The sequence below is a fragment of the Paracoccus sp. (in: a-proteobacteria) genome (assembly GCF_030538495.1).
Classification (GTDB): Bacteria; Pseudomonadota; Alphaproteobacteria; order Rhodobacterales; family Rhodobacteraceae; genus Paracoccus.
Genome location: NZ_JAUNTW010000010.1, coordinates 1 through 56,652, shown reverse-complemented (window position 1 = coordinate 56,652; position 56,652 = coordinate 1). Strand labels below are relative to the sequence as shown.

Sequence of the window (56,652 nt, the reverse complement as noted above, 5' to 3'; positions counted from 1 at the left end):
GGCCACACCATTGTGACGATCCTGTGCGATTACGGCACGCGCTATCAGACGAAATTGTTCAACCCGGAATTTCTGCGCGCCAAGGGACTGCCGGTGCCGGATTGGCTGACCAAAGACACGCCCACCCTGCCCGAAGTTTACCAAGATTGATCCTATGATGCGTTCGCTGATCGCCGTTCTGCTGACGGTTCTGGCCCTGATGTCCACCCCGGTTTTGGCGCAACAATCGCTGGGGCCGAATTATCCGGCATGGCAATTGCTGGCCGACCGGGCCGAAGCGATGGTGCTGGATCCCGATGCGTCATCGCAGGATCTGGCGCGGGCGCGGGCGCGGATGGTGAACTGGCGGGCGGATTTTCAGGCCGCCCAAACGATCAATTCTGAACGCATCACTTTGCTGCGAAATCAACTGGATGCGCTTGGCCCCGCACCCGAAGACGGCACCCCCGAGGCCGAGGACGTCGCCGCCCGCCGCGCCGAGCTGACCGAACAGCTGGCCACGGCAAGCGCCCCCCGCACCACCGCGACCGAGGCGCTAAGCCGTGCCAACACCATCATCGCCCAAATTGACGAAGTGATTCGCACCCGTCAGGCATTCGAACTGGCCCGCATGGTCGAATCGCCGCTGATGCCGTCCAGTTGGCCCGATGCGCTGACTGATGGCGCGCGTCTGACCGCAGGCGTGGCGGACGAATTAACCAGCATTGACGCAAATCGCTGGCAGGATTTGCGCCCCCGGATGCCGCGCGTTCTGGCGTTTTTGTTTTCCGCGATTCTGCTGCTGACCTATGGGCGGCAATGGGTGCAATCGCTGCCCTCGCGGCTGTCAGTCCAGACCTCGGCCCATACGCGGGCCGTGGTGGCCTTTATCGTATCGCTGGGCCAGATTGCGTTGCCGATGCTGGGGGTGGCACTGGCCATCAACGCTGTGCGCGCAACCGGGCTGTCGGGTCCGTGGACCACACCGATTTTGCAGGTGCTGCCCGTTGCCGGGGTGATTTTGTTCAGCGGGCTGTGGCTGGCGCGCCAGATTTTCCCCGCCGATGCCGTGGTTTACGACACAGTTAAGATGGCGCAAAAACCCCGGATCGCTGCGGGGCGGATGGTGAAAACTCTGTCGGGGCTGCTGGCGCTGCACTATATTCTGGGCCGCGCGGTGCTGCCCCTGTCGGGCCTGTTGGAACGCGGCACAACCACATCGGACCGCGTGCCGATGCAGTTTACCGAAACCGGCGCGGCGGTCTGGCATCTGGTGCTGATCGTGCTGGCGGCTCTGGCGCTGTTCCGTCTGGGAACGCTGATGCGCAAGCTGGATCAGGGCGACGTGGCCGACACGCTGTATCGGCACAAGGCACTGGCATGGTGCGGCGCGATTTCGCGGTTGGTGGCCGTTGTGGCCGTGGTCATCACCGCATTCGGTCTGATCAATCTGGGCAATTTTATCCTGTGGCCGTGGCTGATGACGCTGGCCTTGGTTGGTGCGTTGATTTTGTTGCAGGATTTCACGTCGGATGTCTTTGGCGCGCTGCAACGTGACCGCGACGGCGCGCGCGACGGTCTGGCACCGCTGCTGATCGGGCTGTCGCTGATGTTGGCCTCGGTGCCGCTGTTCATGATGATCTGGGGCGCCACGATTGACGAATTGGGCGAATACTGGATCCGCTTTCTGGCCGGGTTCAATCTGGGCGGGGTGCGGCTGTCTCCCAGTGCGATCCTGACATTTCTGATCATCTTTTCAATCGGTTACACGATTACCCGCGCCGTGCAGGGCGGGTTGCGCGGATCCATCCTGCCCAAAACGCGGCTGGATGCGGGCGGGCAAAACGCAGTCGTCGCGGGCGTGGGTTACATCGGGATTGTGGTTGCGGCACTGCTGGCAATCACATCCGCGGGGATCGACCTGTCGGGCATCGCACTGGTTGCGGGTGCGCTGTCGGTGGGCATCGGCTTTGGCCTGCAAAACATCGTGTCGAACTTTATTTCCGGGATCATTCTGCTGATCGAACGCCCGGTCAGCGTCGGCGACTGGATCAGCGCGGGCGGCCAGCAGGGCATCGTGAAGCAAATTTCGGTGCGATCCACCCGCGTCGAAACCTTTGACCGGACCGAGGTGATCGTCCCCAACAGCGACCTGATCAGCCAGCCCGTGACCAACTGGACGCGCGGCAATACGATGGGCCGGATCATCATCCCCGTGGGCGTCGCCTATGGCAGCGACACCCGCCGGGTTCAGGACATCTTGCTGTCGATCATCGCGGATCACCCGCTGGTCACGATTGATCCACCGCCCTTTGTGCTGCTGCGGTCCTTCGGTGCGGATTCCATCAATTTTGAGGTTCGGGCGATTCTGTCCGATATCGGGTCGGGCATGGGCGTCACCTCCGAGGTGCTGCACCAGATCGCCGAACGATTCACCGCCGAAGGCATCGAGCTGCCCCACCCGCAGCGCGACCTGTGGATTCGCAACCCCGAAGATCTGGCCATGGCATCCCACGCCATCGACAACCCGCAGGCCAAGGACATCTTAAAGGATCTGGGCGAAACCCGGTCAAAACAATGGGTTCAGCCCGCGCAGCGCGAACTGCCCGACGACGACTAAGCCGACAGAAAGGATACCACATGGCCGATGATGATTATGTCTATGACGAGGTAACCGGCGAATGGCGCCCCGCCTCTGAACTGGCGGCCGAGGCTGCGGCGGCGGGTATCGTCCGCGACAGCGCCGGCAATGAACTGGCCGACGGCGATCAGGTCACGCTGATCAAAGACCTCAAGGTCAAAGGCACCAGCACCACGCTAAAACAAGGCACGGTGATCCGATCGATCCGCCTAACCGACAACCCGGACGAAGTGGATTGCCGCCATGACAGTATCCGCGGTCTTGTCCTGCGCACGGAATTTCTGCGCAAACGCTGATTAAACGCGGGGTGGGCGCGGCTTATACAGCGGCAGCGACCACCCCCAGATCATACTGCCCAGCCGCAGCGCCAGCGTGGCCAGCCCGCAACCCAACAGCGCCACCGGCTGCGGCAGCCCCAGCCAGACCAGCCCCACCGCCATCATTGCCCCGCCAAAGGCCGCGGTGATATACAATTCGCCCTGCCGGAAAATCACCGGAACTTCGTTGCCGACCACATCGCGCATCAGCCCGCCAAAGGTGCCGGTCGCGATCCCCATAATCACCACGATCACCGCCGGAACGCCCATACCCAGCGCGACCCCAACCCCCGCAGGCACCGCAATCGCCAGCGCAAAAGCATCCAGCCAAACCAATGTTTTCGCGCGACTTTCCAGCAAATGCGCGGTCCAAAACACCACAATCGCCGCCGCCGCCGCCATGACAATCAGCGACGGTCGCGCGACCCAGACCAACACATCGCGATCCAGCATCAAATCGCGCAGCGTGCCGCCCCCCAACGCGGTTAACGCCGCCATGAACACAAAGCCCGTCACATCCAACTGCTTGCGGCTGGCGACCAAGGCACCGGTCAGGGCAAAAATCAACGCCGACGCATAATCCAACGCCAGAACCAGCCCGGCGGCGGTCATTTGAACGGCTCCATCCCGGCGCGCGCCAATTCGTCGGCGCGTTCGTTTTCCGCATGACCGGCGTGCCCCTTGATCCAGCGCCATTCAACGCGATGCTGGGCCTGAGCCGCGTCCAGCCGCTGCCATAATTCGACGTTTTTCACGGGCTTACGATCCGCCGTGCGCCAGCCATTGCGTTTCCAGCCATGGATCCACTGCGTCACACCATTTTTGACATAGGCGCTGTCGGTCACCACCACGATGTCGCTGGACCGGGTCAGCGCCTCAAGGGCCGAAATCGCGGCCATCAGCTCCATCCGGTTGTTGGTGGTGTCAGGCTCGCCGCCCTGCAATTCGCGTTCCTTGACAATACGGTCCCCGTCCAGCGCGCGCATCAACACGCCCCAGCCACCGGGGCCGGGATTGCCGCTGCACGCGCCATCGGTCCATGCGAATAACTCAGCCATGCGCGGCCACACCTCTTGAACCGTTTGCGATCACACAGCCGCTGAATAAATGTCGCATGGAATACAGCGTCATGGTTATCTTCTGTGCATAAATATCCCGGGGGTGCGGGGGCTGGCCCCCGCGGCGTCAGGTTTCGCGCAACACGCGCGGCACTTTGAATTCGATGTTTTCCTGCGCGGTTTCGACGATTTCGACCGATAAATCGTAACGATCGCGAAAAGCGTCGATGACCTCATTCACCAAGACCTCGGGCGCGCTTGCCCCGGCGGTGACGCCGACCGCGCGTGCGCCGGACATGGCGCGCCAGTCGATTTCATCCGCGCGCATCACCAGTTGGGAATAGGCGCAGCCTTCGGCGCGGCCCACCTCGACCAGCCGTTTTGAATTTGACGAATTGGGCGCGCCAATGACCAGCAGCGCGTCGATCAGGGGCGCAACCGCCTTGACGGCCGCCTGACGGTTGGTCGTGGCATAGCAAATATCCTCTTTCGCGGGGCCGACGATGGCCGGGAACCGCGCGTGCAAGGCCGCGACGATGGCCGCCGTATCGTCCACCGACAAGGTGGTTTGCGTGATAAAGGCCAGACGCTGCGGGTCGCGCGGTTCAATCACGGCGACATCGGCGACGGTTTCGACCAAGATCACTTCGCCATCGGGCAGTTGGCCCATGGTGCCCAACACCTCGGGGTGGCCGGCATGGCCGATCATCACCATTTGCAGGCCATCGGCGTGATGGCGTTCGGCCTCGACATGCACTTTGCTGACCAGCGGACAGGTGGCGTCCACGAACACCATGTCGCGGCGGCGGGCCTCGGCCGGGACGGATTTCGGCACGCCATGCGCCGAGAATATCACCGGGCGGTCATCGGGGCATTCGTCCAATTCCTCGACAAAGACCGCGCCTTTGTCGCGCAGGCTGTCCACGACATATTTGTTATGCACGATTTCGTGGCGGACAAAGACCGGAGCGCCCCATTTTTGCAGGGCCATCTCTACGATTTTGATGGCGCGATCGACACCGGCGCAAAACCCGCGCGGCGCGGCCAGATACAGGGTCAGAGGGGGCTTAGCGTGTTCCATGTCCCTGCCCTAACCCGGCGCGGCTTGCTGTGCAACCGACAGCAAGCCGTCCACATCCATATGTGCGTCGATATGATCGGCCAGATCATTCAGCGCCTGATCAACCCCCATTTCGTAACCGGGGGCGGATGCCACCCCCAGCCGCGCCAGATAGGCCGCGCGGAACGCGTCATCCGAAAACAGCCCATGCAGATAGGTGCCGCAGATGCGCCCGTCCCCGCTGATCGCGCCGTCCGGGTGGGGGATATGCGCGAAAGGCCGCGCGCAATCGGGGCCGTCGCTGCGCCCGATATGGATTTCGTATCCCGCGACCGGCTGGCCCAGCGCCTGACCCGTCGCGCGCGTCACGCGTTTGTCCGCCGCCATGACGGTATCGACGGCCAACAGGCCCAGCCCCGCGACCTGCCCCGCCGCTCCGTCCGCGCCGCCTGCATCGGTAATGCTGCGCCCCAGCATCTGATAGCCGCCGCAGATTCCCAGCACATGCCCGCCCCGCCGGATATGCGCGGCCAGATCAATGTCCCAGCCCTGCGCGCGCAGAAAGGCCAGATCGCCCAGCGTGGATTTGCTGCCCGGAATGATGACCAGCGCGGCATCGCCGGGGATCGCCTGACCCGCGCGCAGCATGGTTAACCGCACCCCCGGTTCAGCGGCCAGAGGGTCCAGATCGTCGAAATTGGCGATTCGCGACAGGGTCAGGCAAACGACATGCACCCCCTGCCCCGACGCGCCGCGCAGATCCACGGCGTCCTCGGCGGGCAGGCGATGCGCGCCGGGAAACCACGGCAAAACGCCAAAGCCGCGCCAGCCGGTGCGGTCGGCAATCATCTGATAGCCGTCGTCAAACAGCCGGGGATCGCCGCGAAATTTGTTCACCAAAAACCCGCGCACCATGGCCGCGTCGTCCGCATCCATGACGGCCTGAGTGCCAACGATCTGCGCGATGACTCCGCCCCGGTCGATGTCCCCGGCCAGCACCACCGGCACCCCGGCGGCGCGGGCAAATCCCATATTGGCAATGTCGCGGGGACGCAGGTTGATTTCCGCCGGGCTGCCTGCGCCTTCGACAATCACCAGATCATGCGCGGCAGACAGGCGGTGAAAACTGTCCAGCACCGCGCCCAGCAATTGCGGTTTCAGCGCCGCATAATCGCGCGCCTGCGCCCGGCCAATGGCGCGGCCCTGAACGATGACCTGCGACCCGGTGTCGGTTTCGGGCTTCAGCAGCACCGGGTTCATATCGGTATGCGCGTCCAACCCGCAGGCCCGCGCCTGCAACGCCTGCGCGCGACCAATTTCGCCGCCATCCACCGTCACAGCGGCATTGTTCGACATATTTTGCGGTTTAAAGGGCGCAACCGACAACCCGCGACGCCGCGCGCAACGGCATAAACCCGCCACCAGCAGCGATTTCCCGACATTCGAGCCGGTCCCCTGTATCATCACCGCAACCATTTTCGACACTTTGCTTGCCTTCACCCGTTTCGATGACTAGATAGGCGCGTCCGCAAATGAAAGGCCCATTTCCGTGGAAAACGTCCTGTTGACCGTTCACCTGATTCTGGCAGTCCTGCTGACCGGGGTTGTGTTGCTGCAACGCTCCGAAGGTGGTGGGCTTGGCATGGGGGGCGGCGGCGGCGCCGGTGGCGTCATGACCGGCCGTCAGGCGGCGAATACGCTGACCAAACTGACCTGGGTGTTCGGGATCGCGATTTTCTGCACCTCGATCGGGTTGACGGTGATGGCGGCGCGTCAGGCGACCGGCACGTCGATCATGGATCAGCTGGGCGCTCCGGCTCCGGCCACGCAAACCGTGCCGTCGCTGCCGACCTATACGCCCCCGCCCGCAACCAGCGGTGATCCGCTGACCCCGCCCGCGCCCGACGCGCCGGCACCTGCGGCGACGGCTCCGGCTCCGGCGGGTGATCCGCTGACGCCGCCGCCGGCCAACTGAACCCATCCTGTCGGGGCGGCGCGATCCGCCCCTGTTGCATTTTGCGGTCCGTTGCGACCACGGGGTAAATCGGTTAGGATCTAAGCCCCGTGATACCGTGCGTTCGGACGGTCCGCATTGATTCGAAATTCCATCACGGGGGCCAGCATGGCGCGTTATGTTTTCATCACCGGCGGCGTGGTTTCATCGCTTGGCAAGGGGCTGGCATCGGCCGCCTTGGGCGCGCTGTTGCAGGCCCGCGGCTACACGGTGCGGCTGCGCAAACTGGACCCCTATCTGAATGTGGACCCCGGCACCATGTCGCCGTTCGAACATGGCGAAGTCTTCGTGACCGATGACGGCGCCGAAACCGATCTGGATCTGGGCCATTACGAACGCTTTACCGGCGTTTCCGCGCGCCGCACCGATTCGGTATCGTCGGGCCGCATCTATTCCACCGTTCTGGAAAAGGAACGCCGCGGCGAATATCTGGGCAAAACCATTCAGGTGATCCCGCATGTCACCAATGAAATCAAAGACTTTCTGGCCATTGGCGAAGACGAAGTTGATTTCATGCTGTGCGAAATCGGCGGCACCGTGGGCGACATCGAAGGCCTGCCCTTTTTCGAAGCGATCCGCCAATTCGCCCAAGACCGCCCCCGTGGTCAGTGCATTTTCATGCATCTGACCCTGCTTCCGTGGCTGGCCGCGTCGGGCGAATTGAAAACCAAACCGACCCAGCACAGCGTCAAGGAATTGCGCAGCATCGGCATTGCCCCCGATGTTCTGGTCTGCCGCAGCGAACAGCCGATCCCGGAAAAGGAACGCGCGAAAATCGCGCTGTTCTGCAATGTGCGCCCGGATGCCGTGATCCCCGCCTATGACCTGAAATCCATTTACGAAGCGCCCTTGGCCTATCACCGGGTCGGGCTGGACCGGGCGGTTCTGGACGCGTTCCAGATCAGCCCCGCCCCTCGTCCCGACCTGTCGAAATGGGAAGACGTGATGGACCGGCTGGACAATGCCGAAGGTCAGGTGCGCATCGCCGTGGTCGGCAAATACACCCAGCTTGAGGACGCCTATAAGTCGATCTCCGAGGCGCTGACCCATGGCGGTATGGCCAACCGCGTGCGCGTCAAAACCGAATGGGTGGACAGCGAAAAACTGGAACGCGACGGCGCGCGGCTGCTGGACGGGTTCCACGGCATCATCGTTCCCGGAGGCTTTGGCGAACGCGGCACCGAAGGCATGATCGCCGCCGCGAAATACGCCCGCGAAAAAAAGGTGCCGTATCTGGGCATCTGTCTGGGGATGCAAATGGCCGTGATCGAGGCCGCGCGCAATCTGGCCAATATGCCCGACGCCGGTTCCGAAGAATTCGACCACGAAGCTGGCGAAACCCGTTTCACCCCCGTGGTGTATCACCTCAAGGAATGGGTGCAGGGCAATTACACCGTGAAACGCAAGGTTGGCGACGACAAAGGCGGCACGATGCGGCTGGGCGCCTATACCGCCGTGCTGACCCCCGATTCGCGCGTGTCGCAAGTCTATGACGGCGCTTTGGAAATCGAAGACCGCCACCGTCACCGGTATGAAGTGGACGCGAAATATCGCGAACAGCTGGAACAAGCGGGCCTGCGCTTTTCCGGCATGTCGCCCGATGGCAAACTGCCCGAGGTGGTCGAATACGCCGATCACCCGTGGTTCATCGGTGTGCAATCGCATCCCGAACTGAAATCCAAACCGTTTGAACCCGCCCCTCTGTTCGCGGGCTTTATCCGCGCCGCCATGGACGAAGGGCGGCTGGTCTGATGGCAAAATACATCCACAGCATGATCCGCGTTCTGGATGAGACCCGCTCGGTCGCGTTTTATGAACGCGCCTTCGGCTTGCGCGTAGCGCAGCGGCTGGATTTTGACGCCTTTACGCTGGTCTATCTGGCCAATGACGACAGCGAAACCGAACTGGAACTGACGATCAATAAAGGGCGGACCGAACCCTATGATCTGGGCGACGGCTATGGCCATATCGCGTTTTCGGTCGCCAATCTGGACGCCGAACATGCGCGCATGACGGCCGAAGGTCTGAACCCGCGCAAGCCGGTGGATTTTGCCCCGGGTGGCGAGGTGATCGCCCGGTTCTTTTTCATCCAAGACCCCGACGGATACGAAATCGAGGTGCTGCAACGCGCCGGCCGTTACAAATAACCCCGCAGCGCCGAACTTTTTTGCCTCCGGCGGGGATATTTTAACCAAGATGAAAGGTTTACCTGCCATACCGAATGGGCGGTACAGGCGGGGACGCCGATGACCGCCCAAGGTGAAAGCGCCCGGCCGATGCGTCTGACGCCCAAGGCCGGGCGTGATCCCCTCTTTCATCTTGGTGCAAATATCCTGGGGGAACCTGCCGCGCCCGCGGCAGGTGGGGGCAACGCCCCCAGCCCGCTATCCGTCAGCGTCACGCGAACCGATTATCCCGCGGAAACCCGCGCGGGGCCATGCGCCCGGCACTGGCGCGTTTGCCCAGCCATTCCGTCAGATCCGATTCCGTGCGGGTTTTGCCGCCGGTCATCGGCCAGCTCAGCCCCTGTTCCAGCGTCACGAAACAGGCATCCGACAATTGGCTGTCGGCCAGCAAACCGCCGCCGTCGCGGTATTTTTGCAGCCGCACGCCCTTGCCCCGCGCCATTTCGGGCAGGTCCGACAGCGGGAACACCAGCATTTTGCGGTTGCTGCCGATGACGGCGACGTGATCGCCCGACACCGCGCGGCACAGCAGCGCATCACCGTTCAGCACCTGTTTGCCGGTTTTGGTCTGCGCCAGAATATCGCCCGCGCCGACGATAAACCCGTCCCCCGCGCGCGAGGCGACCAGATATTTTTCACCCTCGCGCCACGGGAACATGGCGATCACCTCGGCCTCGTTCGGCAGGTCGATCATCAGGCGCAGAGGCTCGCCCATGCCGCGCCCGCCGGGCAGGTTCGTGGCGGGCAAGGTATAGAACCGGCCATTCGACGCGAACACCATCAGTTTGTCGGTGGTTTCGGCGTGGATGGCGAAACCGGGGCCGTCGCCGTCTTTGAATTTCAGTTCGGCGTCCAGCGGCTGATGCCCCTTCATCGACCGGATCCAGCCCATTTTCGACAAGATCACCGTCAGAGGTTCGCGTTCGATCATCGAATCCAGATCAATGACGGGGGTGTCGCTGGCCTCGGCCAAGGTGGTGCGGCGCTGACCGGCGGGGGTGGATTTGCCGAACATGGTGCGCACATCGCGCAACTGATCGCTGATGCGGGACCATTGCGCGCCGTCATCGGCCAGCATCGCGCGCAATTCGTCGCGTTCCGCCATCAGGTTGTCGCGTTCGGCGCGCAGTTCGATTTCTTCCAGCTTGCGCAGGGCGCGCAGGCGCATGTTCAGGATCGCCTCGACCTGAACATCGGACAGGCCAAATTCGGCCATCATCACGGCTTTGGGATCGTCTTCGTGCCGGATAATCTCGATCACGCGGTCAAGGTTCAGATAGGCGACCAGATAGCCTTCCAGAACGGTCAGACGCGCGGCGATTTTGTCCAGCCGGTAATTCGCGCGCCGGATCAGCACCTCGCGGCGGTGATCGAGAAACGCGCGCAGCACCTGTTTCAGGCTGCACACCTGCGGCACGCGCCCGTCGATCAGCACGTTCATATTCAGGTTAAAGCGGATTTCCAGATCGCTGACCCGGAACAGCGCGGCCATCAGTTGATCGGGGTCAACCGCGCGGGTTTTGGGTTCCAGAACGATACGAATATCTTCGGCGGATTCGTCGCGGACATCGGCAAGGATCGGGATTTTCCGCGTCTGGATCAGTTCGGCCAGCCGTTCGATCAGCTTGGATTTCTGCACCTGATAGGGGATTTCGGTGACGACGATCTGCCACTGACCGCGGCCCAGATCCTCTTGTTCCCAACGGGCGCGCAGGCGGAACGCGCCGCGCCCGGTGCGATAGGTTTCGGCAATCGAATCGCGGCTTTCGACCAGCACGCCGCCAGTTGGAAAGTCGGGGCCGTTGATGATCCCGGCCAGCGTGTCGTCGCGGGCATCGGGCGTTTTGATCAGATGCAGGCAGGCGTCGATGACTTCGTGCAGGTTATGGGGCGGGATGTTGGTGGCCATACCCACCGCAATGCCCGACGCGCCATTCGCCAACAGGTTCGGAAAAGCCGACGGCAAAACAACGGGTTCGGTCAGCGTGCCGTCGTAATTGGCGCGGAAATCAACCGCATCTTCGGCCAAACCATCCATCAGGGTTTCCGATGTCTGGGCCAGTCGCGCCTCGGTATAGCGGGCGGCGGCGGGGTTGTCGCCGTCGATATTGCCAAAGTTGCCCTGCCCGTCCACCAGAGGATAGCGCATGGCAAAATCCTGCGCCAACCGCGCCATGGCGTCGTAAATCGCGGCATCGCCATGCGGGTGATAGTTGCCCATCACATCGCCGGTAATTTTCGCCGATTTACGGAACGCGCCGTTCGGGGCCAGCCGCAATTCGCGCATTGCAAACAGGATGCGGCGATGCACAGGCTTCAGCCCGTCGCGGGCATCGGGCAAGGCGCGGTGCATGATCGTGGACAGCGCATAGGTCAGATACCGTTCGCCAATCGCGCGGCTGAGCGGTTCAGAATGCAGGCTATCGTCGGGTTCGGTGGGCAGATCATCAGACATAGGCGGGGGAATACGCGCCCGGACCGCCCCGGTCCAGATCAATTTCCGCCGATACGCAGCGGAACATCACACCAGATGTCGCGTTAGGACCGCAGGCACGGTAAAGCGGCGGGATATCCGCCAAGAAATGCAGGACGGGACATGTTGCGATTGGGTCTATTGCTGGTGGTCACTTTGGTGGCGATGTTTGGCGTTCTGTCGGTGATGGGGGGCGATGATCTGCGATCCGCGCGTCGCCCCGCGCCAGAACCGGTGCCGGTTGTGGAAACCACGCCGGTTCCCGCACCTGTGGCCGAACCTGAAGTTGTCACGACCGAACAGACGCCGGAACAGGTGCAGCAATTCCCCGGCCCGGCCCTGCGGTCATCGCCGGAATATGCGGGCCGCGATGTGGCACCCGCTGCCGCCGTCACCGCCCTGCCCGACAGTGATTTGCCGGTGATGATGGTCACAGGCAATCGGGTGAATTTCCGCTCTGGTCCATCGACGAATGATGGCGTAGTGGGCGCCTTGACAAATGGCGCACGGGTTCACGCAATTGGGCCAACCGATGCCGCTTGGGTCAATATTCGTGACGCACAAGGACGCGAGGGGTTCATGTCCAGCCAGTTTCTGTCCCTGCAATGACAACCAAGCCCAAGGGCCGCGTTCTGATCACCGGCTGTTCGTCGGGCATCGGGCTGGACGCCGCACGGCGTCTGCATCATTTAGGTTGGCAGGTCGTTGCCACCTGCCGCAAACCCGATGACATCGCCGCCCGCCGGGCCGAAGGGATGGAGTGTTTGCATCTGGAATTGTCCGACCCGGACAGCGTGGCGGCCTGTGCGCAGGCGGCCTTGGCTGGGGGGCGGATCGACGCGCTGATCAACAACGCGGCCTTTGCCCTGCCCGGCGCGGTCGAGGATATTCCCCGCGACGGCCTGCGCGCGATATTCGAAGCGAATCTGTTCGGCACTCATGACCTGACCACCCGGCTGATCCCGCATTTTCGTGACCATGGCGGGCGAATCATCAGCATCAGTTCGGTTCTGGGCATGGTCGGGATCACATGGCGCGGCCCCTATGTCGCGACGAAATTCGCGCTTGAAGGGCTGACCGATGTTCTGCGGCTGGAAATGCACGACACCCCGGTCAAGGTCATTCTGATCGCCCCCGGCCCCATTGCCAGCCATATTCGCGCAAACGCCATCCCGCATTTTGAACGCTGGGTTGATTGGCAAAACAGCGCGCGCGCCGATCAATATCGCGGCGGGTTGCTGGCGCGGCTGTATGACAACAGCGGCAAAAAGGACCGCTTTCAACTGCCCGCATCCGCGGTCAGCGACCGGATTATCCGCGCCTTGACCGCGCGCAACCCCTCGCCCCGGTATTACGTCACCACGCCGACATGGCTTGCCGGGATTGGGCGGCGGGTGCTGTCCACGCGCATACTGGACGTCATCGCCCGGCGCGGCTAGGTTATCCGCATCGAAAGGCGGTGCATATGTCCACCAATATTGGCCTGATCGCGGTTGCCATTCTGTGCGCCGCCGTTGTCGCGGTGCTGGTTCTGGGCATCGGAAAATTCATGCGCAACAAAGGCGCGAACCCATCCGCCAGCAACAAAATGATGCGGTGGCGTCTGATTTTACAGGCGGGGGCCGTGGTGTTGTTAATCCTCATTTCCTATCTGGCGGCAGGCTGATGGTTGTTCTGAACAAAATCTATACCCGCACCGGGGATAAGGGCGACACCGCGCTGTCGGATGGCAGCCGGGTGGCGAAACATGACGCGCGGGTCGAAGCCTATGGCACGGTGGACGAACTGAACGCGACGCTGGGCCTGTGCCGGTTGCACGCCGATGTGACCATGGGCGACCGGCTGGCGGTGATTCAGAACGACCTGTTCGATCTGGGCGCGGATCTGTCGCGCCCGAACATGGCCGCCGACTCTGACGCGGGCTATCCGGTGCTGCGCATGATCGACGCGCAGGTGGACCGGCTGGAAACCGAAATCGACGCGATGAACGCGCCACTGGAACCTCTGCGCAGTTTCATCCTGCCCGGAGGGTCGGTTCTGGCCGCGCATCTGCATCTGTCGCGCACCGTCGCGCGCCGCGCCGAACGCTGCGCCACGCGGCTGGCACAGGCCGATGACGCGAACCCTGCGGCGATTCGGTATCTGAACCGGCTGTCGGATTGGCTGTTCGTGGCCGCGCGTGTGGCCAATGAAAACGGCACCAATGACGTGTTATGGGTGCCGGGCGGCAGCCGTTAGCGCCCACAAAAGGGCAGATGGGCTGACCCATTAGGCCAAATCGCATTTTTCCCCTGTTATTGCGGCGCGACCACCGTTAAAAAATGTCGCAGATATGACGCAATTTAGGGAGAGAGGCGCATGAAAGTCCTCGTGCCGGTCAAGCGCGTGATCGACTATAACGTGAAGGCCCGTGTCAAAGCGGACGGATCGGGTGTTGATCTGGCGAATGTCAAAATGTCGATGAACCCCTTTGACGAAATCGCCGTGGAAGAGGCGATCCGCCTGAAAGAAAAAGGCGCCGCGACCGAGGTCGTTGCCGTCAGCATCGGCGTGAAACAGGCCGCCGAAACGCTGCGCACCGCCTTGGCCATGGGGGCCGACCGCGCGATTCTGGTCGTCGCCGCCGATGATGTGCATCAGGACATCGAACCGCTGGCCGTCGCCAAAATCCTGAAAGCCGTGGTTGATGCCGAACAGCCGCAACTGGTCATCGCCGGGAAACAGGCGATCGACAACGACATGAACGCGACGGGTCAGATGCTGGCCGCTCTGTTGGGCTGGGGTCAGGCGACCTTTGCCAGCAAGGTGGACATCGACGGCGACAAAGCCGTTGTGACCCGCGAAGTGGACGGCGGTCTGCAAACGATCAGCGTCACCCTGCCCGCGATTGTGACGGCGGACCTGCGCCTGAACGAACCGCGCTATGCGTCGCTGCCCAACATCATGAAGGCCAAGAAAAAGCCGTTGGACGAAAAAACCGCCGCCGATTACGGCGTCGATGTCACCCCGCGCCTGACCGTGGTTTCCACCAAGGAACCCGAAGGCCGCAAGGCGGGCATCAAGGTGGGTTCGGTTGACGAACTGGTCGCGAAACTGAAAGAAGCGGGGGTTGTGTGATGGCTGTTCTTCTTCTGGGTGAGGTTACCGGCGGCGTTCTGAACCGCGATGCCACGGCGAAAGCTGTGAATGCCGTCAAAGGCTTGGGCGATGTCACCGTGCTGTGCGCCGGTGCATCCGCGCGCGACGCCGCGGCAGAAGCTGCGAAAATCGACGGCGTGGCCCGCGTGCTGGTCGCCGAAGATGCGCGTTACGGTCACCGTCTGGCTGAACCGACCGCTGCGCTGATCGTGTCGCTGGCGGGCGATTATTCGCATATCGTCGCCCCGGCGACGACTGATGCGAAAAACGTCATGCCGCGCGTGGCCGCGCTGCTGGATGTGATGGTGATTTCGGACGTGTCGGGCGTGGTGGACGCCGATACCTTTGAACGCCCCGTTTACGCGGGCAACGCGATCCAGACGGTGAAATCGTCGGACGCGAAAAAGGTCATGACCATCCGCACCGCGTCGTTTGACGCCGCCGGTGCTGGCGCGGACGCCGCCGTGTCGGATGCGACGCTGGCCGATGATCCGGCGCTGTCGGCCTGGGTCGCGGACGAAGTGGCGAAATCCGACCGCCCCGAGCTGACCTCGGCCGGGCGTGTGGTCTCGGGCGGTCGCGCTTTGGGGTCCAAGGAACAGTTCGCGCTGATCGAAACGCTGGCCGACAAGCTGGGCGCCGCCGTTGGCGCATCGCGCGCAGCGGTCGATTCGGGCTATGCCCCGAACGATTGGCAGGTCGGCCAGACCGGTAAAGTCGTGGCCCCGGAACTGTATGTCGCCGTCGGTATTTCCGGCGCGATTCAGCACCTTGCCGGGATGAAAGACAGCAAAGTCATCGTCGCGATCAACAAAGACGAAGAAGCCCCGATTTTCCAAGTCGCGGATTACGGGCTGGTCGGCGACCTGTTCACCGTCGTGCCGGAACTGACTGAAAAGCTGTGATTTCGGGGGATTACCCCCTGACATCATCCGGCGGGGCGTCACAGCCCCGCCTTTTTTATTGGCGGCGCGTGACGGCGACGTAACCCGAATACGACCGCCGCGCAATCAGCGCAAAAAGGGCTTTGTGACGCCCCGGCCCCCTGATAACAATTCCGCGTGAATGTTTTCTGTGAAAGGGTATTATATGCTTAAATTCGCCACATTAACCTTAACCGCCGCCCTGCTGTCATCCGCCGCATCCGCCGCCGTGGTCAAAGTGACCGCGACGGGGACCGTGACCCGCGGCCATGACCTGACCGGCATTTTTGGCGAGGCGGGACGTAATATAATCGGCGAAAGCGTGCGCGCGGAATGGATTATTGATTCTGCAACCTTCGAGAATTATCGCTATACGCCCCCGCAGGTTGATTCTTACGCGGGCGGAAAGCCGGTATTCAACGATGAGATTGCCCAAAGCTCGGCCGCTATTCCGACGCATGTTTGGGTGGGTGACGCTGAATTCAGCACCGTTGTAAATCTCGACAGGTGGTCGGTAAATCAGGATGTTTATTATGACGGTGGTTATTATTACCACCAATCCATGTATATACTTAGAAGTGCCGAGACATCATCTACTCCGACCTCGCGCCTTTTTTCCGGCAGCGGGCTTTACGTCTGGGCAAATACGATTTTCGACAATCCGTTTAGCCTGTGGGATCACGTTGACCTGACAGCCGTGCTGTATGCACGAAACAGCGACGGTTGGTTCGCAGATTATCATTATATCGGCGAAACACATGAGGTCGAAGAATATGATGAAGCTACCGGCGAATACCACACCCGCATGGATTGGACCACGCTGCAAACGCTGACCGATACGCAATTCCGTTATCGCGTCGAAACCCTGGCCGTCACCGTCCTGAACGACGCGCCCCAACCCGCCCCCGTTCCGCTGCCTGCCGGTGGGGCGTTGCTGCTGGCCGGGCTAGGGGCCTTTGCGGCGCTGCGTCGCCGGGCGTAAGGCGAAAGGCTGCGATTTCTGGGGGTTAACCCCTGACATCATCCGGCGGGGCGTGACAGCCCCGCCGGATCGCGCATAAAAAACGCCGCCCCGATGGGACGGCGTTTCGCGTTCGTCTCCCCCGGATCAGCGGCGGCGGCGCAGCGCAGCCATGCCGCCCAAGCCCGCGACCAACAGCCACCCCGCAGCCGGCAGCGGCACGGGTGCCGGGCTGAGCGCGCCGGATGCGGTAATGCTGTCCAGACCTTGCGCGACGCTGTTGCGGTCCACAAAGGTCGTCAGCATCACATCCCAATTGCCTGCGCGCTGCGCCGTGTAGGTGATCTGAAAGTCAAAGCTGCGCGTGGTCGAACGATCAAACGACCCCGTATGCGCCGCCGAAACCACAACATCCAGCCCGTCCAGATCGCCCGAAGGCAGCACCGACACGCTGCGATAGCTGGCAAAGGCGTCATCCAAAGCGCCACGGATCAGGTCGGTGATCGAACCGCCCGGATCGCCCGACAGAAAGGCCGCGCCGCCGGTCGCCCCCGTGATGTCGGTTGCCTGATTGTTAATGTTCAAATCATACGATCCCACAGCAAACACCGTAATATCGGCGTCGTTCAGATCGCTGATGGTCGTCGCCAGATTCGGCCCCGGATAACCGTCGGTGCTGACAGGATCATGTCCCGGCGCATCACCGAACCACACAGCAAATCTGCTGGCCCCGTCGCGCCAGCCCACAGCCGGGTCCGTCGCGACCTGTTGCAGCGCATACAGGTTCGATTCGGGCCAGTCGTGGCCACCCGACGGCGACCATTGCCCCAGACCGGTGCGCAGGGCGTCGGTGTCTTGGGTCACCGCCTGATTCAAGCGCCACGGAAAGTCAGTGGGATCACCCCATGACCCTTGCGGAAAATCTTTGTATTCGCCCACACCCCAAGCCACATCGCCAAAGTTCTGGGTGCCGGCGAAAATGTTGTCGGCGTAGGTGCGCACGGTGTTGATATAGCTGCCCATCGACCCGGTCGTGTCAGCCAGAAAGAACACATCGACCTTGCCCGTGGTCAGCGACCCGGCATCAACCGTCACCGTACGGTTGACCGTGACCGATTCCCCATAGCTGAGCGTAACGCGAAGATTCTCAGGCGACAGAGAATCAGCGGCGGCAGCTCCGCCGATCAGTGCCAGACCAGCCGCAAACGCGGCCGTTTTTACGTTTGTTTTCATAGCCGTCCTCATTAAAACATTCACAACCTTTTTGACCTATGGTCAACATGAAGACGCTAACACGGTAAAGCGCGGGGTGCATAGCTGAAACTTAACCAATGCTAACAACTGATGGATGTGCCGCGAAATCGACGCCGCCCGTATTCCGCATTGATCCCGCGCGCGGGCCGCTCTATCGTCGCGGCGACACCTGAACAGGGGACAGTGATGGCAATTCAATCGGTGGGCGTCATCGGCGCCGGGCAGATGGGCAACGGCATCGCGCATGTCTTTGCATTGGCGGGCTATGACGTGCTGATGACCGACATCAGCCAGGATGCGCTGAATAAGGCGGTCGCCCTGATCGACCGCAACATCGAACGTCAGGTCAGCCGCGGCAAAGTATCCGCCGAAGATAAGGCGGCCGCCATGGGCCGCATCAAAACCACGCTGAAGCTGGCCGATCTGGGCCAGACCGATCTGGTGATCGAAGCCGCGACCGAACGCGAAACCGTCAAACACGCCATTTTCGAAGATCTGGTTCCGCATCTGAAACCGAACACGATCCTGACATCCAACACGTCGTCGATTTCGATCACGCGACTGGCCAGCCGCACCGACCGCCCGGAAAAATTCATGGGGTTCCACTTCATGAACCCCGTGCCGGTGATGCAGCTGGTCGAACTGATCCGTGGCATTGCGACCGACGAAGACACCTATCAGCTGATGCTTCAGGTCGTTGAAAAGCTGGGCAAAACCGCCGCAAGCGCCGAGGATTTCCCCGCCTTTATCGTGAACCGTATCCTGATGCCGATGATCAATGAGGCGGTCTATACCCTCTACGAAGGCGTGGGGTCGGTCAAATCCATCGACAGCGCGATGAAGCTGGGGACCAATCACCCGATGGGGCCGCTGGAACTGGCCGATTTCATCGGGCTGGACACCTGTCTGGCGATTATGAACGTGCTGCATGACGGGCTGGCCGATACGAAATACCGCCCCTGCCCGTTGTTGACGAAATATGTCGAAGCGGGCTGGCTGGGCCGCAAAACCGGGCGCGGATTTTACGACTATCGCGGCGACGAACCCGTTCCGACGCGATAAAAAAAGGGGCCGAACGGCCCCTTTTTTCTGCATATGCGTGACCCGGCGTTACGACACCGGCCACCCGGTATAGGTTTTGTCCCCCACGCGAACGCAAATCTGCCCGTTCGCGGCTGTGGATTCCACAACACCCTGCACCAGAATATGCTTTGCGATTTGAATTGTGCGAATCATGCGCGCCTCCCTTTGGAACAAAGCTACACGCAAGGGTGGTATAGTGTCACTTCATTTCGCGTGATTATTGCATTTTTATGTCACAGCCACAATTGCAGCGCCGGGATCAGCGGAATATCGGCGGCGGGCATAGGGTAATTGCGCAAATCATTCGCGCGCACCCAGGCGAATTGCTGGCCTTCGCGCGGCTGAATGATCCCCTGCCATTTGCGGCAGGCAAACAGCGGCATCAGCAAATGAAAATCGTCATAGCTGTGGCTGGCGAAGGTCAGCGGCGCAAGGCAGGATTGCCAGGTTTCGATCCCCAGTTCTTCGTGCAATTCGCGGATCAGCGCGGCTTCGGGGGTTTCGCCGGGCTCAACCTTGCCGCCCGGAAATTCCCACAGGCCGGCCATGGATTTGCCGGGGGGGCGCTGCGCCAGCAACACCCGCCCGTCCGGGTCGATCAGCGCAACGGCAGAAACCAGAACCGTTTTCACGACCGATAATCCGCGTTGATGTCGATGTAACCATGCGTCAAATCGCAGGTCCACACGGTCCGCGCACCGTCGCCCAAGCCCAGATCCACACCGATGACCAGTTCCGCCCGCGTCATATAGTCGCTGGCGGCGGCTTCGTCATAACCCGGCGCGCGCCAGCCGTTTTCGGCCACGACCAGATCGCCAAAGCGGATCGTCAGCCGGTCGCGGTCCGCCTGCGCCCCCGATTTCCCCACGGCGGCGACGATGCGGCCCCAATTCGCGTCCTGCCCCGCAATCGCGGTTTTCACCAGCGGCGAATTGGCGATCGACATGGCCACGCGATGCGCGTCATCGGTCGAGGCCGCGCCGGTGACTTGGATTTCGACAAACTTCGTCGCGCCTTCGCCGTCGCGCACGACCAGTTGCGCCAATTCGCGCATCACGCCATGCAGCGCCGCGACAAATTCCGCGCCGGTGCCGCTGTCCAGCGTGGTGATCTCGGCGGCGTCGCTGCGCCCGGTCGCGGCCAGAATCAGCGCGTCCGATGTGGATGTGTCGCTGTCCACCGTGATCGCGTTGAAGGTGGCATCCAGCCCGCCGCTCAGCGCCTGTTGCAGCAGGGGCGCAGAAATCCGGGCATCGGTAAAGATATACACCAGCATCGTGGCCATATCGGGCGCAATCATGCCTGATCCCTTGGCAATGCCGGTGATGCGAATATCGCCGCCCTGCCCGGCGATCACGGCACTGGCCCCTTTGGGAAAGGTGTCGGTCGTCATGATCGCGCGCGCTGCCGCTGCGGCTCCGTTGGCGTCCAGCCCGGCGGCCAGATCGCCCACCACGGCAACAATCCGGTCATGCGGCAGCGGTTCGCCGATGACGCCGGTCGATGACGAAAACACCCGCGCGCGCGGCAGGTTCAGCGCATCGGCCACGGCCCCGGTAACGGCATCGACCGATTCCTGCCCCCGCGCGCCGGTAAAGGCGTTTGCGTTGCCCGAATTAACGATGATCGCGGCGCCTGCGTCATCATGCCCGCCTGCGGCCAGTTTTGCCTGATTGTCCAGCACACAGGCCGCGCGGGTCGAAGACCGCGTGAACGCGCCCGCAATGCTGGCCCCCGGAGCCACGCGGATCAGCGTCACATCGGTGCGGCCCTGATATTTCACGCCCGCCGCAGCACTGGCGAAATCCACGCCGTCAATGACCGGCAGATCGGGAAAGCTGGCCGGAGCCAGCGGCGAAACAGGAAGTCCAGCTTTGCCCATGTTATTCAGCCTCTAACAAAGTCAGGTTGTTCATCAATGCGGGGTTGATGCTGTCATCGCGGGTCACGTCCGCTTCGTGAACCAGACGTTCGATGTCGTCTTCCACCTTGGTGCGGCGGACCAGTTGCGCGATCTGGTCGCGGACATCGGCCAGCGGCGGGGCCTCTTGCATCCGGGTGTCGTTCAACTGGATGATGTGCCAGCCGAAATCGGTCTGCACCGGGTCGCTGATCTGCCCCGGCTGCATCGCCATCACCGCATCGGCAAAGGGCGTGACCATCTGATCGGCGGTGAACCAGCCCAGATCGCCCCGGTTCGGGCCGCTGGGTCCGGTGGAATACGCCTCGGCCAGTTCGCCAAAATCAGCGCCCGCGTCCAGTTCCGCGCGAACCTCGGCCGCTTTTTCCGGGCTGTCCACCAGAATATGCGCGGCGTTGTATTCGGTCGCGCCGCCCACATCGCCCATCAGCCGGTCATAGGTTTCGCGGATTTCATCATCCGACGGTTCCACATCGGCCAGACGGCTGACGGCGGCGGTCGCCAGCGTGTTGCGGCGCTGCAATTCCAGCTGCGCGCGCACGCCCGCATTTTCGACCCCGGCCGAGGCCACGGCGGTTTGCCGGATCAACTGATCCAGCATCATATCCCACAGCGCGGCGTCCGGCATACCGTCCACATTCGGATCGGCCAGCGACTGACGCATCACGATCATCTGGCCCAGCGTGATGTCCTGACCGTTGACGGTGGCGACCACGGTATCGGCGTCCTGCGCGCCCGCGACGCCCGGCAACAACAGCGGCGCGGCAAGGGCTGCGGCCAGAAATGATGATCTGAGCATGGAAAATCCTTTGCTTTTCGCTGCCCCACGGGGTCCGAACCGGGGGCGAACATTGACAGTCGGGCGGGCGGGGCCTACATCCGCAGGCAACTTTGTGGAAGGTGCCGCCGCTTTCGTTACGCCCGTGATACGGCAAGGCGCGGGGTGCGGGCAAGTGGCCCGGCGGGCCGCATCTTCCCACCCATGGGATTGTGAAGGTAACATGCTTGGCATCGGTAATCTGGCAAAGATGATTTTTGGCACCCCTAACGACCGCAAGGTCAAGGGGACGCGACCGCTGGTTGCACGCATCAACGCGCTTGAGGATCAGTTCAAATCGCTGTCCGATGACGGGCTGATCGAAAAAACCCGCGAATTGCAAAGCCGCGCCCAGAACGGGGAATCGCTGGATGCGCTGTTGCCCGAAGCCTTTGCCAACTGCCGCGAAGGCGCACGCCGCGCCCTGGGCCTGCGCGCGTTTGACGTGCAGTTGATGGGCGGGATTTTCCTGCATCAGGGCAATATCTCGGAAATGAAAACCGGCGAAGGGAAAACCCTTGTCGCGACCTTTCCGGCCTATCTGAACGCGCTGACCGGCAAGGGCGTGCATATCGTCACCGTCAACGATTATCTGGCCAAACGCGACGCCGAATGGATGAGCAAAGTGTTCGCCCAACTGGGCATGACCTGCGGCGTGGTCTATCCCTTTCAGGCCGAAGATGAAAAACGCACGGCCTACGCCGCCGATGTGACCTATGCCACGAATAACGAACTGGGCTTTGATTATCTGCGCGACAACATGAAGGGCAGCGTCGCCGAAATGGTGCAGCGCGGCCATAATTTTGCCATCGTGGACGAAGTGGACAGCATCCTGATCGACGAGGCGCGCACGCCTCTGATCATCAGCGGCCCGTCACAGGATCGTTCGGAATTGTATCTGGTGCTGGACAAATACATCCCGCAACTGGCCGATGATCATTTTAAACTGGATGAAAAGGCCCGCAACGCCACCTTTACCGAAGAAGGCAACGAATTTCTGGAACAGCTGTTGCAGGCCGATGGCGTGCTGCCAGAGGGTCAGACGCTCTATGACCCGGAATCGACGACCATCGTTCACCACGCCAATCAGGCGCTGCGGGCGCACAAACTGTTCCTGCGCGACCAACATTATATGGTCCGCGACGGCGAAGTCATGCTGATCGACGAATTCACCGGTCGCATGATGAAAGGCCGCCGCCTGTCCGACGGCCTGCACCAGGCGATCGAGGCGAAAGAAGGCGTCGCCATCCAGCCCGAAAACCAGACGCTGGCATCGGTGACGTTCCAGAACTATTTCCGGCTGTATAACAAGCTGTCGGGCATGACCGGCACCGCCGCGACCGAGGCCGAGGAATTCGCCGAAATCTACAAACTGGGCGTGGTCGAAGTGCCGACCAATCGCGGCATCGCGCGTCTGGACGAACACGACCGCGTGTATCGCACCGCAGACGAAAAATACGCCGCCGTGATCGAAGCCATCAAAGAGGCGAACGCCAAAGGTCAGCCGACCTTGGTTGGCACCACCAGCATTGAAAAATCCGAAATGCTGTCGGCCCTGCTGACCCGCGACGGCATCGCGCATAACGTCCTGAACGCCCGCCAGCACGAGGCCGAAGCCCAGATCGTGGCCGAGGCCGGCAAACGCGGCGCCGTCACCATTGCCACCAACATGGCCGGTCGCGGCACCGATATTCAGCTGGGCGGCAATGTCGAAATCAAGGTGATGGAGGCGCTGAAGGCCGACCCCGACGCCAACCCCGACGAATTGCGCGCACGCATCGAATCCGAACATGCGGGCGACAAACAGGCGGTTCTGGACGCGGGCGGTCTGTTCGTTCTGGGGACCGAACGCCACGAAAGCCGCCGCATCGACAACCAGTTGCGCGGCCGTTCGGGCCGTCAGGGCGATCCGGGCCGGTCGCTGTTCTTCCTGTCTCTGGACGATGACCTGATGCGGATTTTCGGGTCCGAACGTCTGGACAAGGTTCTGTCCACCCTCGGCATGAAAGAGGGTGAGGCGATTGTTCACCCGTGGGTCAACAAATCGCTGGAACGCGCGCAGGCCAAGGTCGAAGGCCGCAACTTTGACATTCGCAAGCAACTGCTGAAATTCGATGACGTGATGAACGATCAGCGCAAGGCCATCTTTGGCCAGCGTCGTGAAATCATGGACAGCACCGAATTGGGCGAAATCGCCGCCGATATGCGCCATCAGGTGATCGACGATCTGGTCGCCGATTTCATGCCCGAACGCAGCTATGCCGACCAATGGGACATTGACGGCCTGACGGAATCGGTGCGCGACAAGCTGAACATGGACCTGCCCATTGCCGAATGGGCCGCCGAAGAAGGCGTCGATCAGGACGCCATGCGCGAACGTCTGGTCACTGCGACCGATGCCTATATGGCGGACAAAATGCAGATCTTTGGCGAAGACACCATGCGCCAGATCGAAAAACAGGTGCTGTTGCAGATGATCGACCAGAAATGGCGCGAACATCTGATTACGCTGGAACATCTGCGGTCGGTCGTCGGTTTCCGCGGCTATGCGCAGCGTGACCCGCTGTCGGAATACAAAACCGAAGGGTTCCAGTTGTTTGAAACGCTGCTGGACAGCCTGCGGTTTGACGTGACGCAGCAACTGGCCCGCATCCGCCCGCTGACGGACGAAGAACGCGAACAGATGATGCGCCAGATGGCCCAGCAACAGGCCGATCTGCAAGCATCATCCCATCCCGAACACATCGAGGCCGAGGGCGGCGCCGCATCCGCCCACGCGCCGGGTTTTGATGAAAACGACCCCGCCACCTGGGGCAACCCGTCGCGCAACGACCCCTGCCCCTGCGGTTCGGGGAAAAAGTTCAAACATTGCCACGGGGCGATCTGATGAACGGGGCTTCGGCCCCGTTTTTCATGTGCGGGATCGGTGGGGCGGGCTAGACCACGCCCGCCAGCACATTCACCGACAGCCCCAGCAGCCCGATATTGAACGCAAACGCCACCAGCGAATGAACCGTCGCAAACCGACGCAGCGCCGCATCGCAGATCACCACATCCGGCGCCTGAAACGTCATCCCCACCGCCAGCGAGAAATAACAGAAATCGGAAAAGACCGGCGGCGCGTCATCGGGAAATTGCAACCCGCGCCGGTCGTCGCCGTGCCTCTGGTCATAATAAAAATGCGCGTAATGGATGGCGCAGATCAGATTGCCGAACAGCCATGCCAGAACCAGCGTGGCCACCACCATCACGACATTGCCGTCGCTGCTCTGCCGCAGAACCAGCCCCAGCGCAACCATCACCGCCCCCAAGGCCGCAACCGCCAGCGTCAGGGTCAGCGCCCGCCCGCTATCGTCGCGCGCCGCCGTGACCCGCAACCGCGCTGCATCCGCCCGGTGCCATAACGGCCACAGCGACAGAATGAACGCACAGGCCCCCGCATCGAACCCCAGAACAAAGGCCCGCGCCGGATCGGTCAGCAGCAGCGCCCCGCAGGTGACGGCCAAAAACACCGCCGCAAACAGCCAGATGCGCGGATGGGTCAGGGTCATGGCGAAACCGCGCCCATCTTAGCCGCGCAGCGTGCCGCCGGTCGCCTTTTGCACCTTGTCGATGATCTTCTGGCTAACGGCCTCGATCTCGGCGTCGGTCAGGGTTTTGTCGCGCGGTTGCAGGCGAGCGGTGATGCCGATGGATTTCTGGCCGCCGTCCAGCCCGGTGAATTGGTCAAACACCGTCACCTGCTGGATCAACGCCTTATCCGCACCGGCGGCGGCGTTGACCAGGGTCAGCGCCTCAACTGCCGGATCCACCACGAACGCGAAATCGCGTTCAACCGCCTGCAATTCCGACATATTCAGCGCCGGACGGGTGGGCGTTTTCACCTTGGGGAACGGAATCGCGGTCAGATAAATGGTGAACCCGACCGCAGGCCCCTTCACATCCATGTCGCGCAGAACCTTGGGGTGGATTTCGCCAAACGTCGCCAGTTTGTTCGGACCCAGCGCGACATTCCCCGCCCGGCCCGGATGCCACCATGCGTCCAGTTTTCGGTTGATCTGCGCCTTGGCGGGGGCGCCAAGGATGTTCAGGATCGCCTCGGCATCGGCTTTGGCGTCATACAGATCGACCTTGCGGCGGCTGCCGAACGGGTCGCGCGGGGCGATATGGCCGACCAGCAACCCGCTGATCTGCACCACCTGTTCGCCGGGTTCGCCGCCCGAAAAGACCGGCCCCAGTTCGAACAGCGCCAGATCGGCAAAGCCGCGCGCCTGATTGCGCGCCGCCGCCGCCAACAGACCGGGCAGCAAATCGGGGCGAAGATGGGTCATTTCGCTGCTGATCGGGTTTTCGACGCGCACCGCGTCCGATCCGCCGCCGAACAGCGCCGCCGCCCCCGCATCAATGAAACTGTAGGTCACACATTCGTTATAGCCCAGCGACGCCGCCATCCGCCGCGCCGCCTTTTCGCGCACCTGCAACGGGGTCAGCACCGGCTGCGGCACGCCCGCGCGCGGACGCGGCAGGGGTTTGCCCTGCAATTTGGTCAGGCTGGCAATGCGGGCGATTTCTTCGACCAGATCGGCCTGACCCAGCACATCGGGGCGCCATGACGGCACATGCGCCATGTCGCCCTCCATCCGAAAGCCCAGCGATTCCAACGTGCTGCGTTGAACATCGGCGGGAATGTCCAGCCCCACAAGGCTGGCCGTGCGCGCAGTGTCCAGACGATAGGCGCGGTCGGTTACCGGCACGACACCGGCGGTCACGATGTCCGACGGCTCGCCCCCGCACAGGTCCAGCACCATCTGCGTGGCCAGATCCAGCCCCTGTAACGTAAACTCCGGGTCGATCCCGCGTTCGAACCGATAGCGCGCGTCGGAATTCATCTTTAACGCGCGGCCGGTGGTGGCGGTGCTGATCGGGTCGAAATACGCGGCCTCGATGAATACGGATGTCGTGTCGTCCTGCGACCCGCTGCGCGCGCCGCCCATGATCCCCGCGATGCTGTCGGGGCCGTGATCGTCGCAGATCACCACAGCCCCCGCCGGCAGCGCATAGGTTTTGTCATCCAAAGCCGTCAGCGTTTCGCCATCCGCCGCACCGCGCAGGGTCAGATCGCCCGAAACCTTATCCGCATCAAAGACATGCAGCGGGCGGTTCAGGTCAAAGGTCATGTAATTCGTGATGTCCACCAGCGCATTGATCGGGCGCAGGCCAATCGCGCGCAGGCGTTTTTGCAGCCATTCGGGGCTGGGGCCGTTTTTCAGACCGCGCACCACGCGACCGGCGAAAAACGGCGCTTTTTCCGCAACATCCGGCGCAATCGTCACATTGATCGGACAGGGGAACGCCGCCGTCACATCCGCCCCCCGCAGCGGTTTCAGCACGCCCAAGCCCCGCGCCGCCAGATCGCGCGCAATCCCGCGCACGCCCAGCGCATCGGGACGGTTCGGCGTGATCTTGATATGGATCATCGGGTCGATTTTTTCGGGCTGATGTTCCGCCAGCCAGTCAACAAACCGCTGCCCCACATCGCCCGACGGCAATTCGATGATGCCGTTATGTTCGTCGGACAGTTCCAATTCGCGTTCCGACGCCATCATACCGTGGCTTTCGATGCCGCGGATTTTGCCGACGCCCAGCGTGGTATCAATGCCCGGCACATAATCGCCGGGTTTGCACAGAACCACGGTGATGCCCGCCCGCGCGTTCGGGGCGCCGCAAACGATCTGCTTTTCGCCTTCGTCCGTCATGACGCGGCAGACGCGCAGGCGGTCGGCGTCGGGATGCTGTTCGGCGTGGTCGACGCGCGCCAGCGTAAAGCCCGCCAGTTTCGCCGCCGGATCGGTCAGTTCCTCGACCTCGAGCCCCAGATCAGTCAGCGCATCCGCGATTTCATGGACGGTTGCGGTGGTATCCAGATGATCTTTCAACCAAGAGAGCGTGAATTTCATGTGCGCGGCCTTCCCGTGTGGCCCATCGGGGCCGTCTGTTTCCTGCCTTGAACCGCCCTGCGCGCGCGGGGTCAAGCGGTTTTGGGTGGTTTCGGGCGTCTGTGCGCCTATACTGCGCCGCGATTCAACAGGGGTTTACCATGTCGCACATATTCTGGGGGGCCACGACCCTTGGCCTGATCCTGTCGCTGCCTGCCTTTGCGGATGCGCCGACCTGTGCGGGCGAACCCGCCGCGTGGATTGGCGGCAATGCCGAGGCGTCCGACATCAGCACCAGCACGGATGCGATCGACGCGACCGTGACCGTGACCGATGCCGTCTATCTGCTGTTCCGCGTCAGCGCCGATCAGCGCGTCCGGTCCGAGGCTGTCCCGACCGATGACGGCGACACGATGTTAACCCTGATGACGGCCACGGGCGACGATCTGGCCTTTAACGACGACGCCCCAGGCACGCTGGCATCGCGGATTGATGAGTCACTGCCCGCCGGAGATTACTGCCTGCGGGTGGAAGGCTATGGCGATCACGGCTTTGACGCGACGGTGCGCGTGGGCCGCCCGGATCATCCCGAATTGATCGAACGCGATGACACCCAGATCCACCCCTGTTCATCGAACGACCCGGCCATCAACCTGACCGACGCGGTTCTGGACGCGGTGCTGGCCGATGGTCCGGTGACGCATGAACTGGATGGCAGCCGCGCGCAGTATTACCGGTTCCGGCTGGACACCGACACGCCGCTGACCCTGCGCGCGACCAGCGACGATCTGGACCCGCATATGACGGTGTTTGACGATTACGGCGATGAAATCGCGTCGAATGACGATGCCGATGGTCTGAACGCGCGGCTGGATTTTCCCGATGCGCTGTGGTCGGGGGAATACTGCATCGGCGTGGCGGCGGTGACGCCGGGCGCGGGGGCGATCACCCTGTCGGCCGAAACGCTGGACATGGACGCGTATCGCAGCGACGCGTTCCGCCGGGGCAACACCGCGCCCGAAGCCGGTGCCTATCCGATGCAGGAACTGGACCTGACCGAGGCCCGCGAAACCGTTGTGCTGCATGACGGCACGGCGCAGTGGTTTACCTTTACGCTGGACCGGCCCACGGTGCTGATCGTCAAAACGCTGGGTTCCGCGGTGGGGATCGACACCGGGCTGGCGCTGTTTGACGACAACGGCTACATGCTGACCGAAAACGATGATTATGACGGCACAAACGCCCAGATCGGGCCGATTGTGCTGAACCCCGCAACCTATCGCATGGCGCTGACGGATGTTGAGGCCAATGGCCAGCCCACGGGACGCACCCGCCCGGTGGGGCTGGCCTTTGACCGCTGGCTGCGCGCAGAATAAGGTTGCGCCACGCACGCCCCGCACGCATAAATCGCCAAGAATACGACGCCCAGAGGACATGTCATGGACAAATTCACCACCCTGACCGGGATCGCGGCCCCCATGCCGTTGGTTAATATCGACACCGATATGATCATCCCCAAGCAATTTCTGAAAACGATTCAGCGGTCGGGGCTGGGCGTCAATCTGTTCGACGAAATGCGTTATGACCGCGACGGCAACGAATTGCCCGATTTCGTGCTGAACCAACCCGCCTATCGCGATGCGCAGATCATCGTGGCGGGCGATAATTTCGGCTGCGGATCATCGCGCGAACATGCGCCTTGGGCATTGCTGGATTTCGGGATTCGCTGCGTAATTTCCACCAGCTTTGCCGATATTTTCTTTAACAACTGTTTTAAAAACGGAATCTTGCCGGTCGTTCTGCCGCAGGATGCCGTGGACGCGCTGATGCAGGACGCGGGAAAAGGCGCGAATGCTCGCCTGACGGTTGATCTGGATGCGCAGACGGTGACGACATCAGACGGGGTCAGCTTTGCCTTTGACGTGGACCCGTTTCGCAAACACTGTTTGTTGAACGGGCTGGACGATATCGGCTTGACCATGGAAAAAGCTTCTGCGATAACACAATTCGAGGTTGAACTGTCGCAGACTGCCCCATGGGTGTGATTTGCAACAGTCATTGCGCTGTCGTGCATTTTTTACATAAAATTGTCTTGAATAGATGTGGGATTGCTGGCATCCCCCGATCAGCAGAGGTCTGTGTGGTGCGGATGCCTGCGGTACATGTTTCATGATGGAGATGTTCATGAGCACTAAAAATGCAATCGCAGGCGCCTTGGTTGCCCTGCTGGGTGCAACGGCTGGCGCATCCGCAGCCACCGTTGTTGTCGAAAATGTCACCGGTGCGTGGACCAATATTGTTGGCGGCGGCACCGCTGTGACCGGTCGTAACACCAACGAAATCTTCTGGGGCGTGCAAACCGCCACCCCGAAAAGCGGCCTGTCCTTTGCGGGCGTTTCCAACAAAGCCATGACCGCTGGCACCGTCGCCGAGCTTGGCTCGCTGACGCATCACAACTTTTTCACCGTTGGCACGCCGGTGTCGGCCGCGCGCCTGAACCTCAGCTTTGATGTGCGCATCGACGGCGAACTGCGCACCGTGACGAATGCGTATGACTTTACGCTGCTGGAAACGCGCAACAATTCGCGCATCTGCGACAATGGCGAACCGAACCGTCAGGGCATCAACATCAATGGCTGTGCCGACCGCATGCAGGCGATCCACAATGCCGACGTGTCGGAAACCTTTGAAATCGGCGGCAAAACCTTTGTGTTCGACATCGACCACTTTGGCTTTGATCTGGACGCCGACGGCATCCCGACCATCTGGACCGCCGAAGAACTGCAAACCCGCGTGTCGCTGACCGCGCAGTTCATCGAAATCGCGGATGTGGCCCCGGTCCCGCTGCCGGCTTCGGCTGCGCTGCTGGTTGCTGGTCTGGGTGGCTTTGCCGCTCTGCGCCGCCGCAAAAAAGCTTGATTTTTCAGGCAAAAATCACGAAAGGGGCGCTTTGGCGTCCCTTTTTTGTTGCGCTGCTGCTGGCGGGACCGGCGGCGGCTGACCCCGTTCGCGTGGCGACATGGAACCCCGGATTGATGCGCGACGGGCCGGGGCTTTTGTTGCGCGACATTGCGCGGGGTGACGCGCAGGTCACCGCGGCGGCGACCGTCATTGCGGCGGTTGCGCCGGATGTGATTGTGCTGACCGGGTTTGACTGGGATTATGACGGGCGCGCCTTGGCGGCGTTTGGCGACGTGCTGGCCGCGCAGGGCCACGACATGCCGCACCGATTCGCCGGACCGCCGAATACCGGCGTGCCGACCGGGCGCGATATGGACAGAGACGGGCGTCTGGGCCGCGCGCGCGACGCCCAAGGTTACGGGCGGTTTCGCGGTCAGGCGGGGATGGCGGTTCTGTCGCGCCTGCCCTTGGGTCCGGTCACGGATTACAGCGCGATGCTGTGGCGCGACATGCCGGGCAGCCGCATCCCCGACGATATGCCCGGAGCCGATATTCAGCGCCTGTCCACGACCGCGCATTGGGATGTGCCGGTGCTGACCCCGAACGGGCCGCTGCATCTGCTGGTGCTGTCGGCCACTCCGCCCGCATTTGAACCGCGCAACATCCCCCGCAATCACGACGAAATCACCTTCTGGCTGGCGCATCTGCCCGACGCGCCCTTTGCCGTGGTGGGGAACCTGAACCTCGACCCCGTTGATGGCGACGGAGACCCCGCCGCCCTGACCGCGCTGTTATCCGTGACCCAAGACCCCGCCCCGCGCGGCGCGTGGCAACCCGTGCAGGACGGCCCGAATGTCGGGCATCGCGGCGATCCGGCGCAGGACACGGCGGAATATGCCCGCGCGCCGGGCAATCTGCGGCTGGATTACATCCTGCCATCCCGCGGCGCGCGCGTCACCGACAGCGGCGTGGTGTGGCCCGCCCCCGATGATCCGCTGGCCCCGGCGGTCGCGGCGGCATCGCATCGGCGGCTGGTTTGGGTTGACCTTTACCCCGAAAACGACGCAATCGCGCCATAGGCCCGGTCCAGATCATCCCCTGTCACGCAATAAGGCGGCAGGATGTAAACCGTGTTCCCCAACGGACGCAGCAACACCCCCTGCGCCATGAAATGCGCGCGCATCCGGGGGCCAGCCTCGGCCAGATAACCGGCCTGATCGACGCGCAGATCAATCGCCGCAATCGTGCCGCATTGGCGGGCCTGTTCGAACCGCGCATCGCGGGCCAAATGCGCCAGACGTTCGGCCTGCATCGCGGCCACATTGGCCAGCACATCCGCCATCGGGCGCGCCTGCCACAGCCGGATTTGCGCCAAAGCCGCCGCGCAGGCAATCGGGTTCGCGGTATAGGATGACGAATGGAAAAACGTCCGCCGCCGGTCGGTGGAATAATGCGCGTCGAAAATGCGGTCGCTGGCCAGCGTCGCCGCCAGAGGCACGACGCCGCCGGTTAAGCCCTTGGACGTGCATAAAATATCCGGCGCAATCCCGGCGTGATCACAGGCCCATAACCGCCCGGTGCGCCCCCATCCGGTCATAACTTCATCCGCGATCAGCAACACATCATGGCGATCACAGATGGCGCGCAACCCGGCCAGCACCTGCGGCGCATAGATCCGCATCCCCCCCGCGCCCAGCACCAAGGGTTCCAAAATCAGCGCCGCCATCTGCCCCGTCGCGGCCAGCTTTTCGAACGCGTCCAACGTCGCCTGCCCATCCCCCACCGGAAAGGGCAGCGTGTCCACCGAAAACATCAGCGGGTCATAGGCGGCGTTGAACACGCCACGTTCGCCCATGCTCATGGTGCCGATGGTGTCGCCGTGGTAACTGTCCTGCATCACCGCGATGCGATGCCGCCCGTCGCCGGTATGCCGCCAATAGCCCAGCGCCATCTTCAGCGCGACCTCGACCGCCGTTGACCCGCTGTCGCTGAAAAAGACCCGAGACAGCCCGCGCGGCGCCATCTGGATCAGCGCATCGGCCAGTTCTTCGGCCGGGGGGTGGGTCAGACCGGCGAAAATCACCTGATCCATGCGCGCGGCGGTGTCGGTGATCGCCTGCACGATTTCCGGCGGACGATGCCCATGCGTGACCACCCACCAGCTGGAAATCCCGTCCAGCAGCGGCCCGTTTTCGGTCTGAATATACGCGCCTTCGGTCCCGGTCACGCGCCACGGCGCGGGTTCGGTCGCGTGCTGAAAAAACGGATGCCAGACGGCGCTCATGCGAAATCCTGCGGGTTGAAATGGGTGGCCATGGCGGCGGTCAGGGTCGCGCGGCTCAGCGTGGGCAGCATCGGCAGCCGGCCCAAAATGCGGACGCGGCCCAGCTGCCCGATGGTGGCGATGTTGTCGGGGTTGTCGTCGCCAATGAACGCGACGCCATGCACCGGCACCCCCCGCGCGCGCAGCGATTCCAATGCGGTCAGGCTGTGGCTGATCGTCCCCAGCCCGGTGCGCGCCACCACGATCACCGGGATGCCCCAATCGGCGAACAGATCGGCGAACAATTTTTGGCGGGTCAGAGGGACCAGAACGCCGCCCGCCCCTTCGATCACGATGGGACTGTCAGGCGGGATCAAACGCGCGGGATCAATGGTCACGCCGTCCAGTTCCGCCGCGCGATGCGGCGATAACGGCTGGATCAGGTGATACGCGCCGGGATGCACCCGCGCCCCGGACAGCGCGGCAACCTGATCCGCGTCACTGGGCTGGCCGGATTGCACGGGTTTCCAATAATCCGCCCCCATCAGCCCGCAGAGACCTGCGGCGAACACCGTCTTGCCAATATCGGTGCCGGTGCCTGTGATCACAAATCGGGCCACAATTCCCCCAAGGTTTCCGCCAGAGACTCCACCTGTTCGCGGCAGACATTCAGCGTCAGCGACACCCGCAACCGCGATGTGCCATCCGGCACTGTCGGCGGACGGATGCCGCGCACGTCAAATCCACGCGCCTGCACCGCCGCAGCCAGCGCCATCGTTTCCGCATTTCCACCCACAATCAGCGGCACAATCTGGCTGCCGCTGACCGGAACATGCGGCACATGCTGCGCCAAACGCGCGTTAAACGCCGCAATATGCCCCTGCAATTCGGCCTGACGCCACGGCTCATCCGCCAGCATCCGCAGCGATTCCCGCCCGATTTCCGCCATCAAAGGCGAAGGTGCCGTGGCAAAGATAAACGGACGGCAGCGGTTGATCAGAACATCAATCAACACCCGCGCACCACAGATCAACGCGCCCGACCCGCCCAAAGCTTTGCCCAGAGTGTGCAACGTGATCACATTGTCGCGCCCCTCCAGATCATGCGCCAGACCGCGCCCGCCGGGACCGTAAACGCCGGTGGCATGGGCTTCGTCCACCAACAAAAACCCATGATCATCCGCCAGTTGCGCCAGTTCAGCCAAAGGCGCACGGTCGCCATCCATGCTATACAGACTCTCAACCGCGATCCAAACCGCCCCGGTCGCGCCCCCCGCCCGCCATTTTGTGATCACATCCGCCGCGTGGCCAACATCGCCATGACGAAACCCGGCCACCTCGGCCCGGCCCGCCCGCGCGCCTTCATGCGTGCTGGCATGGGATAACTCATCCATCAGCAGCAAATCGCCCCGCTGCGGCAGCGTGGTTAACACCGCGAAATTCGCAACATACCCCCCGCCAAAGCCCAACGCAGCCCCCGCCCCGAAATACCGCGCGGCCTCATCTTCAAAACAGGCTTGGGCATCGGTATTGCCGCGCAGCAGACGCGACCCGGCTGCCCCCACCGGAACGCCCGCATCAATCGCGGCACGGGCGGCGCGGGCCAGACGATCCGATCCCGCCAGCCCCAGATAATCATTCGACGCAAAATCAATCCCCGCGCGCGGCGCCAAAACCCGCAACCGCGACTGCCCCGCCAAATCTGCCAGATCGTCACGATACCGCGTCAGCCTGTCCACGCCCGGCCTTTCTTCTGTGCGAAAATATCCTGGGGGTCCGGGGGTGAAACCCCCGGCCTGTCAGCGCAAAACCGGAATGGCGGGGTCAGCGGCACGGGCGGCCTCGCGGCGCGCTTCGTTCGGGTCGGGCATATGTTCATGCACCGCCATCGGCGACAGGCCCAGTTTCGCAAACAACCGCATATCCTGATCTTCGCCCGGATTATCCTTGGTCAACAGCGTGTCGCCGACAAAGATCGAATTCGCGCCGGCAAAGAAACACATCGCCTGCATCTCATCGCTCATGCCCGTGCGACCGGCGGACAGGCGCACATGGCTGGCGGGCATCATGATGCGCGCGACGGCGATTGTGCGAACGAAATCAATCGGATCAACCGGTGCTGCGTCGGCCAGAGGCGTGCCTTCGACCGGGATCAGCATGTTGATCGGCACGCTGTCGGGCGGCTCAGGCAGATTGGCCAGCGTGACCAGCATATCGACGCGATCCTGATTGCCCTCACCCAAGCCCAAAATCCCGCCCGAACACACCTTGATCCCCGATTTGCGGACATTTTCCAGCGTTTCCAGACGGTCGGCAAAGCTGCGCGTTGTGATCACATTTCCGTAATGCGATTCCGATGTGTCGATGTTGTGGTTGTAATAATCCAGCCCCGCATCTTTCAACTGGCGGGCCTGATCGCCGTCCAGCATCCCCAGCGTCATGCAGGTTTCCATGCCCAAAGCCTTGACCCCTTCGACCATGGCAATGATCTGCGGCATGTCGCGTTCTTTGGGGCTGCGCCACGCGGCGCCCATGCAGTAACGGGTGGCCCCGGCATCACGGGCGCGACGCGCCTCGGCGATAACACGCTGAACTTCCAGCAATTTCGACGCCGACAGCCCGGAATCATAGCGCGCCGACTGGCTGCAATAAGTGCAATCTTCGGGGCAACCGCCGGTTTTGATCGACAAAAGCCGGCTCATCTGCACGCGGTTGGGGTCAAAGTTCTGACGGTGGACGGTCTGCGCCTGAAACAACAGATCCATAAAGGGCTGATCGAACAGAGCGCGCGCCTCGGCCGCGGTCCAGATTTTGCGCGTCGCTTGGGTCGTCGGATCGGTCAGCAGCATGTCATCCCTCGTCAAATGATCGACGTTCTTTATCACCTTGCGGGCGCGCTGTCTAATGGCGGTTCTGGGTCAGACGGCGCAGCGCCTCGGCCCGGCCAAATTCGCGCGCGGCCTGTTTTCGCGCGGCGTCGTATTTCGGCATCATCTGCGCCAGATCCTGCTGCGCGCGCGCCAGTTCGCGCGCCGCCCGCCCCGCCTGCGCGTTCGCCGTGCGCGCATCGGCCACCGTCAGCGGCGCAGCACTGGCATAGCTTTGCGTCATCGCCGCCTGCGTTTCGGCCACGCGCGCACGCGCGGCGTTCACATATTGGCTGAAATTCGCCAGCTTTTTCAGCTCTATATCCGCCTTGATCCGCGCAATGCGTTCCAAAGCGGCCAGATCCTTTGCCTTTACCATCCGTTCCGCGCCTTTGCCCGCATCTGTTCGGCAAACCGGATCGCCGCCGCGACCGGGCCGAAATGATCCCGTTGAATTTCATCACCAATTTTGACCGTGGCAAAGATCGCACGCGCACAGGGCGGGTCCGACCAGATCGGCACGTCATGTTTGTTCGCCCGTTCACGGATGCGCGCGGCGATGTCGTCCACGCCCTTGGCCACGCAGACCGGCGCGCGCCCGCTGCCGCGTTGCCATTTCAGCGCGACGGCGTAATGCGTGGGGTTCACGATGATCACATCCGCGTCGGCCACGTCGTTCAGCATCTGCTTCATCGCCAGATCGACGGCCTTTTGGCGGCGCGCGGCCTTCATATGCGGATCGCCTTCGGAATCTTTGTGTTCGTCCTGCATTTCTTTGCGCGACATGCGGTTTTTGCGGCGGTGATCGAACCATTTCCACGCCATATCGGGGACGGTGAACAGGATGGAAATGCCGATTCCCATGGCCAGAACCTGCCCCATCAGCACCGACAAACCGGTGATCCACGCGCCATCCGTCATCGCACTGGCCGCCAGCCGGTCGGTAAAGCTGCGAAACATCAGCCAGCCGCCGATGCAGACAAAGCTGGCCTTGCCGGTATTGATCGCGAATTGCACCAGCCCCTGCGTGCCAAATTTCTGTTTCGCGTTTTTGAACGGATTCAAGCGGTTAAAATCCGGCGCCAGCTTTTGCGGGGAAAAGATCAGCGCGCGTTGCCCGACCAGCCCCAGCAGGATCGCCACCCCCGGCACCAGCATCAGCACCACGACCGCCACCGCCGCATATTGGCCCAGCGACGCGGCCAAGACGCCGGTCCCGCCGGGTTGCCACCCCCCGGCCCCCAGCGCGCGCCCGGCCATCGACAGCCATTGTTTCACCGCAAAGCCCGCCCCCACCATCAGCGCCAGCCACGCGCCCAGATACATCATCACGACGTTCAGTTCGGTGGATCGGGGGATGTCGCCCTTTTCCCGCGCGCGGCGCAGCTTTTGTTCCGACGCCTCGAACTGTTTGTCGTCTTTATCCTCGCTCATGATGGCCTCGGCAGGGTAAATGACAGCACGGCGTCGACCCAGAGACCGACCAGCATCGGCGCCAGCAAAGCCAGCCCCGACAGCGCCAGAAAAATCGCCGCGGGTGAGCCGATAAACACCACCGGCAGCGCGGGCATCACCCGGCTGATCAGCCCCAGCAGCGCCTGATACAAAAACCCGCCCAGACTGAACGGCGCGGCCAGCACCATCGCCAGCCAGAATGTCTGCGCCACCATCCGCGCGCCCTGTGACGCAGCGTAAGTCGGATCAGGCCAGGACGCGGGCGGCCATAACAGCAGACTGTCAGCCAGCATCTGCACCACCATGATCGGCAGGCCCAGCGCCATCAGAATCGCGATGCCGCCCAGATGCAGCATGTTCCCGATGGGATGAGGGGCGGATTCGTTCTGCACCCCCACCACCTGCGACAGCGACGCCGTGGTCGCAATCGCGGTCGTGGCAATATCAATCGCCAGAGCCAAGAGACGCAGCAGCCCGCCGATCATGAACCCGATCAGCATTTCACCCGCGATCTGCGCCAGATAGCCCGTGCCATGCACCGGCGCAGGCGCGTGAACCGCCAACAGCGGCGCAATTGCCATCGCCAGCGCGACCTTGACCCGGCCCGGAATGACGCGTTCGCCAAATCCGGGCAGCACCAGCAAACTGGCCTGCACCCGGACATAGACCAGAACCACGCCCCAATTCAGCCCCGGCATCAGCTGCGCCAGATCGTCCCACATCACGCGGCCTCGACCGTGCCAAGCAGGCGCAGATCGGCGGCGGGGTCGACTTCCTCTAGCCCCAGAACGGGCAGCGCGATGCCATTGGACCCCAGCACCGCGCGGACCATGCGGCGGCGGTGGTCGGGGGCGATCACGACCATGCGTTCGGCCGGGTCGGTCAGGGTCAGCGCCTTGCGCGTGGCCTCTACCAGTTTGCGCGACATGGCGGGCGTCAGCGCGCCGCCCCCCGCGCGCCCGGTTTCGGCATCGGCACGGACAAATTCGGCCTCCCATCCCGGATGCAGTTGCAGCGCGGCGATGCGGCCGTCATCGGAAAACTGCTGCGTGATCTGGCCGCGCAGGCGTTTGCGCACCAGTTCATACACCGTTTCCACCGATTCGATGTGGCGGAATTCGCTGATGGCATCAACGATCAGAGGCAGGTTGCGAATGGAAATCCGTTCCTCCAGCAACGCGCGCAGGATCGCCAGCAGCAGTTCCGGCGTCACCTTATCCGGGATCACGCTGTCGAAATATTTGCGATAGCGTTCGGCACGCGCACCATCCGACAGGTTTTTCAATTCGTCCAACTGGCGCTGCATCGCGCCCATGGTCAGCAGGGCGGGCAGGTTGGTTTTCACGACCTCCATCAGATGGGTGGACAGAACCTCCATCGGGGAAACGACGGTGGCACCCAGCGTCGCGGCCTCATCCTGTTGCGAGGGCGGGATCCAGCGCGCGGGGCTGCCGTAAACGGGTTCCTTCACGGCATCACCCGGCAGGCTGCGCAGCGTGTCATCGCCGCCCAAGGCCAGAATCTGCGCCGGACGCAGCGTGCCACGCCCGCGCAGCACCCCCTGCACCCGGATCTGATAATCGCCGGGCAGCAGATCGTCGGTGTCGGTGATGCGCACATCAGGCAAGATCAGGCCATAGGTTCGCGCGATATGGATGCGCAAGTTGTTGATCCGGCTGCCCAAACCGCGCGCCTGATCCAGCGCAGGCAGCACCAGATCGGGGCCGAGTTCGACCGACAATTCGTCAGTGTCCAGCACATCGCCAATCCGCGCCGCCGGGGCCGGTTCCGCGTCATCCGCCGGCAGATCGGGCAGCGCCGCATCATAGCGCGCGCGTTTTTGCGCAATAAACCACGCCGCAGCCGCCAGCCCTGCCGCCATCATCAGAAACAGCAGGCGCGGCATCCCCGGCACAAAGGAAATCACCGCCAGCGTGGCCGCCACCACCGCCGCCGGTTGCCAGCTGCGCGTCAGTTCGTTCGACAACAGCTTCGACGTGGTATCCGTCGCCCCGCCGCGCGACAGCAGCAGCGCCGCCGCCATCGACGTGATCAGAGCGGGAATTTGCGTCACCAGCCCGTCGCCAATCGTCAGATGCGAATAGGTCGCCATCGCCTGCCCGACCGGCATTCCATGCACCATAATCCCGACCGTCAGCCCGACGATCAGGTTGATGAATGTGATCACAATGCCCGCAATCGCATCGCCTTTGACGAATTTCGACGCGCCATCCAGCGACCCGAAAAAGCTGATCTCGCGCTGTTCCTGCGCGCGGCGGCGTTTGGCCTCTTGGTGGTCGATGGCGCCGGCGTTCAGGTCGCCGTCGATGGCCAGCTGTTTGCCGGGCAGCGAATCCAGCGCGAAACGAGCGGCCACCTCGGCCATGCGCCCCGAGCCTTTGGTGATGACCATAAAGTTCACCACCGAAATCACCGCAAAGACCGTCAGACCGATCAACAGCGACCCGCCCGCGACAAAATCGGCAAAGCCGTTAATCACCTGCCCGGCGGCGTCTTTGCCGTTATGGCCTTCGGTCAGGATCAGGCGGGTGGATGACACATTCAGCGACAGCCGGATCACCAGCGTAACCAGCAGCAGCACCGGAAACGCCTGAAAATCCGTGGGTTTATCCACCAGCGACGCCATGACCAGCACCAGCGTGGCCGTGGCGATCGACAAAGCAATGCCGAAATCCAGCATCCCCGGCGGCAGGGGGATGACCATGGACACAACGACCAGCACCAGCCCGCCGGTGATCAGAATGGGCGCGTCCAGAAAACGCGATGATTTGGCCTGAACGGCGCCGATTGGGGTCATTTTTCACGGTTCTCCGTGGGGGCTGGCGTATCGCGCAGCAGATCGTCAAGAGGCCACGCCCGGTCCGTCAACAGACCCGCGCGACGAAGGAAAACAATGGCCTGAATCCGGTCCGCCGGGTCCATCGCCAGCAGGCGCAGGCGGTAATCGCGCGGCAGCGATTCCCCCGCCAGCAGCCATTCGGTTGCGTCATTGGTGAACGCGGTCAGCGGGTCCGGTTCCCCCGCCAAGGCCGCCATCAGAACCAGTTCCGGTCCCATCATGCGGCCTTTTTCAGATCGCGCAGCGCGGTTTCCAGCACGTCAAAGCTGGGGCGAAAATGTTCGGGCGTGGTCTGGCGACCCACCTCGACGCACAGATTCGTGGCGTGTTGGTGCATCCCGGCGATCAGCACGGATTTGATCACGTCGTAAAACCCCAAATCCTGCTTAACGACGCCGCCCAGACGGTTCGCCAAAGGCGCCACAAAGCCATAGGACAAGAACACGCCCAAAAACGTGCCAACCAAGGCCCCACCGATCATTTTCCCCAGAATTTCAGGCGGTTGGTCAATCGAGCTCATGGTTTTGATCACACCCAGAACGGCGGCAACGATGCCCAGCGCGGGCAGCGCGTCGGCCATGTTTTGCAAGGCGTGGGGGACGTGCATTTCCTCTTCGCGCAGGGTGGCGATGCGGCGGTTCAGCATGTCTTCGACCTGATAGGGGTCGTCGTAATTCAGGCTGGCCGACCGCATGGTGTCGGCGATCAGCGACACGATGTTATGATCCGCCACCAGCCGGGGATAGGCGCTGAACACCGGCGATTCGGCGGGGTTTTCGATATGTCCTTCCAGTGCGACGGGGTTGTCGCGCGCGATTTTCAGCAACTGAAACAGCAGGCACAGCACATCCTGATGATCCTGCGCGGTCCATTTCGGCCCCTTGAACGCGCGGACCAGCCCGCCGACCGTCGCCTTGAGCGTGTGACCATCATTGGCCAGCACATAGGCGCCAATCGCGGCCCCCATAATCATCATCATTTCAAACGGCAGCGATGCAAGGATCACCCCCATCTTACCGCCCGCCAGCAGATAGCCACCAAAGACCATCACCATCGTCACGATAATACCGACAAAACCGAACATCTGCGGCTCCTTATGGGTTGCGGACGCTGCGCGCGCCCATTTGTGCGGTCAGCAATGCCGCCTGACGCGGTTCGACATTGGCAATGATGCGCGCGCCGTTTTCCGGCTGCACCCGCATCAGAATTTCAGCGGCGAAATCAGCGGGAAGGTTCGTCAGAACCGCCGCTGCCTCGGCCGGTTTCATGCGGTCGTAAACGGCGACCAGCTTTTCAATATCGCTGCGCACGGCTTCGGATTCGCCGCTGGTCGCGCGGTGCTGGCTGTCGCGAATGGCGCGCAATTGCGCCAGATATTCGCGCAAACTGGCCTGCGACGTGGCCAATTCGGCCTTTTTATCGTCCATCGCCACCATATAGCGTTCAATCCGCAGGGCGCGGTCGCGGAGTTCTTCGGCCAAAGCGACGGCCTCGGGGACGTCGCCGCAGCCCTGCAACAGGGTGGTCGGCTCGGCCTCGGCTGCGAAAAAGCGGGCCATATCCTGCCCTTGCCACAGCGCGGCGGCGGCGGGCAGGCCAAAGGCCAGCGTCAGAATGGACAGCGCGGATTTAGACATGCGACACCTCGCGTTTGCGCAGGCGGCGCGCGGCGGCGGGGGCTGCGGGTTCGGGCGCGGGGGCGGCAGCATTGTTGATGCGCTGACGCAGTTCCCACAACGCGCGTTCTTTGCGCGCGCGTTCGATTTCCGATGACAGCGATTCGCTGGCGGTCGTGGCTTCGTCCCGCGCGGTGCGGATGGCCTGTTCCAGTCGGTCCACCTCGGCCGCCATGACGGCGATTGCGCCGCCCAGGCCCGTTTCCAGATCGTTCAGTTTCCGCAACCGCCGCGACAGCGACAGGCAAAACACGGCCAAACCCACAGACGCCGCCAGCAGGGCGATTTGCAAAACAGATTCAAGGGTCATTTGAAGCGAAACTCCGTAATCAACAGGTTGTGGGCGGCGTCGTTGCCCAACACCAGACGCGCGCGGTTCAGTAATTCGGCGCGGATGATTTCCAAGACACCGCGCCGTTCATAGGCGGCGGGGTCCACATCAGACAAAAACGTGGTGAACGCGTCCAACAGGCGCGGCATCAGATGGTCGATGGCGGCGCGATGCGTGGCGTCGGTTTCAATCGACGCGGCCAGAATCAGCGTGCGCGCACGCGGCCCCGGCACGGCCAGTTCAATCACCGGAATGTCGATAAAGGCGACATCCGGCAGGGATGCTGCCGCCGGCGCGGGCGTCATCAACGCCCCCGGCGACCACATCCCCATATAGGTCGAGGCGAACCCCCCGCCCCCCAAAACCAGCGCGCCCAACAGCGCGACCAGCATTCCTTTTTTCTTTGGCGCCTTATCTTCGGTGGCGACTGCCGCTTGGCTCATGGTGATTCTCCGTCGTGACAAGACGGAAATAACAGCTTCGCACTAACCAATTCTTAATAGGCGGCGTGCAATGAAGGGGGTGACGAAAATAAAGCGCCGATTCGAAGGGGGCAGTTTTGCAAAAAATGCAGGACTATTGGAATGAGCGAAGCTCGCAGCAGAAAATGATCCTTGCGGGGGCATTTCTGGCCAGTTTCCTAATGATTATTGGGTTTGGCTGGATGGCCAGCCGTACCCAGATGGCCATGATCTATGGCGGTCTGGACGCTGCACAGGCGGGCGAGGTGATCGCCGGCATCGAACGCAGCGGGGTAAAATATGAGGTTCGCGGTGATTCGATCTGGGTTGCCGCCGATCAACGCGACCGGCTGCGCATGGAAATGGCGGCCCAAGGGTTGCCCGCGCAAGGCAGCAGTGGTTACGAATTGCTGGATGGCATGTCGGGCTTTGGCACGACCGCGCAAATGTTCGACGCCGCCTATTGGCGCGCGAAAGAAGGCGAACTGGCCCGCACCATTCTGGCGCTGCCGAATGTGCAGACAGCGCGGGTGCATCTGGCCGTGGAAACCGGGCGCGGTTATCGCCGCGATTCGGGGGGCAGCGCCTCGGTCACGTTAACCACGTCTGGCGCGGCGCTGACCCGCGAACAGGCCGCCGCGCTGCGTTATCTGATTTCATCGGGCGTTCCGGGGCTGCAACCCGACGCGGTGACGGTGATTGATTCGGCGCGCGGGATTGTGTCCGCGTCCGAAGACAGCACCGGCGCCGACCGCGCCGCCGAGATGAAGCGCAATGTCGAACGGATTCTGGAACCGCATGTCGGCATCGGGAACGCGATTGTTGAACTGAATCTGGAACTGGTGACCGAAACCGAATTGCTGACCGAACAGCGATTCGATCCCGAACAGCGCGCCCTGATTTCCCAAGTGACCGAGGAAACGCAGGACGAAAGCAATTCCACCGGCTCTGGCGCGGTGACGGCGGCGTCGAACCTGCCCGATACGGCGGCGCAGGCCGGTGACAGCACCCAAAGCGCGCGGTCCGAAAATCGCCAGCAAACCAATTACGAAGTCAGCCGCCTGACCCGCGAAATTCAGCGCCAGCCGGGGTCCACCCGCCGCCTGACCGTCGCGGTTCTGGTCAACGGCGTGCCGCAAACCGGCGCGGATGGCCAGACAGTGCTGGTCCCCCGCCCCGATTCGGAGCTGGAGGTGCTGCGCGAACTGGTTGCGTCGGCCGTTGGCTTGGATCAGGGGCGCGGCGATCTGCTGACCGTGAAATCGCTGCCCTTTGCCGATATGGGCGGAGCTGGCACGCTGGCCGCGCCGGGCCTGATGGATCGGTTGGATCTGAACGCACTGACGCGGATTGCGCTGATCGGGCTGTTTGCGTTGCTGGTGTTGTTCGCCATTCTGCGCCCGGTGCTGCGTGGCCGTGACCCCGCAGCCGCGCCCGAACTGGATGACAGCACGCCGCCCGCGCTGACGCCCGCCATGACTCCGGGGGTGATCGAAACCGCCGACACGCCGCCGCCTGCCGATGTGCGTGACATCTCGCCCGACCAGCCGCGCCCGGAAACGCTGTCGCTGCCATCCGCCGATCCGGTCGCGCGCCTGCGCAACCTGATGCGCGAACGCCACGACGAAAGCGTGAAAATCCTGTCGGGCTGGATTGATAATAAGGAGAAAGCGCAGTGACCCTTGCCGTGCTGAAACTGGAATCCTTCGCGGAAACCCGCGCGCCGGTGGAACAAATGTTCAGCCGTGACGCCGTGGATCAGGCCCATGCGGACGGGCTGGCGCAGGGGCTGGCCCGCGCTGATGACGCGCAGTTTCGTGACCTGACCGCCGCCATCACCAGCCTGCGCGACACGCTGCGCGATGACGAAGCGCGCCGCGCCGATCTGCGGCGCGAGGCTGTGGCGGCGCTCGCCCCGGTCCTGACGCAGATTCTGGACGCGCTGACCCCATCAGCCGAGGCCGCGCGACTGGAAAAAACCCTGCTGGATGAACTGCATCATCTGGCCGGACGCGCGCGCCCCCTGACAGCGGACATCGCCTGTCCGCCCGCGCTGCGTGGGTTGGTGGATCGCTGTCTGGCCCAGTCGGGCATGGACGGCGTGACCGTCACCGACAGCGACCACACCGCCGTCACCCTGACCATGGGTGCCGGACGCATCGAATTTTCCCCCGAACAGACAGCCGCCAACATCCGCGCGCTGATCGCCGAAATGACCGGAGCATGACCAGAATGGACAACCTGAACCACCTGATTAACACCGACCACATTCAGGTCGAAGTCACCATCCGCCTTGGCCGCACCCGCCAGACCGTCGCGCAATTATCCGCGCTGCGGGCCGATGACGTGCTGGTTCTGGACCAAACGATCGAAGACGGCGTCGAAATCTGCGTCGGCGACAAAGTCATCGCCCGGGGCGAATTGACCGGCGACGGGTCGGGCGATGATCGTCTGTGCGTGCGCATCATCGGTCAGGCGGGTGCGGCGTGAAACGGCTGATCCTGCTGGCCGCGCTGCTGCCGCAGGCTGCGTTTGCGCAAGGTCTGCCCGATCTGGCGGGCGGTTTGGGCGAAAACGCGGTGCTGCTGATGGTGGCGATGACCGCGCTGTCGCTGGCCCCGGCGATTGCGATTATGGTCACGGCCTTTCCGTTCATCGTGACGGTGCTGTCGATTCTGCGTCAGGCGATTGGCCTGCAACAGGCCCCTCCGAATATGCTGATCGTCAGCCTCGCGATTTTCCTGACCTGGTTCATCATGGACCCGGTTCTGCGCGACGCGTGGGACGTGGCCGGTGCGCCTCTGCAAGCCGGCACCATTGGCATCGCCGAGGCGTTTGAACGCGGCATCGTCCCGTTTCAGTCCTTTATGATGGCGCGCACCGATCCCGGCACGCTGGCCACGATGGGCGATATTGCGCCCGGAACGGATGGCGCGCCGGATCGGCTGTCGGTGCTGGTTCCGGCCTTTATGCTGTCCGAAATTCAGCGCGCGTTTGAAATTGGCTTTCTGATCGCGCTGCCGTTTTTGATCATTGATCTGGTCGTGTCAGCGGTGCTGATGTCGATGGGCATGATGATGGTGCCGCCGGTTGTGGTGTCGCTGCCGTTCAAGCTGGCCTTTTTCGTGGCCGTGGACGGCTGGGCGATGATCGCGGCGGCATTGGTGCGCAGTTATCAATGACGGATCAGCCGACCGCCACACCAAACAGCCGCCCGATCAGGGCGGTGACCCCCATCGCAAACGCGCCCCAGATCACGACGCGGCCAATCGCGCGTGCCATCGGTGCGCCTCCGGTCCGCGCGCCCGCCGCGCCCAGCACAACCAAGGCCATCAGCGTGGCGACCAGAACCACGGGGATAATCGCGCCCGCCGGGGCCAGATACGCCGCGATCAACGGCATCGCGCCCGCCACGGTAAAGGTCGCGCCCGAGGCCAAGGCCGCTTGCAGGGGGTTGGCGGCGTGAACCTCGGACAGGCCCAGTTCGTCCCGCATATGCGCGCCCAGCGCGTCATGCGCGGTCAGTTCCTGCGCCACCTGCATCGCGGTTTCCGGCGACAGGCCACGATCCTGATAAATCAGGGCCAGTTCGTGCAATTCCTGATCCGGAGTATCACGCAGGGCCGCCTGTTCGCGCAGCATATCGGCGCGTTCGGTATCCGATTGCGAACTGACCGAGACATATTCCCCCGCCGCCATCGACATCGCCCCAGCGGTCAGCCCGGCCAGACCGGCCAGCATCACCGCATTATGCGACGGCTCAGCCGCAGCCACCCCTACGATCAGCGAACTGATCGACACGATGCCGTCATTGGCCCCCAAAACCGCCGCCCGCAGCCAGCCGCTGCGCGTGATATAATGGGGGTCGCCGCTGTGGATTTCACGCATGAAACGCGGCCTTTAGTCAGGGGTGCCAAGAACTTGGCGCACTTTTGCCTCGATCTGGGCGGCGTTCAGTCCGGAATGATCATACATCGCATAAGGCGCGTCGTGATCGACAAATTCGTCGGGCAAGACCATCGACCGGAACCGCAGGCCCCGGTCAAAAACGCCCTCATCCGCCAACAATTGCGCCACATGGCTGCCGAAACCGCCGACGGCGCCTTCCTCGATCGTGATCAGGGCGTCGTGTTCGGCGGCCAGCTTCAGGATCAGGTCGCGGTCCAGCGGTTTGGCGAAACGGGCATCGGCCACGGTCGGCGTAATCCCCTGCGTCATCAGCGATTCGCGCGCGGCCATGACCTGCCCCAGCCGCGTGCCAAAGGACAAAATCGCCACCCCCTGCCCCGGCGCGACAATGCGCCCGCGCCCGATTTCCAGCACCTGACCGCGTTCGGGCAGATCAACGCCCGTGCCTTCGCCGCGCGGGAAACGAAACGCAATCGGGCCAGCGTCATAGGCAGCGGCGGTTGCAACCATATGGACCAGTTCGGCCTCATCCGCGGCGGCCATCACGACCATGCCGGGCAGATTTGCCAGAAACGCGATGTCATAGGCCCCGGCATGGGTCGGCCCGTCTTGGCCCACCAGTCCCGCGCGGTCGATGGCAAACCGCACCGGCAGGCCCTGCACCGCCACATCATGCACAACCTGATCATAGCCGCGCTGCAAAAAGGTGGAATAAATGGCGCAGAACGGCTTCATCCCGCCCGCCGCCAGACCCGCGCTGAAGGTCACCGCATGTTGTTCCGCGATCCCCACATCGAAGCACCGCCGGGGATAGGTCTGCGCGAATTTCGCCAGCCCCGTGCCGTCGGGCATCGCCGCCGTGATCCCGACAATCCGGTCATCGCGCGCGGCCTGATCCATCAGCGCCTGCGCGAAGACGTTGGTATAGCTGGGCGCGTTCGACGGCGCCTTAGCCTGCTTGCCCGACACAACGTCGAATGTCGCGGTCGCATGGCCCCGGTCGGCGGCGTTTTCGGCGGGGGCGTAACCTTTGCCCTTTTTCGTCACCGCGTGGATCAGAACCGGGCCGGTCGCCCGCGCCTTGACCATGCGGAGCAGCGGCAAAAGCTGATCCAGATCATGCCCATCGACCGGCCCGACATAGGAAAAGCCCAATTCTTCGAACAGGGTGCCGCCAACGGTCATGCCTTTCAGCATTTCTTTCGCGCGGCGCGCGCCTTCTTGCAGGGGTTCGGGCAACAGGCCAACGGCGCCCTTGGCCGCGGCCTTCAGATCCTGGAACGGGTTGCCCGCATACAAACGCGTCAGATAGGACGACATCGCCCCCACCGGCGGCGCAATCGACATTTCGTTGTCGTTCAGGATCACGAACATGCGCGTTCCCAGATGACCGGCATTGTTCAGCGCCTCGAACGCCATGCCCGCGCTCATCGAACCATCACCGATCACGGCGATCGCATCGCCCGGATCGCCGCCCAGATCGCGCGCCACGGCAAAGCCCAGCCCGGCCGAAATGGATGTGCTGGAATGGCCCGCCCCGAACGGGTCAAAATCGCTTTCGCTGCGTTTGGTAAACCCGGCCAAGCCCCCGCCGGTGCGCAGCGTGCGGATACGGTCGCGCCGCCCGGTCAGGATTTTATGCGGGTAACATTGATGCCCGACATCCCAGATGATTTTGTCGCGCGGCGTGTCAAACACCGCGTGCAGCGCGACGGTCAGTTCCACCACGCCCAGACCCGCGCCCAGATGCCCGCCGGTCACGCTGACCGCGCTGATGGTTTCCGTGCGCAATTCATCCGCGACCTGCCGCAATTCGCGGTCGGTCATGGATTTCAAATCCGCAGGCAGATGCACTCGGTCCAGCATCGGAGTATGGGGGCGGTCGGTCATAACGGGCGGCCTTTCGCGTCAGGTGTCGCGGTCGATAACGAAACGGGCCAACACGCGCAAGTTGTCGGCGGCCTCGCCATAGGGGTGCAGCGCGGCAATACCGGCCTGAACCTGCGCCTGCGCCGCATCGCGCGCGCCATTCAGCCCCAGCAGCGACACGAAGGTCGCCTTGCCCGCCGCGCCATCTTTGCCCACGCGCTTGCCGGTCACGGCCTCATCCCCGGTCACGTCCAGAATGTCGTCGGCAATCTGAAAGGCCAGCCCCAGCGCATCGGCGTAACGGTCCAGCAGGGTCGGATCATCGCCCGCGATCAGAGGCCCAACGACCGCAGCAAAGCGGATCAGCGCGCCGGTTTTGCCGCCCTGCAATTCGGTGATCGCGTCCAGCGTCAGCGGCGTAGCGGCGGTTTCGGCCGCAATATCAAGCGCCTGCCCCCAGACCATGCCGCGCGCGCCCACCGCATCGCCAAAGGCCGAAATCAGCCGCAGCCGCGCATCGGCATCGCCGATCACCGGATCAGCCAGCATCTGAAACGCCAGCGATTGCAGCGCGTCACCGGCCAGAATCGCGGTCGCCTCGGACCAGCGGATATGAACCGTGGGCTGGCCCCGGCGCAGATCGTCGTTATCCATCGCGGGCAGATCGTCATGGACCAGCGAATAGGCGTGCAGCGCCTCGACCGCCGCCGCGACCGGCAGGGCGGCGGCATCGCGGATCCCGTGCAGCCGCGCCGATTCCATCACCAGAAACGCGCGCAGACGTTTGCCGCCCGTCACCGCATACCGCATCGCATCGCGTAAATCGCCCGCCGGATAGGTGTCCAGCACCTGATCCAACGCGACTTGCACCTGCGTTTTGACCTGTTCCAGCCGGTCGTCCATCACAGCCCCCCGGCGGGTTCCGTGCCGGTGGGTTGGCCATTCGCGGCCAGCGTGATTTTTTCGACGCGTTCTTCGGCGGCGCGCAGGCGTTTTTCGCAATGCGCGCGCAGGGCCGCGCCGCGTTCATACAGCGCAATGGATTCCTCCAGCGTGGCTTGGCCGGTTTCCAGCTTGGCCACGGTGGATTCCAATTCCTTCATCGCGTCCTCAAAGGACATGCTTTCAATCGCGGTCACGGTCGGCCCCTATCAATTCCTGAACATGGGCGCGGCAAGACCGGCCCAAAGCTGCCAGATCATAGCCACCTTCCAGACAGGATACCACCGGCGCACCGCACTGCGCCGCCATTTCGCAGATTGCGCGGGTGATTGCGGCAAAATCGCCGTCGGTCCAGTTCAGTTCGGCCAGCGGATCATCGGTATGCGCATCAAAACCGGCGGAAATGATGACCAGTTGCGGCGAAAATTCGCGGCACCGGGTCAGGATCGCGGACCACGCCGCCCACGCATCACCGCCATCCGATCCGGGGCGCAGAGGCCAGTTCACGATCTGCCCATGTGCGCCGCGTTCATCCGTCGCTCCGCTGCCCGGATACAGCGGCATCTGATGGGTGGATGCGAAAAACACCCGCGATTCGGTCCACAGCAGATCCTGCGTGCCGTTGCCGTGATGCACGTCGAAATCCAGCACCGCGACCCGTTCCAGCCCGTGATGATCCAGCGCATATTTCGCCGCAATCGCGGTGTTGCCGAACAGACAAAACCCCATCGCCGTATCGGTTTCGGCGTGATGCCCCGGCGGGCGCATGGCGACAAAGGCTGTGCGCGCATCCCCCGACAGCACCGCATCGACCGCCGCGCAAGCCCCGCCGACGCCATGCAGCGCGGCGGTCAAACTGCCCGGCGACAGATGCGTGTCGGCGTCCAGCATCGCCAGACCCTGCGCCGGAACCGCCGCCCGGATGCGCGCCAGATAATCCGCCGGGTGACAGCGCAGCACCTGCGCGTCATCGGCCAGCGGCGCATCACGCCGGGTCAGGGGCAGATCGGCCAGCGCCTCTATCACCGCCCGGTAACGCGCGACCTGTTCGGGGTGGCCGCCCGGGGTGACGTGATCCGAGGCACTGGGATGGGTGAACAGCAATGTCATCAGGACTCCTTTCGCGGATCGGGGCAGCGTTTCACGAAACCCGCGCCGGGAAAACCCCCGTTAGACCGTCAGCCGCGCCCCATCATGTCCCGAAATGGTCAACGTCATCAACGCACCTTCGGGCATGTCGCGGTCAAAGGCGACCTCGGTGAATTGTTCGGTCCGGCCCAGACGTGGGCCTTCGGTCAGGATGCGATGCGAGGCGCCGATCTGCGCGTCCAGATGGCGGCGCAGCGCGCGATCCCCCGCCGCCCGCAGACGCGCGGCGCGGTCCTTGATCGCCGCGCCCGGCACGCGCGGCATCCGCGCCGCGGGCGTTCCCTGACGCGCGCTGAACGGAAACACATGCAAAAAGGTCAGCCCGCAATCATCCACCAACCGGACCGAGTTTTCGAACATCGCATCCGTTTCCGTCGGAAATCCGGCAATAATATCAGCGCCAAAGACCATATCCGGGCGCAGCCGCCGCGCGTCGTTGCAGAACCGGATCGCGTCATCGCGCAGGTGGCGGCGCTTCATCCGTTTCAGGATCATGTCATCGCCCGATTGCAGCGACAGATGCAGATGCGGCATCAGGCGGGGTTCGGTCGCAATGGCCAGCATCAGGTTGTCGTCAGCCTCGATGCTGTCGATGCTGCTGATGCGCAGGCGCGGCAGATCGGGAACCAGCCGCAAAATCCGCATGACCAGATCGCCCAGACGCGGTTCGCCCGGCAAATCCGCGCCCCATGACGTAAGGTCAACCCCGGTCAGGACGACTTCGTGAAAGCCGCGCCCGACCAGACGTTTGATTTGTTCCACGACAACGCCCGCCGGGACGCTGCGCGAATTGCCACGACCAAAGGGGATGATGCAGAATGTGCAACGGTGATCGCAGCCATTCTGCACCTGAACATAGGCGCGGTGCCGCCCGAACCCGTCGATCAGATGCCCCGCCGTTTCCTGCACCGACATGATGTCGTTGACCTGCACCCGTTCGGTGTCTCCGATAAAATCCGGCCCCATCGCGGCCCAGGTTTCGGGCTGCATCTTTTCGTGGTTGCCGATGACGCGGGTCACCTCGGGCATGGCGGCGAATGTTTCGGGTTCGGTCTGCGCCGCGCAGCCGGTCACGATCACCGCCGCGCCGGGGTTTTCGCGCGCAAGACGGCGGATTTCCTGACGGGCTTTGCGCACCGCCTCGGCCGTCACCGCGCAGGTGTTCACGACGACCGCGCCATCCAAGCCCGCCGCCTGCGCCATTTCGCGCATCGCCTCGGTTTCGTAGGCGTTCAGGCGGCAGCCCAGCGTTGAAAACACCGGCGGTTTCACAGCCACACCCCGTTGAACACATAGGCGACCGGGCCGGTCATCCACACGCCGTCATCGCGCCAGTCAATGTCCAGCCGCCCGCCGTCCAGATCGACCGCAACCCGCCGCCCCGTCAACCCGCGCCGATGCGCCGCAACCGCCGCCGCGCAGGCGCCCGACCCGCAGGCCTGCGTGATCCCCGCACCGCGTTCCCAGACCCGCATCCGCAGCCGGTCCGGCGCAGTCAGGCTGGCATATTCCACATTGGTTGATTCGGGGAACAAAGGGTGATGTTCATGCGCCGCCCCGTCGCGCGGCAGGTCCACGGCGTCGGCATCCGGCACGAAAAACACGCAATGCGGGTTGCCCATGCCGACCGCCACCGGATCGCCCGCAATCGGCAGATGCGCGGGGTCCACGGGCTGCGCCAGCGGCACCCCCTGCCAGTCCAGAATCGGCGCGCCCATATTCACCGCGACCAGATCCCCGTCACGCCGCACCTGCAAAATGCCGCGTTGCGTTTCGATGGTCATATCGCCAAGCCCCAGATCACACAGGATAAAATCGCCCACGCAGCGGGTCGCGTTGCCACAGGCCCCCGCCCGCGATCCGTCGCTGTTCCAGAAATCCAGCGCAATCGTGGCGCGGTCGCTGGCGCGAATTTCGGCCAGTTGGTCAAAGCCCACGCCGCGATGCCGGTCGCCCATGGCGCGCGCCAGGTCCGGCGTCACCACCGCATCGCGGTGACGTGAATCAAGGACGACAAAATCATTGCCAAGCCCGTGCATTTTCATAAAGCTGAGCGAAAGGGGGGCGGTGTTTTCCATGCCCCCGATATAATGCGCCCGGTTTTTTTTCACCAGAGGCGCAAAAACCTGTTTTTTGCGCTTGACCCCCCCGGCACATATCCCTAAACACCCCCCTCACAGAGTGGGCCCGTAGCTCAGTTGGTAGAGCAACTGACTTTTAATCAGTGGGTCACAGGTTCGAATCCTGTCGGGCTCACCATTGTATTTATTCCGCATAAATACCGACGCAGCGACCGTTAGGGGCGCTTTATGCGTTGCGCGCGATCAGCGCCGCCATCATCGCGGCCATGCCCAGCACCGGCACCAAAAACGCCGCCATCCGTGCGCGCATCGGGGCCTTGGGCGACAGCATTATCCCCAGAGACAGCTTCAGCGATTTCAGAGCCTCACCCCGCGCCTGACGCAGCCCGCTGCGCTGCCGTGACCGCATTTCAATCACTGCGCGCCGCGCCACATCGCGACAGGCTTCGCGCAGCGTTTCGGGGTAACGATGATAGGTCACCACATCGCGCGCCAGCAACGACCGCAACCCGGTGCAGCGCGCGTTGAATTCGGTATCTTCGGCGATGCGCATATCTTCGCGGAACAGGCCCAGCCGGTCGAATACATCGCGGCGATAGGACACGCCGAACAGCGAACTGCCCGGTTTCTGAAATTCGGGCATCCGGCTTTTGTGCAGATAAAGATACGACGCCCAGGACGCCAACGAATCGCCATAAGGCCGCAGCGTGGACGACACCAGATCATAGCCGTCCCGATGCGCCACCATCCGCCGGTCATAGGCCGCCGCCGGCATGACACAATCGGCCGCCAGAAAGGCAATGATCGGCGCGCTTGCCTGCGCAATCCCCAGATTGCGGGTGCGGCCGGGCAAGGCTTTGCGATCATCTTCGACCAGAATCACGTCATCCAGACCGACCGCGCCGCGAAAGCTGCCCTGCCCGGTATTGACCAGAATTTTCTCAAACCCGCCGGGGATCGACTGAACCGCCAGCAGCGCGTTCGGGTCGCAATCCACCGACATCACCACAACCGACAGCCGAGGATCGGCAGGAACACGCGGCCCGCGGTCAAGGTTCATGCTGCTGCCCCCGTCTTGGTTATGCGACGCAGGCAGGCTTAGCATCGCGGGCGAGGTGTTTCAATTCGGGAGTAGGGCCGGTGGGGTCGCGCGCGTTCGAACGAGACCGGCTTGGCTTAGAACGCTGATCCGCACACAAATGAAAACACGGGCCGTAGCCCGTGTTTTAATGTGGTGCTCTGTCGAGCTTGTTAGCCACTCGACCAACGATTTCTGAATATTTTTTGCCTTACCAGCAGCTTGGCCACATAGTCAAGCACAATATTCGCCGTCATGAAACGCGGTCCAGCGGGAACTCAATGATACTGCCGGGTCTGAAAAAGTCTCGGAAGGCATTGAGATTTTCGTTCAGTTGCGCACTTTAGCCTGTCTCCACTTACCAGCAACCGCGTGTCATGTGCCAGCCCCCACGAACATGCTGGGATCAGTCCGCCAAGGAAATACGAACAATTAAGCTTGCCAAGGCCACCACGCACACGCAAATAAAATTTCCTCAATGATATTTAATTAACACGCCCAAACAAATCGATTTACCCCAACCCCACGCTAACCTGCCACCACCATCGCAAGAATAAGGACACGACCATGCTCACACGCCTTGCCCTTGACGTCGGCACCTCATCCATCGGGTGGATCCTCTACGAGATCGTCAACGGCCGCCCCGCGCGCATTATCGACGGCGGCGTGCGGATTTCTGGCGATGGGCGCGAAGCCAAGACCGGGCAGTCGCTGGCCGTCGGGCGGCGCACGGCCCGCGCTATGCGGCGGCGGCGTGATCGTTATCTGCGCCGCCGGACCATGCTGATGAAGCGCATGGCTGAAGCCGGACTGATGCCGCAAAATCCCGATGAAGCGGCGGCGCTGACCGCGCTTGATCCCTATGCGCTGCGGGCCTCCGGGCTGGATCAGGCGCTGCCCCTGACGCATCTGGGCCGCGCCCTGTTCCATTTGAACCAGCGGCGCGGGTTTAAATCGAACCGCCGCACGGACAAGGGCAGCAACGAAGGCGGGTTGATTGCGGATGGCTCGGCCCGGCTGGATCAGGCCATGATGGCGGCGGGCGCGCGCAGCTATGGCGAGTTCCTGCACAAACGCCGTGCCAGTGCGGATGACGCCCGCGCGGTGCCCTCGGTCCGCACGCGCATCAACCCGCATATGACCGGCGAGGATGGTAAAGAAACGCCGGGTTACGATTTCTATCCCGACCGCCGCCATCTGGAGGAAGAGTTCCACAAGATCTGGCAGGCGCAGGCCCCGCATCACCCTGAACTGACCGAGGAGCTGCGCGACCAGATTTTCGAGACGATCTTTTATCAGCGCCCACTGAAAGCCCCCGCCATCGGGCGGTGCCTGTTCCTGCCTGAACGCCGCTTGCCAAAGGCCCATCCGCTGACCCAACAGCGAACGATGTATGAGACCGTGAACATGCTGCGCGTCACCGCGCCCGGTCAGCCCAAGCGCCGCCTGACCCGCGAGGAGCGCGACAAGATCATCACCGCGCTGAACGGCAAGGCCCCTGCCAAAAGCCCCGGAGCGAACAAGCTGACGCTGGTTGCGCTGAAAAAGGTGATCAAGCTGCGCCCGGATGAAAGCTTCTCTCTGGAAACGGCGATGCGCGATGCGATTGCCTGCGATCCGGTTCGGATGAGCCTTGCCCATCCTGACCGCTATGGTCCCGGCTGGTCCACCCTGAACCCCGATCAGCAATGGGAGATCATCCAGCACCTGCGCGACGAACAGGACGGCGAAAAGCTGGTGAACTGGCTGGTGGACCGCACCGGCTTTGACCGGGAACGCGCCCGCGCGATCGCCGACGCCCCCTTGCCCGAAGGCTTCGGGCGCCTTGGCGAAACCGCCACCCGCCGCATTCTTGCCGCGCTGATTGGCGGCACGGCGGATCAAGAGGTCGCCACCTATAACGAGGCCGTCGAATTTTGCGGCTGGAACCATTCGCATCTTGCCACCGGCGAGGTGCTGGACCGGCTGCCCTATTACGGGCAAATCCTTGACCGTCACGTCCTGCCCGGCACGGGCGAAGAAAGCGATGACGATGTCACCCGCTTTGGCCGGATCACCAACCCGACGGTGCATATCGGCCTGGGCCAAATCCGGCGGCTGGTGAACCGGATCATCGACATCTATGGCCGCCCCTATCAGATCGTGCTGGAGCTGGCCCGCAATCTGAAGATGAGCGAGGATCAAAAACGCGAACTGGCGCAGAAAAACACGAAAAACCAAAAGGCCGCCGAATCGCGCAGTCAAAAGCTGATCGAGGAATTAAAGGTCGAAGATAACGGCCGCAATCGCGCCATTTTGCGGGTCTGGGAAGAATCGTCGGCCGATGCGCTGAAACGCTGCTGCCCATATACCGGCACGATGATTTCGGCGGCGATGCTGTTCGACGGCAGTTGCGACATCGACCACATCCTGCCCTATTCCCGCACGCTGGACGACAGCTTTAACAATCGCACCATCTGCCTGAAATCCGCAAACCGCGACAAACGCAACCAAACCCCGTGGGAGGCGTGGGGCGGCACATCGAAATGGTCGATCATCGAGGCCAATCTGAAAAACCTGCCCGATGGCAAACGCTGGCGCTTTCAGCCGGATGCCATGGAAAAATTCGAAGGCACGCGCGATTTCACCGCCCGCGCCTTGGTTGATACGCAATATCTGTCGCGGCTGGCGCGGGAATATCTGGAAAGCCTGTATGCCGATGCCCTGCATGAAGGCCGCCGCCCGATCTGGGTTGTCGCGGGCAAGCTGACGGAATTGCTGCGCCGTCATTGGGAGCTGAACAGCCTGCTGCCGGACGCCCATCGCGGCACGTCAAAGGCCAAGAACCGTCAGGATCATCGTCACCACATGATCGACGCCGCCGTGATCGGCGCAACCGATCAAAGCATGGTCAAACGCATCGCCGATATCGCCAAGGCCAATGTTGAAAACGGGCTGGACGAACTGGCCGGCTCGATCCCGCCGCCATGGGGCGGATTCCGCGACGCCCTCAAGGCGCAGCTTGATCGCACCGTGGTCAGCCACCGGGCCGATCATGGCCGTATCGACCC

The 56,652-nt window shown here is 62.9% G+C and carries 57 protein-coding genes and 1 tRNA gene (1 of these 58 only partly in view); 25 read left to right on the top strand and 33 right to left on the bottom strand.

The annotated features are described in order from the left end of the window. The 3 genes in view from Q4G20_RS10915 to Q4G20_RS10905 are tightly spaced (at most 20 nt apart) and all read left to right on the top strand, a layout consistent with a single transcriptional unit that may run on beyond the window. Positions 1-150: the final stretch of a cysteine synthase A gene (locus Q4G20_RS10915; protein ID WP_303343478.1), read on the top strand. 882 nt of this gene lie to the left of the window's left edge; 150 of the gene's 1,032 nt are visible here — the last part of the coding sequence; its start codon lies off the left edge, out of view; its stop codon occupies positions 148-150. 4 nt (positions 151-154) lie between these two features. Next, on the top strand, positions 155-2,599 hold the full coding sequence (locus Q4G20_RS10910) for a DUF3772 domain-containing protein (RefSeq protein WP_303343477.1): 2,445 nt from the start codon (positions 155-157) through the stop codon (positions 2,597-2,599). Between the two features lie 20 nt (positions 2,600-2,619). After that, positions 2,620-2,916: an alkylphosphonate utilization protein gene (locus Q4G20_RS10905; protein WP_303343476.1), complete on the top strand. Its 297-nt coding sequence runs from the start codon at positions 2,620-2,622 to the stop codon at positions 2,914-2,916. Here Q4G20_RS10905 and Q4G20_RS10900 read toward each other — a convergent pair whose 3' ends face one another. The 4 genes from Q4G20_RS10900 to Q4G20_RS10885 form a co-directional block, all read right to left on the bottom strand. Beyond that, positions 2,917-3,549 (bottom strand): trimeric intracellular cation channel family protein, encoded by a 633-nt coding sequence (locus Q4G20_RS10900; RefSeq protein ID WP_303343475.1) that lies wholly within the window; start codon positions 3,547-3,549, stop codon positions 2,917-2,919. Beyond that, the gene (gene rnhA, locus Q4G20_RS10895) at positions 3,546-3,995 is read right to left on the bottom strand and encodes a ribonuclease HI (protein ID WP_303343474.1); all 450 of its coding nucleotides are present in this window, start codon (positions 3,993-3,995) and stop codon (positions 3,546-3,548) included. Before rnhA ends, Q4G20_RS10900 begins: the two co-directional genes overlap by 4 nt. Before the next feature lie 127 nt (positions 3,996-4,122). Next, positions 4,123-5,076: a 4-hydroxy-3-methylbut-2-enyl diphosphate reductase gene (gene ispH, locus Q4G20_RS10890; protein ID WP_303343473.1), complete on the bottom strand. Its 954-nt coding sequence runs from the start codon at positions 5,074-5,076 to the stop codon at positions 4,123-4,125. A gap of 9 nt (positions 5,077-5,085) precedes the next feature. After that, a complete protein-coding gene (locus Q4G20_RS10885) occupies positions 5,086-6,531 on the bottom strand; it encodes a cobyric acid synthase (RefSeq protein ID WP_303343510.1) in 1,446 nt (481 codons plus the stop codon). A gap of 73 nt (positions 6,532-6,604) precedes the next feature. Here Q4G20_RS10885 and secG point away from each other — a divergent pair, with 73 nt between their 5' ends. The 3 genes from secG (at position 6,605) to Q4G20_RS10870 (ending at position 9,216) form a co-directional block, all read left to right on the top strand. Further along, positions 6,605-7,030, top strand: coding sequence for a preprotein translocase subunit SecG (gene secG / locus Q4G20_RS10880; RefSeq protein ID WP_303343472.1), 426 nt, complete (start codon positions 6,605-6,607; stop codon positions 7,028-7,030). 147 nt (positions 7,031-7,177) lie between these two features. Further along, positions 7,178-8,821 carry a CTP synthase gene (locus tag Q4G20_RS10875; RefSeq protein ID WP_303343471.1) on the top strand — a complete coding sequence of 548 codons (1,644 nt, stop codon included), beginning with the start codon at positions 7,178-7,180 and terminating at the stop codon, positions 8,819-8,821. Then, positions 8,821-9,216 (top strand): VOC family protein, encoded by a 396-nt coding sequence (locus tag Q4G20_RS10870; RefSeq protein ID WP_303343470.1) that lies wholly within the window; start codon positions 8,821-8,823, stop codon positions 9,214-9,216. The genes Q4G20_RS10875 and Q4G20_RS10870 overlap by 1 nt, the downstream gene beginning before the upstream one ends. Positions 9,217-9,466: 250 nt before the next feature. Here Q4G20_RS10870 and parC read toward each other — a convergent pair whose 3' ends face one another. After that, complete coding sequence (gene parC / locus Q4G20_RS10865; protein ID WP_303343469.1) at positions 9,467-11,710, bottom strand: DNA topoisomerase IV subunit A; 2,244 nt, start codon at positions 11,708-11,710, stop codon at positions 9,467-9,469. A 141-nt stretch (positions 11,711-11,851) separates the two neighbouring features. Between parC and Q4G20_RS10860 the strand changes: the two genes are divergently transcribed. The 7 genes from Q4G20_RS10860 (at position 11,852) to Q4G20_RS10830 (ending at position 16,771) form a co-directional block, all read left to right on the top strand. After that, a complete protein-coding gene (locus tag Q4G20_RS10860) occupies positions 11,852-12,337 on the top strand; it encodes an SH3 domain-containing protein (RefSeq protein ID WP_303343468.1) in 486 nt (161 codons plus the stop codon). Then, a complete protein-coding gene (locus Q4G20_RS10855) occupies positions 12,334-13,167 on the top strand; it encodes an SDR family NAD(P)-dependent oxidoreductase (protein WP_303343467.1) in 834 nt (277 codons plus the stop codon). The genes Q4G20_RS10860 and Q4G20_RS10855 overlap by 4 nt, the downstream gene beginning before the upstream one ends. Before the next feature lie 26 nt (positions 13,168-13,193). Further along, positions 13,194-13,394 (top strand): twin transmembrane helix small protein, encoded by a 201-nt coding sequence (locus tag Q4G20_RS10850; protein WP_303343466.1) that lies wholly within the window; start codon positions 13,194-13,196, stop codon positions 13,392-13,394. Next, positions 13,394-13,966 carry a cob(I)yrinic acid a,c-diamide adenosyltransferase gene (locus Q4G20_RS10845; protein WP_303343465.1) on the top strand — a complete coding sequence of 191 codons (573 nt, stop codon included), beginning with the start codon at positions 13,394-13,396 and terminating at the stop codon, positions 13,964-13,966. Before Q4G20_RS10850 ends, Q4G20_RS10845 begins: the two co-directional genes overlap by 1 nt. A 120-nt stretch (positions 13,967-14,086) precedes the next feature. Then, complete coding sequence (locus Q4G20_RS10840) at positions 14,087-14,845, top strand: electron transfer flavoprotein subunit beta/FixA family protein (RefSeq protein WP_303343464.1); 759 nt, start codon at positions 14,087-14,089, stop codon at positions 14,843-14,845. Beyond that, positions 14,845-15,771 carry an electron transfer flavoprotein subunit alpha/FixB family protein gene (locus Q4G20_RS10835; protein WP_303343463.1) on the top strand — a complete coding sequence of 309 codons (927 nt, stop codon included), beginning with the start codon at positions 14,845-14,847 and terminating at the stop codon, positions 15,769-15,771. The genes Q4G20_RS10840 and Q4G20_RS10835 overlap by 1 nt, the downstream gene beginning before the upstream one ends. A gap of 274 nt (positions 15,772-16,045) precedes the next feature. Continuing rightward, positions 16,046-16,771 (top strand): VPLPA-CTERM sorting domain-containing protein, encoded by a 726-nt coding sequence (locus Q4G20_RS10830; protein WP_303343462.1) that lies wholly within the window; start codon positions 16,046-16,048, stop codon positions 16,769-16,771. A 126-nt stretch (positions 16,772-16,897) separates the two neighbouring features. Here the strand turns inward: Q4G20_RS10830 and Q4G20_RS10825 are convergent, their stop codons facing one another. Next, complete coding sequence (locus Q4G20_RS10825; protein ID WP_303343461.1) at positions 16,898-17,983, bottom strand: VPLPA-CTERM sorting domain-containing protein; 1,086 nt, start codon at positions 17,981-17,983, stop codon at positions 16,898-16,900. Between the two features lie 207 nt (positions 17,984-18,190). Between Q4G20_RS10825 and Q4G20_RS10820 the strand changes: the two genes are divergently transcribed. Further along, a complete protein-coding gene (locus tag Q4G20_RS10820; RefSeq protein ID WP_303343460.1) occupies positions 18,191-19,066 on the top strand; it encodes a 3-hydroxybutyryl-CoA dehydrogenase in 876 nt (291 codons plus the stop codon). Between the two features lie 48 nt (positions 19,067-19,114). Here Q4G20_RS10820 and Q4G20_RS10815 read toward each other — a convergent pair whose 3' ends face one another. The 4 genes from Q4G20_RS10815 to Q4G20_RS10800 all read right to left on the bottom strand — a co-directional run bounded on the left by Q4G20_RS10815 (position 19,115) and on the right by Q4G20_RS10800 (position 21,807). Next, positions 19,115-19,240, bottom strand: a complete 126-nt coding sequence (locus Q4G20_RS10815; RefSeq protein WP_303343459.1) for a hypothetical protein — start codon at positions 19,238-19,240, stop codon at positions 19,115-19,117. Between the two features lie 80 nt (positions 19,241-19,320). Then, positions 19,321-19,719 (bottom strand): (deoxy)nucleoside triphosphate pyrophosphohydrolase, encoded by a 399-nt coding sequence (locus Q4G20_RS10810; protein ID WP_303343458.1) that lies wholly within the window; start codon positions 19,717-19,719, stop codon positions 19,321-19,323. Continuing rightward, entirely contained in the window at positions 19,716-20,969 is a 1,254-nt protein-coding gene (gene argJ, locus Q4G20_RS10805; protein WP_303343457.1) for a bifunctional glutamate N-acetyltransferase/amino-acid acetyltransferase ArgJ, read from the bottom strand. The genes Q4G20_RS10810 and argJ overlap by 4 nt, the downstream gene beginning before the upstream one ends. Before the next feature lies 1 nt (position 20,970). After that, positions 20,971-21,807, bottom strand: a complete 837-nt coding sequence (locus tag Q4G20_RS10800; RefSeq protein WP_303343456.1) for a peptidylprolyl isomerase — start codon at positions 21,805-21,807, stop codon at positions 20,971-20,973. Between the two features lie 202 nt (positions 21,808-22,009). On the opposite strand from Q4G20_RS10800, the gene secA reads away from it, so the two are divergent. Beyond that, positions 22,010-24,712 carry a preprotein translocase subunit SecA gene (gene secA, locus Q4G20_RS10795; RefSeq protein WP_303343455.1) on the top strand — a complete coding sequence of 901 codons (2,703 nt, stop codon included), beginning with the start codon at positions 22,010-22,012 and terminating at the stop codon, positions 24,710-24,712. 49 nt (positions 24,713-24,761) lie between these two features. Here secA and Q4G20_RS10790 read toward each other — a convergent pair whose 3' ends face one another. Then, entirely contained in the window at positions 24,762-25,376 is a 615-nt protein-coding gene (locus Q4G20_RS10790; protein ID WP_303343454.1) for a DUF1345 domain-containing protein, read from the bottom strand. An 18-nt stretch (positions 25,377-25,394) separates the two neighbouring features. Further along, positions 25,395-27,782 carry a phenylalanine--tRNA ligase subunit beta gene (gene pheT / locus Q4G20_RS10785; protein ID WP_303343453.1) on the bottom strand — a complete coding sequence of 796 codons (2,388 nt, stop codon included), beginning with the start codon at positions 27,780-27,782 and terminating at the stop codon, positions 25,395-25,397. A 140-nt stretch (positions 27,783-27,922) separates the two neighbouring features. Between pheT and Q4G20_RS10780 the strand changes: the two genes are divergently transcribed. The 4 genes from Q4G20_RS10780 to Q4G20_RS10765 all read left to right on the top strand — a co-directional run bounded on the left by Q4G20_RS10780 (position 27,923) and on the right by Q4G20_RS10765 (position 31,741). Next, on the top strand, positions 27,923-29,137 hold the full coding sequence (locus Q4G20_RS10780) for a hypothetical protein (RefSeq protein WP_303343452.1): 1,215 nt from the start codon (positions 27,923-27,925) through the stop codon (positions 29,135-29,137). Positions 29,138-29,200: 63 nt separating this feature from the next. Next, positions 29,201-29,806 (top strand): 3-isopropylmalate dehydratase small subunit, encoded by a 606-nt coding sequence (gene leuD / locus Q4G20_RS10775; RefSeq protein WP_303343451.1) that lies wholly within the window; start codon positions 29,201-29,203, stop codon positions 29,804-29,806. Positions 29,807-29,945: 139 nt separating this feature from the next. Continuing rightward, positions 29,946-30,680: a THxN family PEP-CTERM protein gene (locus Q4G20_RS10770; protein ID WP_303343450.1), complete on the top strand. Its 735-nt coding sequence runs from the start codon at positions 29,946-29,948 to the stop codon at positions 30,678-30,680. Further along, entirely contained in the window at positions 30,677-31,741 is a 1,065-nt protein-coding gene (locus tag Q4G20_RS10765; RefSeq protein ID WP_303343449.1) for an endonuclease/exonuclease/phosphatase family protein, read from the top strand. The genes Q4G20_RS10770 and Q4G20_RS10765 overlap by 4 nt, the downstream gene beginning before the upstream one ends. Here the strand turns inward: Q4G20_RS10765 and Q4G20_RS10760 are convergent. Genes Q4G20_RS10760 through Q4G20_RS10700 form a run of 13 tightly spaced genes read right to left on the bottom strand, consistent with a single transcriptional unit; the run spans position 31,711 to position 42,556 of the window. Next, a complete protein-coding gene (locus tag Q4G20_RS10760) occupies positions 31,711-32,946 on the bottom strand; it encodes an adenosylmethionine--8-amino-7-oxononanoate transaminase (RefSeq protein ID WP_303343448.1) in 1,236 nt (411 codons plus the stop codon). The genes Q4G20_RS10765 and Q4G20_RS10760 overlap by 31 nt on opposite strands. Then, positions 32,943-33,545: a dethiobiotin synthase gene (bioD, locus tag Q4G20_RS10755; RefSeq protein WP_303343447.1), complete on the bottom strand. Its 603-nt coding sequence runs from the start codon at positions 33,543-33,545 to the stop codon at positions 32,943-32,945. Before bioD ends, Q4G20_RS10760 begins: the two co-directional genes overlap by 4 nt. Beyond that, a complete protein-coding gene (locus Q4G20_RS10750) occupies positions 33,530-34,663 on the bottom strand; it encodes an 8-amino-7-oxononanoate synthase (RefSeq protein WP_303343446.1) in 1,134 nt (377 codons plus the stop codon). The genes bioD and Q4G20_RS10750 overlap by 16 nt, the downstream gene beginning before the upstream one ends. A gap of 60 nt (positions 34,664-34,723) precedes the next feature. After that, the gene (gene bioB, locus Q4G20_RS10745; protein ID WP_368660795.1) at positions 34,724-35,773 is read right to left on the bottom strand and encodes a biotin synthase BioB; all 1,050 of its coding nucleotides are present in this window, start codon (positions 35,771-35,773) and stop codon (positions 34,724-34,726) included. A gap of 52 nt (positions 35,774-35,825) precedes the next feature. Continuing rightward, complete coding sequence (locus tag Q4G20_RS10740) at positions 35,826-36,170, bottom strand: hypothetical protein (RefSeq protein ID WP_303343445.1); 345 nt, start codon at positions 36,168-36,170, stop codon at positions 35,826-35,828. Continuing rightward, positions 36,164-37,225, bottom strand: coding sequence for a flagellar type III secretion system protein FlhB (gene flhB, locus Q4G20_RS10735; RefSeq protein WP_303343444.1), 1,062 nt, complete (start codon positions 37,223-37,225; stop codon positions 36,164-36,166). Before flhB ends, Q4G20_RS10740 begins: the two co-directional genes overlap by 7 nt. Continuing rightward, complete coding sequence (locus Q4G20_RS10730) at positions 37,222-37,968, bottom strand: flagellar biosynthetic protein FliR (protein WP_303343443.1); 747 nt, start codon at positions 37,966-37,968, stop codon at positions 37,222-37,224. The genes flhB and Q4G20_RS10730 overlap by 4 nt, the downstream gene beginning before the upstream one ends. Continuing rightward, positions 37,968-40,064 (bottom strand): flagellar biosynthesis protein FlhA, encoded by a 2,097-nt coding sequence (locus Q4G20_RS10725; RefSeq protein WP_303343442.1) that lies wholly within the window; start codon positions 40,062-40,064, stop codon positions 37,968-37,970. The genes Q4G20_RS10730 and Q4G20_RS10725 overlap by 1 nt, the downstream gene beginning before the upstream one ends. After that, positions 40,061-40,324: a hypothetical protein gene (locus Q4G20_RS10720; protein ID WP_303343441.1), complete on the bottom strand. Its 264-nt coding sequence runs from the start codon at positions 40,322-40,324 to the stop codon at positions 40,061-40,063. Before Q4G20_RS10720 ends, Q4G20_RS10725 begins: the two co-directional genes overlap by 4 nt. Next, on the bottom strand, positions 40,324-41,190 hold the full coding sequence (motA, locus tag Q4G20_RS10715) for a flagellar motor stator protein MotA (protein ID WP_303343440.1): 867 nt from the start codon (positions 41,188-41,190) through the stop codon (positions 40,324-40,326). The genes Q4G20_RS10720 and motA overlap by 1 nt, the downstream gene beginning before the upstream one ends. Before the next feature lie 10 nt (positions 41,191-41,200). Further along, on the bottom strand, positions 41,201-41,743 hold the full coding sequence (locus Q4G20_RS10710) for a MotE family protein (RefSeq protein WP_303343439.1): 543 nt from the start codon (positions 41,741-41,743) through the stop codon (positions 41,201-41,203). After that, positions 41,736-42,092, bottom strand: coding sequence for a hypothetical protein (locus Q4G20_RS10705; RefSeq protein ID WP_303343438.1), 357 nt, complete (start codon positions 42,090-42,092; stop codon positions 41,736-41,738). The genes Q4G20_RS10710 and Q4G20_RS10705 overlap by 8 nt, the downstream gene beginning before the upstream one ends. Continuing rightward, on the bottom strand, positions 42,089-42,556 hold the full coding sequence (locus Q4G20_RS10700; RefSeq protein ID WP_303343437.1) for a flagellar basal body-associated FliL family protein: 468 nt from the start codon (positions 42,554-42,556) through the stop codon (positions 42,089-42,091). The genes Q4G20_RS10705 and Q4G20_RS10700 overlap by 4 nt, the downstream gene beginning before the upstream one ends. A 125-nt stretch (positions 42,557-42,681) precedes the next feature. On the opposite strand from Q4G20_RS10700, the gene fliF reads away from it, so the two are divergent. The 4 genes from fliF to fliP are packed head-to-tail and all read left to right on the top strand — an operon-like array spanning position 42,682 to position 45,756. After that, positions 42,682-44,253, top strand: a complete 1,572-nt coding sequence (fliF, locus tag Q4G20_RS10695) for a flagellar basal-body MS-ring/collar protein FliF (protein ID WP_303343436.1) — start codon at positions 42,682-42,684, stop codon at positions 44,251-44,253. Then, positions 44,250-44,801 (top strand): hypothetical protein, encoded by a 552-nt coding sequence (locus Q4G20_RS10690; RefSeq protein ID WP_303343435.1) that lies wholly within the window; start codon positions 44,250-44,252, stop codon positions 44,799-44,801. The genes fliF and Q4G20_RS10690 overlap by 4 nt, the downstream gene beginning before the upstream one ends. Further along, complete coding sequence (locus tag Q4G20_RS10685) at positions 44,798-45,064, top strand: FliM/FliN family flagellar motor C-terminal domain-containing protein (protein ID WP_303343434.1); 267 nt, start codon at positions 44,798-44,800, stop codon at positions 45,062-45,064. Before Q4G20_RS10690 ends, Q4G20_RS10685 begins: the two co-directional genes overlap by 4 nt. After that, a complete protein-coding gene (gene fliP / locus Q4G20_RS10680; protein ID WP_303343433.1) occupies positions 45,061-45,756 on the top strand; it encodes a flagellar type III secretion system pore protein FliP in 696 nt (231 codons plus the stop codon). Before Q4G20_RS10685 ends, fliP begins: the two co-directional genes overlap by 4 nt. A gap of 4 nt (positions 45,757-45,760) precedes the next feature. Here the strand turns inward: fliP and Q4G20_RS10675 are convergent, their stop codons facing one another. The 7 genes from Q4G20_RS10675 to dapF are packed head-to-tail and all read right to left on the bottom strand — an operon-like array spanning position 45,761 to position 52,521. After that, positions 45,761-46,462, bottom strand: coding sequence for a VIT family protein (locus Q4G20_RS10675; protein WP_303343432.1), 702 nt, complete (start codon positions 46,460-46,462; stop codon positions 45,761-45,763). Positions 46,463-46,474: 12 nt separating this feature from the next. Then, positions 46,475-48,373 carry a 1-deoxy-D-xylulose-5-phosphate synthase gene (gene dxs, locus Q4G20_RS10670; RefSeq protein WP_303343431.1) on the bottom strand — a complete coding sequence of 633 codons (1,899 nt, stop codon included), beginning with the start codon at positions 48,371-48,373 and terminating at the stop codon, positions 46,475-46,477. An 18-nt stretch (positions 48,374-48,391) separates the two neighbouring features. After that, positions 48,392-49,255, bottom strand: coding sequence for a polyprenyl synthetase family protein (locus Q4G20_RS10665; RefSeq protein ID WP_303343430.1), 864 nt, complete (start codon positions 49,253-49,255; stop codon positions 48,392-48,394). Continuing rightward, complete coding sequence (locus tag Q4G20_RS10660) at positions 49,255-49,491, bottom strand: exodeoxyribonuclease VII small subunit (protein ID WP_303343429.1); 237 nt, start codon at positions 49,489-49,491, stop codon at positions 49,255-49,257. Before Q4G20_RS10660 ends, Q4G20_RS10665 begins: the two co-directional genes overlap by 1 nt. Continuing rightward, positions 49,478-50,404: a histone deacetylase family protein gene (locus Q4G20_RS10655; protein WP_303343428.1), complete on the bottom strand. Its 927-nt coding sequence runs from the start codon at positions 50,402-50,404 to the stop codon at positions 49,478-49,480. The genes Q4G20_RS10660 and Q4G20_RS10655 overlap by 14 nt, the downstream gene beginning before the upstream one ends. Before the next feature lie 60 nt (positions 50,405-50,464). Continuing rightward, a complete protein-coding gene (mtaB, locus tag Q4G20_RS10650) occupies positions 50,465-51,715 on the bottom strand; it encodes a tRNA (N(6)-L-threonylcarbamoyladenosine(37)-C(2))-methylthiotransferase MtaB (RefSeq protein ID WP_303343427.1) in 1,251 nt (416 codons plus the stop codon). Continuing rightward, positions 51,712-52,521, bottom strand: coding sequence for a diaminopimelate epimerase (gene dapF, locus Q4G20_RS10645; RefSeq protein ID WP_303343508.1), 810 nt, complete (start codon positions 52,519-52,521; stop codon positions 51,712-51,714). The genes mtaB and dapF overlap by 4 nt, the downstream gene beginning before the upstream one ends. Before the next feature lie 105 nt (positions 52,522-52,626). On the opposite strand from dapF, the gene Q4G20_RS10640 reads away from it, so the two are divergent. Further along, positions 52,627-52,702: transfer RNA gene (locus Q4G20_RS10640), tRNA-Lys, on the top strand. Between the two features lie 48 nt (positions 52,703-52,750). On the opposite strand, the gene Q4G20_RS10635 is transcribed toward Q4G20_RS10640, so the two are convergent. Further along, positions 52,751-53,584: a glycosyltransferase family 2 protein gene (locus tag Q4G20_RS10635; RefSeq protein WP_303343426.1), complete on the bottom strand. Its 834-nt coding sequence runs from the start codon at positions 53,582-53,584 to the stop codon at positions 52,751-52,753. 585 nt (positions 53,585-54,169) lie between these two features. Between Q4G20_RS10635 and cas9 the strand changes: the two genes are divergently transcribed. Beyond that, a partial coding sequence (cas9, locus tag Q4G20_RS10630) for a type II CRISPR RNA-guided endonuclease Cas9 (RefSeq protein ID WP_303343425.1) occupies positions 54,170-56,652 on the top strand: 2,483 nt, incomplete at its 3' end.

Bases quoted from the DNA above. Each gene is read 5' to 3' on its own strand.
- Q4G20_RS10910 (WP_303343477.1), top strand. From the start codon at position 155: ATGATGCGTTCGCTGATCGCCGTTCTGCTGACGGTTCTGGCCCTGATG.
- Q4G20_RS10905 (WP_303343476.1), top strand. From the start codon at position 2,620: ATGGCCGATGATGATTATGTCTATGACGAGGTAACCGGCGAATGGCGC.
- Q4G20_RS10900 (WP_303343475.1), bottom strand. From the start codon at position 3,549: ATGACCGCCGCCGGGCTGGTTCTGGCGTTGGATTATGCGTCGGCGTTG.
- rnhA (WP_303343474.1), bottom strand. From the start codon at position 3,995: ATGGCTGAGTTATTCGCATGGACCGATGGCGCGTGCAGCGGCAATCCC.
- ispH (WP_303343473.1), bottom strand. From the start codon at position 5,076: ATGGAACACGCTAAGCCCCCTCTGACCCTGTATCTGGCCGCGCCGCGC.
- Q4G20_RS10885 (WP_303343510.1), bottom strand. From the start codon at position 6,531: ATGGTTGCGGTGATGATACAGGGGACCGGCTCGAATGTCGGGAAATCG.
- Q4G20_RS10875 (WP_303343471.1), top strand. From the start codon at position 7,178: ATGGCGCGTTATGTTTTCATCACCGGCGGCGTGGTTTCATCGCTTGGC.
- Q4G20_RS10870 (WP_303343470.1), top strand. From the start codon at position 8,821: ATGGCAAAATACATCCACAGCATGATCCGCGTTCTGGATGAGACCCGC.
- parC (WP_303343469.1), bottom strand. From the start codon at position 11,710: ATGTCTGATGATCTGCCCACCGAACCCGACGATAGCCTGCATTCTGAA.
- Q4G20_RS10860 (WP_303343468.1), top strand. From the start codon at position 11,852: ATGTTGCGATTGGGTCTATTGCTGGTGGTCACTTTGGTGGCGATGTTT.
- Q4G20_RS10855 (WP_303343467.1), top strand. From the start codon at position 12,334: ATGACAACCAAGCCCAAGGGCCGCGTTCTGATCACCGGCTGTTCGTCG.
- Q4G20_RS10850 (WP_303343466.1), top strand. From the start codon at position 13,194: ATGTCCACCAATATTGGCCTGATCGCGGTTGCCATTCTGTGCGCCGCC.
- Q4G20_RS10845 (WP_303343465.1), top strand. From the start codon at position 13,394: ATGGTTGTTCTGAACAAAATCTATACCCGCACCGGGGATAAGGGCGAC.
- Q4G20_RS10840 (WP_303343464.1), top strand. From the start codon at position 14,087: ATGAAAGTCCTCGTGCCGGTCAAGCGCGTGATCGACTATAACGTGAAG.
- Q4G20_RS10835 (WP_303343463.1), top strand. From the start codon at position 14,845: ATGGCTGTTCTTCTTCTGGGTGAGGTTACCGGCGGCGTTCTGAACCGC.
- Q4G20_RS10825 (WP_303343461.1), bottom strand. From the start codon at position 17,983: ATGAAAACAAACGTAAAAACGGCCGCGTTTGCGGCTGGTCTGGCACTG.
- Q4G20_RS10820 (WP_303343460.1), top strand. From the start codon at position 18,191: ATGGCAATTCAATCGGTGGGCGTCATCGGCGCCGGGCAGATGGGCAAC.
- Q4G20_RS10815 (WP_303343459.1), bottom strand. From the start codon at position 19,240: ATGATTCGCACAATTCAAATCGCAAAGCATATTCTGGTGCAGGGTGTT.
- argJ (WP_303343457.1), bottom strand. From the start codon at position 20,969: ATGGGCAAAGCTGGACTTCCTGTTTCGCCGCTGGCTCCGGCCAGCTTT.
- Q4G20_RS10800 (WP_303343456.1), bottom strand. From the start codon at position 21,807: ATGCTCAGATCATCATTTCTGGCCGCAGCCCTTGCCGCGCCGCTGTTG.
- secA (WP_303343455.1), top strand. From the start codon at position 22,010: ATGCTTGGCATCGGTAATCTGGCAAAGATGATTTTTGGCACCCCTAAC.
- Q4G20_RS10790 (WP_303343454.1), bottom strand. From the start codon at position 25,376: ATGACCCTGACCCATCCGCGCATCTGGCTGTTTGCGGCGGTGTTTTTG.
- pheT (WP_303343453.1), bottom strand. From the start codon at position 27,782: ATGAAATTCACGCTCTCTTGGTTGAAAGATCATCTGGATACCACCGCA.
- Q4G20_RS10780 (WP_303343452.1), top strand. From the start codon at position 27,923: ATGTCGCACATATTCTGGGGGGCCACGACCCTTGGCCTGATCCTGTCG.
- leuD (WP_303343451.1), top strand. From the start codon at position 29,201: ATGGACAAATTCACCACCCTGACCGGGATCGCGGCCCCCATGCCGTTG.
- Q4G20_RS10770 (WP_303343450.1), top strand. From the start codon at position 29,946: ATGAGCACTAAAAATGCAATCGCAGGCGCCTTGGTTGCCCTGCTGGGT.
- Q4G20_RS10760 (WP_303343448.1), bottom strand. From the start codon at position 32,946: ATGAGCGCCGTCTGGCATCCGTTTTTTCAGCACGCGACCGAACCCGCG.
- bioB (WP_368660795.1), bottom strand. From the start codon at position 35,773: ATGCTGCTGACCGATCCGACGACCCAAGCGACGCGCAAAATCTGGACC.
- Q4G20_RS10740 (WP_303343445.1), bottom strand. From the start codon at position 36,170: ATGGTAAAGGCAAAGGATCTGGCCGCTTTGGAACGCATTGCGCGGATC.
- flhB (WP_303343444.1), bottom strand. From the start codon at position 37,225: ATGAGCGAGGATAAAGACGACAAACAGTTCGAGGCGTCGGAACAAAAG.
- Q4G20_RS10730 (WP_303343443.1), bottom strand. From the start codon at position 37,968: ATGTGGGACGATCTGGCGCAGCTGATGCCGGGGCTGAATTGGGGCGTG.
- Q4G20_RS10725 (WP_303343442.1), bottom strand. From the start codon at position 40,064: ATGACCCCAATCGGCGCCGTTCAGGCCAAATCATCGCGTTTTCTGGAC.
- Q4G20_RS10720 (WP_303343441.1), bottom strand. From the start codon at position 40,324: ATGGGACCGGAACTGGTTCTGATGGCGGCCTTGGCGGGGGAACCGGAC.
- motA (WP_303343440.1), bottom strand. From the start codon at position 41,190: ATGTTCGGTTTTGTCGGTATTATCGTGACGATGGTGATGGTCTTTGGT.
- Q4G20_RS10710 (WP_303343439.1), bottom strand. From the start codon at position 41,743: ATGTCTAAATCCGCGCTGTCCATTCTGACGCTGGCCTTTGGCCTGCCC.
- Q4G20_RS10705 (WP_303343438.1), bottom strand. From the start codon at position 42,092: ATGACCCTTGAATCTGTTTTGCAAATCGCCCTGCTGGCGGCGTCTGTG.
- Q4G20_RS10700 (WP_303343437.1), bottom strand. From the start codon at position 42,556: ATGAGCCAAGCGGCAGTCGCCACCGAAGATAAGGCGCCAAAGAAAAAA.
- fliF (WP_303343436.1), top strand. From the start codon at position 42,682: ATGCAGGACTATTGGAATGAGCGAAGCTCGCAGCAGAAAATGATCCTT.
- Q4G20_RS10685 (WP_303343434.1), top strand. From the start codon at position 44,798: ATGACCAGAATGGACAACCTGAACCACCTGATTAACACCGACCACATT.
- Q4G20_RS10675 (WP_303343432.1), bottom strand. From the start codon at position 46,462: ATGCGTGAAATCCACAGCGGCGACCCCCATTATATCACGCGCAGCGGC.
- dxs (WP_303343431.1), bottom strand. From the start codon at position 48,373: ATGACCGACCGCCCCCATACTCCGATGCTGGACCGAGTGCATCTGCCT.
- Q4G20_RS10665 (WP_303343430.1), bottom strand. From the start codon at position 49,255: ATGGACGACCGGCTGGAACAGGTCAAAACGCAGGTGCAAGTCGCGTTG.
- Q4G20_RS10655 (WP_303343428.1), bottom strand. From the start codon at position 50,404: ATGACATTGCTGTTCACCCATCCCAGTGCCTCGGATCACGTCACCCCG.
- dapF (WP_303343508.1), bottom strand. From the start codon at position 52,521: ATGGAAAACACCGCCCCCCTTTCGCTCAGCTTTATGAAAATGCACGGG.
- Q4G20_RS10635 (WP_303343426.1), bottom strand. From the start codon at position 53,584: ATGAACCTTGACCGCGGGCCGCGTGTTCCTGCCGATCCTCGGCTGTCG.